Source organism: Streptomyces sp. ISL-12, assembly GCF_018614415.1.
Classification (GTDB): domain Bacteria; phylum Actinomycetota; class Actinomycetes; order Streptomycetales; family Streptomycetaceae; genus Streptomyces.
Genome location: NZ_JAGGOO010000066.1, coordinates 1 through 40981 on the forward strand (window position 1 = coordinate 1; position 40981 = coordinate 40981).

Annotated in this window: 36 protein-coding genes and 2 pseudogenes; 15 read left to right on the forward strand and 23 right to left on the reverse strand. The window is 69.4% G+C overall.

Annotation, left to right across the window (positions count from 1 at the left end; genetic code table 11):
• Nucleotides 1-407: hypothetical protein (locus J7I94_RS18515; protein WP_215168237.1), on the forward strand; the 407-nt coding region annotated here is incomplete at its 5' end.
• A 32-nt stretch (nucleotides 408-439) separates the two neighbouring features.
• Here the strand turns inward: J7I94_RS18515 and J7I94_RS18520 are convergent.
• The 3 genes from J7I94_RS18520 to J7I94_RS18530 form a co-directional block, all read right to left on the reverse strand.
• Nucleotides 440-1555 carry an RNA polymerase sigma factor SigF gene (locus J7I94_RS18520; RefSeq protein ID WP_215168238.1) on the reverse strand — a complete coding sequence of 372 codons (1116 nt, stop codon included), beginning with the start codon at nucleotides 1553-1555 and terminating at the stop codon, nucleotides 440-442.
• Nucleotides 1556-1569: 14 nt separating this feature from the next.
• Nucleotides 1570-1983: an anti-sigma regulatory factor gene (locus tag J7I94_RS18525; RefSeq protein ID WP_215168239.1), complete on the reverse strand. Its 414-nt coding sequence runs from the start codon at nucleotides 1981-1983 to the stop codon at nucleotides 1570-1572.
• Between the two features lie 277 nt (nucleotides 1984-2260).
• Nucleotides 2261-2521, reverse strand: a complete 261-nt coding sequence (locus J7I94_RS18530; protein WP_215168240.1) for a UBP-type zinc finger domain-containing protein — start codon at nucleotides 2519-2521, stop codon at nucleotides 2261-2263.
• 61 nt (nucleotides 2522-2582) lie between these two features.
• On the opposite strand from J7I94_RS18530, the gene J7I94_RS18535 reads away from it, so the two are divergent.
• Nucleotides 2583-4181 (forward strand): Na+/H+ antiporter, encoded by a 1599-nt coding sequence (locus tag J7I94_RS18535; protein WP_215168241.1) that lies wholly within the window; start codon nucleotides 2583-2585, stop codon nucleotides 4179-4181.
• Nucleotides 4182-4185: 4 nt separating this feature from the next.
• Here the strand turns inward: J7I94_RS18535 and J7I94_RS18540 are convergent, their stop codons facing one another.
• Together J7I94_RS18540 and J7I94_RS18545 are read right to left on the reverse strand one after the other, a co-directional pair.
• Entirely contained in the window at nucleotides 4186-5124 is a 939-nt protein-coding gene (locus J7I94_RS18540) for a 1-aminocyclopropane-1-carboxylate deaminase/D-cysteine desulfhydrase (protein ID WP_215168242.1), read from the reverse strand.
• A gap of 42 nt (nucleotides 5125-5166) precedes the next feature.
• Nucleotides 5167-5745, reverse strand: a complete 579-nt coding sequence (locus tag J7I94_RS18545; RefSeq protein ID WP_251075362.1) for an N-acetylmuramoyl-L-alanine amidase — start codon at nucleotides 5743-5745, stop codon at nucleotides 5167-5169.
• Between the two features lie 328 nt (nucleotides 5746-6073).
• On the opposite strand from J7I94_RS18545, the gene J7I94_RS18550 reads away from it, so the two are divergent.
• Nucleotides 6074-7480: a family 2B encapsulin nanocompartment shell protein gene (locus J7I94_RS18550; protein ID WP_215168244.1), complete on the forward strand. Its 1407-nt coding sequence runs from the start codon at nucleotides 6074-6076 to the stop codon at nucleotides 7478-7480.
• A 25-nt stretch (nucleotides 7481-7505) separates the two neighbouring features.
• Complete coding sequence (locus J7I94_RS18555; protein ID WP_374198402.1) at nucleotides 7506-8705, forward strand: family 2 encapsulin nanocompartment cargo protein polyprenyl transferase; 1200 nt, start codon at nucleotides 7506-7508, stop codon at nucleotides 8703-8705.
• Nucleotides 8706-9205: 500 nt separating this feature from the next.
• Here J7I94_RS18555 and J7I94_RS18560 read toward each other — a convergent pair whose 3' ends face one another.
• From J7I94_RS18560 to J7I94_RS18570, 3 genes are all read right to left on the reverse strand, one after another.
• Nucleotides 9206-11374, reverse strand: a complete 2169-nt coding sequence (locus J7I94_RS18560) for a CHAT domain-containing protein (protein ID WP_215168246.1) — start codon at nucleotides 11372-11374, stop codon at nucleotides 9206-9208.
• Between the two features lie 128 nt (nucleotides 11375-11502).
• Nucleotides 11503-12033 carry an NUDIX domain-containing protein gene (locus J7I94_RS18565; RefSeq protein ID WP_215168247.1) on the reverse strand — a complete coding sequence of 177 codons (531 nt, stop codon included), beginning with the start codon at nucleotides 12031-12033 and terminating at the stop codon, nucleotides 11503-11505.
• A 1-nt stretch (nucleotide 12034) separates the two neighbouring features.
• Nucleotides 12035-13390, reverse strand: a complete 1356-nt coding sequence (locus J7I94_RS18570) for a tetratricopeptide repeat protein (protein WP_215168248.1) — start codon at nucleotides 13388-13390, stop codon at nucleotides 12035-12037.
• 223 nt (nucleotides 13391-13613) lie between these two features.
• Here J7I94_RS18570 and J7I94_RS18575 point away from each other — a divergent pair, with 223 nt between their 5' ends.
• From J7I94_RS18575 to J7I94_RS18590, 4 genes are all read left to right on the forward strand, one after another.
• Nucleotides 13614-14363: a hypothetical protein gene (locus tag J7I94_RS18575; RefSeq protein WP_215168249.1), complete on the forward strand. Its 750-nt coding sequence runs from the start codon at nucleotides 13614-13616 to the stop codon at nucleotides 14361-14363.
• A gap of 79 nt (nucleotides 14364-14442) precedes the next feature.
• Nucleotides 14443-15354, forward strand: coding sequence for a phosphotransferase family protein (locus tag J7I94_RS18580; protein WP_215168250.1), 912 nt, complete (start codon nucleotides 14443-14445; stop codon nucleotides 15352-15354).
• A 1-nt stretch (nucleotide 15355) separates the two neighbouring features.
• Nucleotides 15356-16048, forward strand: a complete 693-nt coding sequence (locus J7I94_RS18585) for a bifunctional 2-polyprenyl-6-hydroxyphenol methylase/3-demethylubiquinol 3-O-methyltransferase UbiG (RefSeq protein ID WP_215168251.1) — start codon at nucleotides 15356-15358, stop codon at nucleotides 16046-16048.
• Between the two features lie 31 nt (nucleotides 16049-16079).
• Nucleotides 16080-16625, forward strand: a complete 546-nt coding sequence (locus tag J7I94_RS18590; protein ID WP_215168252.1) for an HAD domain-containing protein — start codon at nucleotides 16080-16082, stop codon at nucleotides 16623-16625.
• 185 nt (nucleotides 16626-16810) lie between these two features.
• Here J7I94_RS18590 and J7I94_RS18595 read toward each other — a convergent pair whose 3' ends face one another.
• From J7I94_RS18595 to J7I94_RS18635, 9 genes are all read right to left on the reverse strand, one after another.
• A complete protein-coding gene (locus J7I94_RS18595) occupies nucleotides 16811-17902 on the reverse strand; it encodes a hypothetical protein (RefSeq protein ID WP_215168253.1) in 1092 nt (363 codons plus the stop codon).
• A gap of 71 nt (nucleotides 17903-17973) precedes the next feature.
• Nucleotides 17974-19344, reverse strand: coding sequence for a protein kinase (locus tag J7I94_RS18600; protein WP_215168254.1), 1371 nt, complete (start codon nucleotides 19342-19344; stop codon nucleotides 17974-17976).
• Nucleotides 19341-22436 (reverse strand): hypothetical protein, encoded by a 3096-nt coding sequence (locus J7I94_RS18605; protein ID WP_215168255.1) that lies wholly within the window; start codon nucleotides 22434-22436, stop codon nucleotides 19341-19343. Before J7I94_RS18605 ends, J7I94_RS18600 begins: the two co-directional genes overlap by 4 nt.
• 28 nt (nucleotides 22437-22464) lie before the next feature.
• A complete protein-coding gene (locus tag J7I94_RS18610) occupies nucleotides 22465-23112 on the reverse strand; it encodes a hypothetical protein (RefSeq protein ID WP_189847889.1) in 648 nt (215 codons plus the stop codon).
• Between the two features lie 535 nt (nucleotides 23113-23647).
• Nucleotides 23648-24859 carry a hypothetical protein gene (locus tag J7I94_RS18615; protein WP_215168256.1) on the reverse strand — a complete coding sequence of 404 codons (1212 nt, stop codon included), beginning with the start codon at nucleotides 24857-24859 and terminating at the stop codon, nucleotides 23648-23650.
• A 354-nt stretch (nucleotides 24860-25213) separates the two neighbouring features.
• Nucleotides 25214-26917, reverse strand: a complete 1704-nt coding sequence (locus tag J7I94_RS18620; RefSeq protein ID WP_215168257.1) for a relaxase/mobilization nuclease domain-containing protein — start codon at nucleotides 26915-26917, stop codon at nucleotides 25214-25216.
• Nucleotides 26907-27458: a MobC family plasmid mobilization relaxosome protein gene (locus J7I94_RS18625; protein ID WP_215168269.1), complete on the reverse strand. Its 552-nt coding sequence runs from the start codon at nucleotides 27456-27458 to the stop codon at nucleotides 26907-26909. The genes J7I94_RS18620 and J7I94_RS18625 overlap by 11 nt, the downstream gene beginning before the upstream one ends.
• Nucleotides 27459-27773: 315 nt before the next feature.
• Nucleotides 27774-28949 carry a DUF3631 domain-containing protein gene (locus J7I94_RS18630; protein ID WP_251075368.1) on the reverse strand — a complete coding sequence of 392 codons (1176 nt, stop codon included), beginning with the start codon at nucleotides 28947-28949 and terminating at the stop codon, nucleotides 27774-27776.
• Between the two features lie 592 nt (nucleotides 28950-29541).
• Nucleotides 29542-29736 (reverse strand): AlpA family transcriptional regulator, encoded by a 195-nt coding sequence (locus J7I94_RS18635; protein ID WP_215168259.1) that lies wholly within the window; start codon nucleotides 29734-29736, stop codon nucleotides 29542-29544.
• A gap of 121 nt (nucleotides 29737-29857) precedes the next feature.
• Between J7I94_RS18635 and J7I94_RS18640 the strand changes: the two genes are divergently transcribed.
• Complete coding sequence (locus J7I94_RS18640; RefSeq protein ID WP_215168260.1) at nucleotides 29858-30358, forward strand: helix-turn-helix transcriptional regulator; 501 nt, start codon at nucleotides 29858-29860, stop codon at nucleotides 30356-30358.
• Nucleotides 30359-30382: 24 nt separating this feature from the next.
• A complete protein-coding gene (locus J7I94_RS18645) occupies nucleotides 30383-31537 on the forward strand; it encodes a site-specific integrase (protein WP_215168261.1) in 1155 nt (384 codons plus the stop codon).
• A gap of 7 nt (nucleotides 31538-31544) precedes the next feature.
• On the opposite strand, the gene sodN is transcribed toward J7I94_RS18645, so the two are convergent.
• Entirely contained in the window at nucleotides 31545-31940 is a 396-nt protein-coding gene (sodN, locus tag J7I94_RS18650) for a superoxide dismutase, Ni (protein WP_004983535.1), read from the reverse strand.
• A 145-nt stretch (nucleotides 31941-32085) separates the two neighbouring features.
• On the opposite strand from sodN, the gene sodX reads away from it, so the two are divergent.
• Nucleotides 32086-32520 (forward strand): nickel-type superoxide dismutase maturation protease, encoded by a 435-nt coding sequence (sodX, locus tag J7I94_RS18655; RefSeq protein WP_215168262.1) that lies wholly within the window; start codon nucleotides 32086-32088, stop codon nucleotides 32518-32520.
• On the opposite strand, the gene J7I94_RS18660 is transcribed toward sodX, so the two are convergent.
• Entirely contained in the window at nucleotides 32403-33053 is a 651-nt protein-coding gene (locus J7I94_RS18660; RefSeq protein ID WP_215168263.1) for an ABATE domain-containing protein, read from the reverse strand. The two genes, sodX and J7I94_RS18660, sit on opposite strands and share 118 nt — an antisense overlap.
• A 98-nt stretch (nucleotides 33054-33151) precedes the next feature.
• Between J7I94_RS18660 and J7I94_RS18665 the strand changes: the two genes are divergently transcribed.
• On the forward strand, nucleotides 33152-33928 hold the full coding sequence (locus J7I94_RS18665) for a trans-aconitate 2-methyltransferase (protein ID WP_215168264.1): 777 nt from the start codon (nucleotides 33152-33154) through the stop codon (nucleotides 33926-33928).
• Nucleotides 33929-33985: 57 nt separating this feature from the next.
• On the opposite strand, the gene J7I94_RS18670 is transcribed toward J7I94_RS18665, so the two are convergent.
• From J7I94_RS18670 to J7I94_RS18680, 3 genes are read right to left on the reverse strand one after another with little or no spacing between them, the layout of a single operon-like run.
• Nucleotides 33986-34762, reverse strand: a complete 777-nt coding sequence (locus J7I94_RS18670) for an amino acid ABC transporter ATP-binding protein (RefSeq protein ID WP_285442665.1) — start codon at nucleotides 34760-34762, stop codon at nucleotides 33986-33988.
• On the reverse strand, nucleotides 34759-35697 hold the full coding sequence (locus J7I94_RS18675; RefSeq protein WP_215168265.1) for an amino acid ABC transporter permease: 939 nt from the start codon (nucleotides 35695-35697) through the stop codon (nucleotides 34759-34761). Before J7I94_RS18675 ends, J7I94_RS18670 begins: the two co-directional genes overlap by 4 nt.
• Before the next feature lie 38 nt (nucleotides 35698-35735).
• Nucleotides 35736-36698, reverse strand: coding sequence for an ABC transporter substrate-binding protein (locus J7I94_RS18680; protein ID WP_215168266.1), 963 nt, complete (start codon nucleotides 36696-36698; stop codon nucleotides 35736-35738).
• Nucleotides 36699-37381: 683 nt separating this feature from the next.
• Between J7I94_RS18680 and J7I94_RS18685 the strand changes: the two genes are divergently transcribed.
• The 3 genes and pseudogenes from J7I94_RS18685 to J7I94_RS18695 all read left to right on the forward strand — a co-directional run bounded on the left by J7I94_RS18685 (nucleotide 37382) and on the right by J7I94_RS18695 (nucleotide 40614).
• Nucleotides 37382-38620, forward strand: coding sequence for an NADP-dependent malic enzyme (locus J7I94_RS18685; protein WP_215168267.1), 1239 nt, complete (start codon nucleotides 37382-37384; stop codon nucleotides 38618-38620).
• Nucleotides 38621-39036: 416 nt separating this feature from the next.
• Nucleotides 39037-40002 (forward strand): zinc-binding dehydrogenase, encoded by a 966-nt coding sequence (locus tag J7I94_RS18690; protein ID WP_215168268.1) that lies wholly within the window; start codon nucleotides 39037-39039, stop codon nucleotides 40000-40002.
• A gap of 56 nt (nucleotides 40003-40058) precedes the next feature.
• Nucleotides 40059-40614 (forward strand): annotated as a pseudogene (locus tag J7I94_RS18695) (Clp protease N-terminal domain-containing protein).
• A gap of 90 nt (nucleotides 40615-40704) precedes the next feature.
• Here the strand turns inward: J7I94_RS18695 and J7I94_RS18700 are convergent.
• Nucleotides 40705-40981, reverse strand: a pseudogene (locus J7I94_RS18700) (PadR family transcriptional regulator); the annotation flags it as partial.

The window sequence follows — 40981 nt, forward strand, 5'->3', positions numbered from 1 at the left end:
CGGCGGAGCCCCGTCCCGTCCGGCTGACCGCCGCGGCCGCACTGGCCGGGCTGGAGGGCCTCGCGCTCGTCGCCGGCGGGGCCTGGATGCTCGTCGGCGGTCTCACCGGGCACCCCGACGACCGCACCCAGGCGGTCACCGGTGGTGTCACCCTGACCGTCCTCGCCCTGCTGCCGCTGCTGGCCGCCCGCGGTCTGCTCGCCCGGCGCGGCTGGAGCCGGGGCCCGGCGGTGATCACGCAGATCATGGCGCTGCCGGTGGCCTACAACCTGCTCCAGGCCGACAGCGTCGCCATCCCCGCCGGGATCGTGCTGGCCGTGGTGGCCGTCGCGGCGCTCGTCCTGATCGTCAACCCCGAGACCACCCGGGCCCTCGGGATCAGGACACCCGGGGACTCACGGAAGTAGGGAAGCGGCGGAAGCGGCGGCGGGCCCGCGGCTCACTCCTCCACCAGCAGCTTCTCCCGCAGCTGGGCCAGGGTGCGGGCCAGCAGCCGGGACACGTGCATCTGGGAGATGCCGACCTCCTGCGCGATCTGCGACTGGGTCATGTTGCCGAAGAACCGCAGCAGCAGGATGCGCTTCTCCCGGGGCGGCAGGTCCTCCAGGAGCGGCTTGAGCGACTCCCGGTACTCCACGCCCTCCAGCGCCTCGTCCTCCGCGCCGAGGGTGTCGGCGACCGCCGGGGACTCGTCGTCGGTGTCGGGGACGTCCAGCGAGAGCGTCGAGTAGGCGTTGGCGGACTCCAGGCCCTCCAGGACCTCCTCCTCGGAGATGGCCAGCTTCTCGGCCAGTTCGTGCACCGTGGGGGAGCGGCCGTGCAGCTGGGACAGCTCCGCCGTCGCCGTGGTCAGCGACAGCCGCAGCTCCTGGAGCCGGCGCGGCACCCGCACCGCCCAGCCCTTGTCCCGGAAGTGCCGCTTGATCTCGCCGACCACCGTCGGGGTCGCGTACGTGGAGAACTCCACGCCGCGCTCCGGGTCGAAGCGGTCGACCGACTTGATCAGGCCGATGGTGGCGACCTGGGTGAGGTCGTCGAGGGGCTCGCCGCGGTTGCGGAAGCGGCGGGCGAGGTGCTCGACGAGCGGCAGGTGCATGCGCACCAGCCGGTTGCGCAGCTCCGCGTACTCGGGGCTGCCGTCGTCCATGCGCCGCAGCTCGGCGAAGAGGGCACGGGCCCCGCTGCGGTCCTGCGGGTCGTGCCGGCCGTGCTGTTCCGGCACGCTCCGCGCGCCGGGCACCTCGTCCTCGGATTGTCGCTCGTGCTCGCTCATCGTCCCGCCCGTAGCCCTTTCCGGAGCCCTCGCCTCCGATCGGCCGGGCAGGACGGGATCGCCCCCGCTCCGCCCGTCCGAAGGCACGCTCTGCGCGGCGCCGTCCCGCTCCCCGTCCCGCTGCCCGCCGCCCGGGACGCCGGACTGGACACCGGCCTCCTCGGGGTGCGGACGGGCCTGCTCGGGGATGCCGTCGATACCGCCCGCCCTGCCCCGGGCCCCGCTCGCAGGACGTGCGCCCTCGGCCGGCAGCCCCCGTGTGCCGCGCTCTTCGTCCCGCACCGGCCCGTCCTCCCTCACGCCGGCCCGGGTCCCGCGCCGCGCTGTTTGTAGAGGCTGATCGACACGGTGGCGTCCTCGTCCACGGCGGAGGACACCTTGCCCGCCAGCGCGGACAGGACGGTCCAGGCGAAGGTGTCCCGTGAGGGCGCGTGGCCGTCGGTGGTCGGCGCCGACACGGTGACCTCCAGCGAGTCGTCGACGAGGCGGAAGACACAGCTGAGCACGGAGCCGGGCACGGCCTGCTGGAGCAGGATCGCGCAGGCCTCGTCCACCGCGATGCGCAGGTCCTCGATCTCGTCGAGGGTGAAGTCCAAACGGGCCGCGAGGCCGGCCGTCGCCGTACGCAGCACCGACAGGTAGGCCCCCGCGGCCGGCAGCCGGACTTCGACGAAGTCCTGGGTCGCGGGCTCGCCTGCGAACTGGGACACCCTCACCTCCAAGGTGGTACAAGCGTTTCAGGGCCGAGGGTCACCCCTCGGGTAACGCGGTGACGCGATACGTGGTTCAGTGGTTCAGCGGTGACGTTATCGCGCTCCGTGCTTTCCTGTCCCCGAGACCCCAACCCCTTGCTGTCACTCATAGTAAACACGTGAACACGCACAGTGGCTAGGGGTTGGGCGGGACCAAATCGGAAGAGCGCACGCCGGGTTGACGTACCCACACGTCAGGCGGTCGAACCGTACCTTCCTGTCGCCCTCCGGGTCCCTACACGAGCACGTGGTCGACGAAGCACCAGCGCCAGTCCTCGCCCGGCTCGAAGGTGCGCATCACGGGATGCCCGGTCTGTTCATGATGCCCTGTCGCGTGGCGTTTCGGGGAGGAGTCGCAGCAGCCGACATGACCGCAGGTGAGGCAGAGCCGCAACTGCACCGGGTCCGTGCCGTCGGCCAGGCACTCCGGGCAGGTCTCGCTGAGCGGCTCCGGCTCCGGGTGCGGCAGCGCGTCGGCGTGCGTGCACTGTTTCATGATTGCCAGGTTACGACGGGCGTGCGGAAGACCGCGCGGAGGAAAAGGGTGGGCAGGGACCATGGACGTGATGCCGCTGCTGTTGCTGGTGGCGGGGAGCGCGGCGGTCGCCGCGGCGGGGCGGCGCACACCGGTGCCCGCGCCGTTGCTGCTGGTCGCGGCCGGACTGGCGGTCAGCTACGTCCCCGGCGTGCCCGACTACACCCTCGACCCGCACGTCGTGCTGCCGCTGCTGCTGCCCCCGCTGCTGTACACGGCGGCCACCGACAGCTCCTACCTGGACCTGCGCGCCCAGCTGCGGCCCGTCGCCCTGCTCTCCGTGGGCTACGTGCTCTTCGCGACCTTCGTCGTCGGCTGGGCCGCGTACCTGATCGTGCCGGACCTGCCGCTGACCGCCGCTCTGGTGCTCGGCGCGGTGGTGGCACCGCCGGACGCCGTCGCGGCCACGGCCGTCGCCCGCCGGGTCGGACTGCCGTCCCGGATCACCACCATCCTCCAGGGCGAGTCCCTGGTGAACGACGCCACCGCCATCACCGCCTACAAGGTGGCGCTCGCGGCGGCGGTCGGCGAGGGCGCCACCTGGGCCGGCGGGATCGGCGAGTTCCTGATCGCCGCGGTCGGCGGCGTCGGCGTCGGACTGATCCTCATGGTGCCGCTGCACTGGCTGCGCACCCGCCTGAAGGAACCGCTCCTCCAGAACACCCTCTCCCTGCTGATCCCGTTCGTCGCCTACGCGGCGGCGGAGCAGGTGCACGCCTCCGGAGTGCTGGCGGTGGTCGTCGTCGCGCTGCACCTCGGCCACCGCGCGTGGGAGGTCGGTTTCGCCACCCGCCTCCAGGAGGACGCGGTGTGGAAGATGGTCGCCTTCGTCCTGGAGTCCTCCGTCTTCGCCCTGATCGGCCTCCAGCTCCCCGTGGTCCTCAAGGGCCTCGGCGCGTACGAGGGCGTCCAGGCCGCCTGGTACGCGCTCGCCCTCTTCCTGGTGGTGGTCGCGGCGCGGTTCGTGTGGTCCTACCCGGCGACCTTCCTGCCCCGCGTCCTCTCGGCACGCGTGCGTGCGCGCGAGGAGAACCCGACCTGGAAACAGCCCTTCGTCATCGCCTGGGCCGGCATGCGGGGCGTGGTCTCCCTGGCGATCGCCTTCTCCATCCCGCTCACCGTGCACGGCGGCGAACCCTTCCCCGAACGCAACCTGATCCTCTTCCTCACCTTCACCACGGTCATCGGCACCCTGGTCGTCCAGGGCGTGACCCTGCCGCCGCTGATCCGCCTGCTGAAGTTCCCCGGCCACGACGTCCAGGCCGAGACCCTGGCCGAGGCCAACGCCCAGGCCCAGGCGTCCCGGGCCGCCGAGCAGCGCCTGGACGACCTGCTCACCGACCCGCGCAACGCCCTGCCCGGGCCGCTCGCCGAGCGGCTGCGCACGGTCCTGGAGCGCCGTCGCAACGCCGTCTGGGAACGGCTCGGCCAGGTCAACACCGTCACCGGGGAGAACGTCGACGACACCTACCGGCGGCTGTCCAGGGAGATGATCGGCGCCGAGCGCGAGGTCTTCGTCAAGCTCCGGGACGGCCGGTACATCGACGACGAGATGCTGCGCACGCTGCTGCGCAGGCTGGACCTGGAGGAGGCGGCGGCGTACCGGGAAACCGCGTCGTGAGCGGTCACGGGTGCTCGGGGAACCGGTGCTCGGGGAACGCGGGCTCGGGGAACGGGCGGCCGGTGATCACCGCGGCCAGGGTCGTGCCGCGCGGGAAGGCGCCCTCCTCGGTGAGCGTGAGCAGCGCGTACAGCGTCTTGGCGACATACAGGCGCTCCACGGGCAGCCCGTGGCGGCGTTCGAAGTCGGCGGCGAAGGCGTCCAGTTCGTCGGGCACGCGCGCGTAGCCGCCGAAATGGAAGCGGTCGTCCAGGCTCCAGGTGCCGCGGGGACCGCCGAACGCCCGCTCCTGGAGCCGCCGTACGTCGCCGTCCAGGAAACCGCCCTTCAGCACCGGGACGCCGAGCGCCCGCTGCCCGGCGCCGAGACCGGCGGCCAGCCCGGCCAGCGTGCCGCCGGTGCCGCAGGCCACGGCGACCACGTCGGCGTAACCGTCCAGCTCTTGGCCGAGGGCCCGGCAGCCGCGTACCGCCGCGGCGTTGCTGCCGCCCTCCGGCACCACGTACGCCTCCGGCGCCCCGGCCGCCGCCATGAGGGCCGTCAGGATCTCCGGCTCGGTCTTGCGGCGGTACGCCGACCGGTCGGTGAAGTGCAGCCGCATGCCGTCGGCGGCGCACCGCGCGAGCGAGTCGTTGAGCGGGCGGCCGGCCAGCTCGTGGCCGCGCACCACGCCGACCGTGGACAGGCCGAGCAGCCGCCCGGCGGCGGCGGTGGCGCGCAGGTGGTTGGACCAGGCGCCGCCGAAGGTCAGCACCGTACGGCCGGCGGCGGCCGTGAGGTTCGGTGCCAGCTTGCGCCACTTGTTGCCGACCAGCGCCGGGTGGATCAGGTCGTCCCGCTTGAGCAGCAGCCGTACGCCCCGCCGCTCGAACCGCTCGTCGGTGAGCTCCCGCACCGGCGAGGGCAGCCGGGGGCCGAGGGCGGCGACGTCGTTGCTGGTCACCCCGCCATTGTCACCCTGGTGAGCCGGTTGCTCCGGACCGGGTCACTTCAGACGGTCCCGGATCCGCTCGCGCATCGACTTCATGGTGAACCCGCGCGGGTCCACCTTCCCCGGCTGCCACTCCAGGTGCCCGATGACGGACCGCTCGTTCCAGCCGTGGTGGCGGCAGACGGCCGCGGCGGCCTTCTCGATGGCCTCCAGCTGCTTCTCCGGCCACGGGTCCTCGCCGTCGCCGAGGTTCTCGCACTCGAACCCGTAGAAGCGGGCGTTGCCGTCGGTGTTCGCCTCGTTGTCCTTGGGCAGCCCCTTCTCCGCGATCACCGCGCGCAGTACGTCGTCGTCGCCGAGACCGGCGTGGTTGGCCCGGCCGTAGCCGACCAGGTGGACCCTGCCGTCCTTGGTGATGACGCCGTGGCACAGCGGGCCGGGCAGCCCCTCGTAGCCCTTGCGGCAGATGTCCACGGTCCGCGCGCTGCCCTTGGTCACGGTGTGGTGGATCATCACGCCGTGGACCGGGCCCCAGGCGCCCTTGGAGTTGCGGTTGTGCGTGCGCCAGTCGCCGACCTCGACGACCGTGAGGCCCTCGGCCTTCAGCGCTCTCAGGAAACTGCTCGCGGACATCGGTGCGGCCATCACCGGCTCCTTCGCTCCGCGCGACCGCCCGACGCGACCGCCTCGTACGGTGCTTGTACCAAAACGGAGCCGCGTCTACCGCCTGTTCGGTCTCTGTGCGAGTCGATTCGGACAACGTTGCGGCCCGCGACGGGAGTTGGGAGGGGACAGCGGGTCCCGGGAAGGCGGGACCGAAAGCCCAAGTCTGCCCCGGCGGCCGGTGCTCCATTCCCGCTCTTTCGGGTAATAGCACTGACACATTGCGTGAGGAAGGCTGGTCCCCGCAGATCGATGCGCGGCGCGTGTGCGCCGGGCATGACCGGGAGGGCAATTCCTTATGTCGGTAGGCGAAGAGGTCCGCACCGAGCAGACCAGGCCGCAGCAGAGTCTCGGCACGGCGGCGGCGCGGAACCTGGCCACCACCACCAAGTCCGTTCCTCAGATGCAGGAGATCAGCTCGCGCTGGCTGCTGCGGATGCTGCCCTGGGTCGACATCCAGGGCGGTACGTACCGTGTGAACCGGCGCCTGACCTTCGCCGTGGGCGACGGCCGGGTGACGTTCGTGAAGACCGGCGACCGCGTCGAGGTGATCCCCGCGGAGCTGACCGAGCTGCCGGCCCTGCGGTCCTACGAGGACGACGAGGTGCTCTCGGAACTGTCCCGCCGCTGCGAGCAACGGGAGTTCGGACCGGGCGACGTCATCGCCTCGTTCGGCAGCCCGAACGAAGAGGTCTACCTGCTGGCGCACGGCAAGGTGGAGAAGGTCGGCACCGGCCCCTACGGCGACGACGCGGTCCTCGGAGTCCTCGCCGACGGCGCCTACTTCGGCGACCGGGCCCTGCTCGACGGGGACGCCATCTGGGAGTACACGGCCCGCGCGGTGACCGCCTGCACCGTACTGGTGCTGCCCCGCCAGGAGGTGGAGCAGATCGCCGAGCGCAGCGACTCCCTGCGCGAGCACATCCAGCAGCGCCGCGCCGAGCCCCAGCAGCCCACCAACAAGCACGGCGAGAAGGCGATCGACCTCTCCGCCGGCCACAGCGGCGAGCCCGACATCCCGCACACGTTCGTCGACTACGAGGCCAAGCCCCGCGAGTACGAACTGAGCGTCGCCCAGACCGTCCTGCGCATCCACTCGCGCGTGGCGGACCTCTACAACCAGCCGATGAACCAGACCGAGCAGCAGCTCCGGCTGACGGTCGAGGCGCTCAAGGAGCGCCAGGAGCACGAGCTGATCAACAACCGCGAGTTCGGCCTCCTCCACAACTGCGAGTACGACCAGCGCATCCAGCCGCACGAGGGCGTCCCCGGCCCCGACGACCTGGACGAGCTGCTCAGCCGCCGTCGCGGCACCAAGCTGCTCCTCGCCCACCCGCGCGCCATCGCCGCGATCGGACGCGAGCTGAACAAGCGGGGCCTGGTCCCCGAGACGATCGACATCGCCGGCAACCGCATCCCCACCTGGCGCGGTGTGCCGATCTACCCGTGCAACAAGATCCCGGTCACCGAGGCCCGTACGTCCTCGATCATCGCCCTGCGTACCGGAGAGGCGGACCAGGGTGTCATCGGCCTGCGCGCCACCGGCATCCCGGACGAGATCGAGCCGAGCCTGTCGGTGCGCTTCATGGGCATCAACGAACAGGCCATCATCAAGTACCTGGTGACGGCCTACTACTCGGCGGCGGTGCTGGTGCCGGACGCGCTCGGCGTGCTGGAGAACGTCGAGATCGGCCGCTGGCAGTGATGCCCGGCGCACCGTGGTCCCGCCGATGTGGGGTGAGCGGATGACGGGGGCCGGCGACCGAGCCCCCGGCGTACGGCGGCCCACCGTGACACTGGAACGGCACGTGCCGCCGGTGGGGCACGGGCCCGGTGAGGGGCGGGGGGCCGCTGAGGAACAGGGGGCCGAGGAACAGGGGGCCGTGGAGCCGGAGGCTGCCGACGGGCACGAGGCGGCGGAACTGCTGCGGCGGGCCCGGGCCTCGGTCGACCCGGAGCTGCGGGCGGCGCTCGCGTCGCTGCCGGGCCCGCTGGGCCGGGTGGCGCTCTACCACTTCGGGTGGCAGGGGGCCGACGGGACACCGGCGGCCGGCAACGCCGGCAAGGCGATCCGGCCCGCGCTGGTCCTCGCCTCGGCCGCCGCGCTCGGCGGGCCCGAGGCCAGGGCGGCGGCCGTGCGGGCGGCGGTCGCGGTGGAACTGGTCCACAACTTCACGCTCTTGCACGACGACGTGATGGACCGGGACACCACCCGCCGCCACCGGCCCACCGCCTGGACGGTGTTCGGGGACGCCGACGCGATCCTCGCGGGCGACGCCCTCCAGGCGCTGGCCCTGCGGCTGCTCGCCGAGGACCCGCACCCGGCGTCCGCGGCGGCGGTCGCCCGGCTCGCCGGCTGTGTCGTGGAACTGTGCGTGGGGCAGCAGGCGGACACCGCGATGGAGCGGCGCGGCCCGGCCGGGATCACCCTCGACGAGACGCTCGCCATGGCCGAGGCCAAGACCGGCGCGCTGCTGGGCTGCGCCGCGGCGCTGGGCGCGCTGTACGCGGGCGCCTCGGACGAGGACGTACGGGCACTGGACGCGTTCGGCCGGGAGGCCGGACTCGCCTTCCAGCTGATCGACGACGTCATCGGCCTCTGGGGCGACCCGCGCCGTACCGGCAAGCCGGCCGGGGCGGACCTGGCGGCCCGCAAGAAGTCGCTGCCGGTGGTGGCCGCGCTCGCATCCGGCACCCCCGCGGCGGCCGAGCTGGCCGCGCTCTACGCGACGCCGTACGACGAGGCCACGGAGGACCTCACCGCCACGGCGCTGCTCGTGGAGCGGGCGGGCGGCCGGGACTGGGCCCAGACCCAGGCGGCCGACCGGATGGGCCGGGCGATGCAGGAACTGGCCCGCGCCGTACCCTCCCCGGAGGCGGCGGGGGGCCTGCTCGCACTGGCCGAGTTCGTGACCCGGAGAAACACCTGAGGTCCAAGAAACAGACGGGGTCCGAGAGCCACCCGAGGACCGCGACCCCGGAGCCCGCAGACCCGCACGCCACCTGACCGCGTGCGGCCGCACCGCCGGGGCTCCGGCCCGACGGGTCCCACGCCGCGGCATGTGGTGTGGGACCCGTCTTCCGCGTACGGGGCCGCGTGCCGGTTCGCGTACGGGTCCGTGTACGGGTTCGCGTACGGCGAAGGGGCCCGGCCTGGTGAGGCCGGGCCCCTTCGGGGTGCCCGTGGGCGCGCGATGGTGCACCGATCGCGGCCTGGGGAGGCAGACCGGCCGTCAGGCCTTCTTGGTCTCCTAGTAATGGGGCGGGTCGGTGACCTGCGGGGATGATGGCCGCAGGTCACCGACCTGGTCTTTTGGTGTTGGGTGGCGATGGGCTGTGACGGTCGTGATCGGGTGTCCTGCGGACTGTGTGCGGACTGCTGTGTTGCGTTTAGAGCGGCAACTCGGGTCCTGTGTGGGGCCGCCGTGGTTCAAGGGCGCAGGCGATAGCTCTTCACACGGTTCGCCACGTGCCCCAGGTGGACGCGCTCAGGGCGGCCGACAAACAGGTAGAACATCGACTCTGGCACATAGCCGGGTCTACGGAACCAGGTCCGAACCTTGGAGCCCATGCCCATGTCGTCCGCGATTTCGGCCAGCACGCGCTCGGTGTCCTCGTAGATGCGCCCCCTCCGGAGGCGCCCCTTGGATCTGTTCATCATGAAGTCCGTCAGTACCGGGATGCTGCTGCCGCGGTCCTTCATGGCCCAGTTCTGCAGTGACCTGCTGGCGCCCAGGATGTCGTTGACGGCGTTGCTGGCCTGCACGTGGTGCCACACATCGAGAAGCGTTGCAAAATGACCCGGGTGCTTCAGTTCCTCGAGTACGTTCGCGAGGAAGCGGACCATGAGCATTGCGTTGCGGTCGACACGCACCGGGACCTGTGTGCCAAGTACGGCGAGCACGCCTTCGCGGAGTAGCAGGTCGGTCACGCTGACCGCGCCAGCGCCCCTGGGAGCGACATGGCAGGCGCTGAGCATTACGACGGGAGGCGCATTCCCGGGGCCGAGGCCGAGCTCCAGGCATAGCTCATCGCCGATGACGAGTCCGGAGACGTTGCCCCTGAATGAGCCGTGCGCGCTGATGATCAGAAAGTCCGGGCGGTACTCGGCGACAGCGTGGCGGAGTGCATCCGGGGTGAGTGTTTCGACCTCATCGATCTTGAGCGCGTCGCCCGCTGCCTGGGCGGCCTCTTTCGCGACCTTCCAGCCCTGGCGCGAGAGTCGACCCACAGGGTCACTGGTAGGAATGCATTCCGCGATGAGGACCCTCACTCTGCCGTTGAGGTTGACGCTTGAGGGCGTGTCGGTCTCGTGCTGGAGAGTGCGGATCAGCGGGGTAAGTGGGCGGTAGGTAAGGGGCAATCGTGCGGTCAGCGGGGAGGTGTCGCCGGGCAAGGTCAGGAGTCCGAGGGGGAAGTTGGAGAACACCGTTAGCTGCGATGCCCGCTTGATCAGCTCGACGACGTCCTCGCTCCAAATGGAGCTGGCGGCTGCGTCGAGACGGGCCATCAGACTGCGAACGCTGGCGGGATTCTCGTTGCCGATGAAGTGCCGTTCCAGTTCGGCCAAAGCCACGAAGGCGTCCCTGGGGACGGGCGGCATCATCAGCCCGAGCCCGTTTGTGGCAACGGCGTGATGTGTCGCAGCGAACTCGATGGCGGCATCTTCTACCGCACTGTCGGAACGCTCGTGAAGTGACACGGACCAGACGTTCGGCTCGACTTCGCTGCTGAGAGGGGAAATTTGGCTGCGCAGTTCACTGCTGTATGCCGTGCGCGAGTAGGCGACAGCAACTCCTGGTAGCGCGAGAGTCAATGGGAATCTGAGACTTCGCGCTTCTTCGTCTAGTGTGCTCTCGAAGCGTTGTTCGGCGACTTCTCGCGGTGTTTCCTCACTTTCCAGCCGAGAGATCGTAGCGAGGAGGATCTGCCCGTGCACCGCTCGCAGGACCAGCCCGTCGGCGCCACTATCCGGCGAAGGCTCGGCGAGGTCGCTGGCCCATCCCATCTGCCTTGCGAGCCTGCGGTGGGGCAGTAGGACGGGAGCAAGATCTAGGCGTCGAGTCAAGGTGAGTACGTTCGATAGCGGCTCGCTGTCCGGGATGAAGTGATGGTGGATTGCCTTCCACTGCGCCGTGAGGCTTTCGTCGCTCAGGGCCGCGTAGCCCACTGGAGGCAGGGCGAAGTTCATCGCCTTGGAGCGCTGCCGGGCCTCTTCCAGCAAGTCGTCCGGGCACACCACTAGTGTGCGGTGGAGCCCACGGAAGAATCCATCGACGTACCTTGCGTCGAACACGTCAATCGGTAGGAGCAGGATGTGATGGTCGAGCTTTAGCTGCTGGGCCGCTTTGAGGATCCTGGCTGGTGTGTCAACGAGGTCGCTGAGGGTGCTCGGAAGGTGCAGGGTGTACCAGAGCCCCGGGAGTGCGGCGGCAGCGGCTCGGGATATTCCATGGGGTACGGTCACATCCCTTTTCGCGGCTTCGTCCAGCTGTTCCGTGGTGAGGGGCGAGTACGCCGCCGGATTGGTTCCTCCGTTCTCGGCACGGCACAGGACGACATAGCCGAGCGGCCGCTCAAATGGTGATCCCGCTCCCATGATTACACCCTCCCCGCGCGCAAATCGCTGCTTGTCTACAGAGTATTCGACTGTTCACCACTTGTAACGTATCAGCGTCGGTACTGCGGGCATCTCGCCGTGCCCTGATTAACCACACCAGTTCTCTTCTATGTCCAGCCGTCCAGCGATACCTGAGGCCCTCCGATGAGGTAGCGGTGAAGGGCGCTGGCCGTAGTGTCAACGAACGCCTCGGGAATGACCTTGGCGTCTACCCAGCAAACCTGGCTGTGCTTGCGGGGTTCGCGGTTCTCGGGTTCGCCGGTCCATTCGTGGGCGGCGAAGACGACGGTGAGGAAGCCGTTGAGGGCTTCGACGCCCCAGGCGCCGTGGATGATGTGGGCGACCTTGAGGGACTCGGGCTTCACAGTGAGGCCGGTCTCCTCGTACAGCTCGCGGACGGCCGTCTCGGTGATCGGTTCGCCCGGTTCGCTCTTGCCGACGGGGAGGTCCCACAGGCCCTGGGCGAACTTGGCGTTCTCGCTGCGCTGAAGGAGGACGACGCGGTTGGTGGCCTTGTCGTGGACGATGACGGCGGCGACCAGCAGGGTCATCGATTCGAGCGCCGGCTTGAGGGTCTTCGGCTGGTCGTTGGTCTGCTCGGCCACGGTGTTCCCTTCGTCGGGCGGGTTGTTGGGCATGTTAGGCGAGGGCCTCGCGGGCGCGGCGGGCGAGATCGGCGGCGCCGGGAACGCGGCGGCGCTGGTAGACCGCGAGCGTGGAGCGGATCGAGGTGATCGCCTTGCGGGTGCGGTCGGAGGTCATGCCCTCCATGAGGACCAGAGCTTGAGTCCAGGCGGCGACGGCCTCGTCGGCGCGGGCCTGAGCGACGAGGCTGTCACCGAGGTCGGCGTGAGTGAGGGCGTGGACGCGCTTGTACTTCTCCGGGTCCCAGCGGGTGAGGGCGTCGCGGTGCTGCTGCTCGGTGCCGATGTGGTCGGCGAGGTCGGTCAGGGTGCGGGCGGTGTGGCTGGCCACGGTGCCGGCGGCGGGGCCGCTCACACGGGAGTAGCTGGGCTGGGGGCGGTCGTCGCGGAGAAGGGCGTCTTCGGCGGCGAGCAGGGCGCGTGCGGCCGATGGGTGCTCGTCGGTGGCGGCGTAGGCGCGGGCGTGGGTGATGTGGAGGAGGGCCTCGGTCTGGCCGTCGACGTGGCCGAGACCTGTGCGTAGGGCGCCTTCGACGAGGTCGACGCAGTGGTGGGGCTGCTTGAGGCTCAGGGCCTGGTGGGCGAGGGCGCGCATCATCCAGGCGGCGTGGCCGTGGGGGTCGGCTTCGCAGGCGAGCTTGTAGCCGACCTGGTAGTAGCGCTGAGCGGCGCCTTCCTGGCCGAGGTCGTGGTGCTTCCATCCTGCGAGGTAGGCGAGTTCGGCGACGGCGCCGAAGGCGGCCCGGCGTAAGGCTTCGCTGGGGAAGCGTCCGCGCAGCATGGGGGCGGCGGTGTCGGCGAGGTACGCGGTGACGGTGGTCAGGCCGTGCCCGCCGCCGAGGCGCTCGTCGGCGGCGCTGAAGGCCGCGGTGATCTGGCGTACGACGTCCACGTCCTCTAGGCCGACCAGGGATGTGCCGGTGCGGGCGCGGAGCATGCGGGCGGTGGCCTCGTGGTCGTACCCGAGCGGCATGGCGACGCCGGCGGTGGTGAAGGCCGCGATGGCGAGGAAGCGGCGGCGCTCGACGTCGGCCCGGCCCAGGTCCGTAACCGCGAGGACGGGGTCGGATTCCGCCAGCGCATCGGCATCACCGGCCTGGAGGCCGATCTCGGTCTGGGTGACCATGCGCTCCGCTCGGCGGGACAGCGCCTCGGCCAGGTACTGACCTACCCGGCCCGACGGAGCACGGGAGCCGTTCACCCAGTGCGAGATGGCCGACTTGTTGGTCTGGAGGATCTCGCCGTTCTCAGCGGCGATACGCCGCACGTCTCGGGCGAGGGCCTCATAGGTGCAGTCGACCGCTGCAATGACGCCGCGCAGACGGGAATTGGGGTCTCTCGGCGCCGCCACGATCGCCTCCACTCCGGAGCTGTAAACCGCGTATACCGCTTCAACTGCCTTCCACCGTACCCACTGAGCGTGACCACCGGTTCACTTATCAGCAGCCGCCCGGAACGGCACGACCGTAATCCAGGCTCCCCCTTGGTCCGGGCGGCATCCCGAAGTTCCGTACGCCCACACCGGGCTCGGGCATTCCTGTGCCCGAACCCGGCCAATCAGAGACGGAGACACGGTGACCACCATCGACACCACGGCTATCACGGTCGAACTGCCCGAGGCGTTCGACCCGCGCTGGAGCCGCCTGCCCGGCATCCAGGTCGACGGCCGGCGCATCACGATCGACCCGGCCAAGTACTTCTTCCGCTTCGAGTCCAACACCTGGCTCGTCGCCGACTGGGAGCTGGTCAAGGCCCAGCTCCTGGACGTGGACGAGACGACCGAGAGTGCGGTCGAGCAGCTCGCGCTCGACTTCATCAAGCAGCACAGCGAGTCCACGTCCGACGCGGCCCGCGTCCTGGTCACCGCGTACGAGGCGTACGCGTACCTCTTCCGCGACGAGCACCTGGCCGGCCTCGGCCTCCCGCAGATCACCGCCGACCACCTGCGGATGCTCCGCGAGGCCGCCACTCTCATGGCGCTCAACAAGGTCGAGCTGGACGGGCACATCTCCAACGTCGGCCCGTGCTGGTTCTTCCCCGCCGCCACCTCCGTCGTCTTCGACCTGGACGACGAGATGGGCGGGATGCTCGACGAGGTCTACCACGGCGGCTGGTTCAACGAGCACCGCCGGATCGAGTCCATCAAGGCTCACGCCGCGCTCGGCGGCCGGCTCGTGCACGGCTGCCAGTCCGTGCCGGACCAGTCCGGCGGCGTGGTTGCGCCCTACGGTGCCTCGATGGCGAACTTCCGTGACGACCTCGCCGCGTTCAAGACGGGCTGGATCGAGCAGGTCTACGCCCACCGCGTGAACCCCGCCGCGTAACCCCACCCGATCAGGCTCCGGGGCGGGCCGGCACTCCTCGCCCGCCCCGGACGCCACCACCCCTCCCCGGAGCCCTCCCGTGACCACGAACCCCAGTGCCGAACTCTTCGACAACCTGCTCACCGCGACCGGTCAGACCACCGCCGCACGGAAGGAGGTACGTGTGTGGTCCATGTCCGGCGTCGAGCGCGTGGCCTTTCCCGACGGCTCTACGGCCATCTTCAAGTACGCCAAGAAGCCCTTCGACTGCGAGGACCAGGCCCTCCGCCTGGCCCGTACCCTCGGCGTACCAGTCCCTGAGGTCCACGCCTCCGCCGTCCTGGACGGCTGGCTCGGCATGCTCATGGAGGACCTCGGACCGTCCGTACGCGAGGCCGACGACCTGGACGGTGTCGCCGCGGCCGTGATCCTGCACGGCGCCCGTACGGCTCCGCCCTTGCCCGTCCTCGGCCAGGAGCGCCTGCGCACACTTCCGGTCCGGGCGCTGGAACACTTCGAACGGCTGCGCAAGGCCGACCGGTGGCAGGACGCCGACGACGTCGAGGACGCGCTCGACCGGATCGTCCAGGCCGCCGAGACCCGCTCGGCCGGAGCGACGCTGGAACCGTTCGGCTGGGTGCACTCCGAGTTCCACCCCACCAGCCTCCACATCGGCGAGCGCGGCTGGCGGCTCCTCGACTTCGCCCGCGCCTTCACCGGCCCCGGCCTGCTCGACCTCGCCAGCTGGCACGGCACCATCGAGCCCCCACACCCCGTCCGCCTGCGCGTCTTCCTGGAGCAGTACGTCACCGCCGGCGGCACCCCCGACGCCCTCGCCCCACGCGGCGGGCTCACCGCCGAGAACTGGGCCCTGGGCTGGCACCGCATGTGGGCCATCGAGTGGTTCATGGAGCAGTCCATCCGCTGGATCAACGACCCGGCCACCGACCCCGCCTACATCAAGACCGTCCGCCGCCACCTCACCGACGTCCTCCACCTCCTGGAGATCTGACGTGCTCGCCCAGGTATCCCCCTGGCACGCCCACGCGCTCCAGCGCACCGCCGCTGGACTCGCCGAACCCCTCTCCGTACCCGCCCGGATGGAGTGGACCACGAGACCCGGCCAGGGGCCCGGGGCCGAGATTCTCAGCCCCGACCTGCGCGGCAAGCGACTCCTGGAACTCGGCTGCGGCCCCGGCCACAATGCCGCGCACCTCGCCACTCGCCATGGCGCCCACGTCACCGGTGTCGACCTGGTCGGCCTTCAGGTCCGCCGCGCCCGCTCCCACTACGGACGGCTGAACAACCTCACATTCGTTGCCGGCCACGCGCTGCACTACCTGCACGCCTCCGACGAGCGGTTCGACGCGATCTACTCCGTCTTCGGTGCCGTCGGCCTCGTCGCCCCTGAGCTCCTGCTCCCGGCCATCGCCCAGTGCCTCACGCCTGGACGAGTGCTCGCCTTCTCCACCCCCCATCCGCAGCGTGGCGGCCGCAGCCCCTCGGGCGACGACCGGCCCCGCCGCGACTATGTCACCCTCCCCGACCGCACCCGGCTCCCCATCGCCCGATGGGAGTTCTCCGCGGACCAGTGGGAGAAGCACCTCAGCCGAGCGGGCTTCTGGCTCACCTTTGCTCAGGAATTCCACGACCCCCGCATGGGCCACTGGCCCACGACCCTGCTGATCCGCGCCCGCAAGCTCTGACAGCCGCCTTCGCCCGGCCTCTGGAGGACCGATGCGCCCGCCCTACCTGCTCCTCGACGTCGACGGTGTCCTCATACCCTTCCCCGACGCGGACGGGACCACCCCAACCACACACGCTCGCCACGACGTCGTCCCCGCCGGTCGCAGCGCCGACAACTCGGTCACGGTCTGGCTCAACCCCGACCACGGCCGTCTGCTCATGGACGTCGTCCGCACCGGCTTGGTCACCCCGGTCTGGTGCACGAGCTGGCGCCAGGACGCCACCACCCTCATCGGGCCCCTCCTGGGCCTCCCGACGCTGCCGTACATCGATCTCCCACGTCCGCAGATCACTACCAGCCACCCCAACGGCTACCTGTGGAAGCGCGACCACGTCGACGCCTGGCTGGGCGACAGCCCCGCCGTCTGGATCGACGACGACTTCACCAGTCTCGACCATGAATGGGCGGTGGAGCGCACTGCGAAGGGAACGGCGACCATCCTCATTCAGCCCGAGCCACACCTCGGGCTGCAGCCCGAGCACCTGACCGAGGTCACGACGTGGGCCTCGCAGTTGCCCGCAGCCCACGCCGTCTGACGACTGCTGCCCTCACTGCCACGAGCAGCGAGGGCAGCAGCCTGATGAGCATGGTGCCCCACTCGACCAAGACGTGCGGAAGGTCGACTGAGTACGGACCGACATGACGCCTGAGCTTGTTGGTTGAGACTTCGAGATCTCCGCCAACGGCACGGGAGCCTTGTGCGTTGCGGGTATCGAGCTCGTCACTCAATCAAGTGGTCGCGGTGAAAGAGCTCACCTTGCCTTGGGGCTCCCGCTCGCTGGTGCTGCTGAGGCAGACTTGCTGGGATTGCTGGGAGCATGCCCAGCGACCTCAGGATGCGTCCGGTGTCAGCCCCGTCGATGATCATGTAGGAGCGCGGGCGTCGGGCGTCGTGGGCGTAAGCGTCCATCATGCCAACCACGCTCGGCTTGATCTGATGACAGTGCTGCAGAACGAGTAGCTCCGCGGGCTCGGTGAACAGTCGATCGATTTGGTCGCCGTTCTTGCCCAGGGCCTTGACGTCCATGGCGCGCGGATAGCCGGGTCCCTTGAACAGCCAGGCGGCCGAAACCTGGCGCCCGCGGACGAACACTCGTGATGTGTAGAGGTCGGAGCGCTCGCCACCCCAGTCCTTCGGAACGTACGACTCGCCGATCAGTCCGGCGAAGGCGTGTTTCACCACATCCTCCGGCACGCGCAGGACCACTTCACCCTCAGCCTCAGTGAAGGGAGATGTGAAGTCGATCCCGTTGAATTGGCTGATGTCGCTGGGGTACACCCGTGCTCCCGGCGTCAGTCCCCCGGCGGCGAGGTCGTCATCGATGAACGACCTGATTCCGATGAAGACCGGCCTGAGCTCAATTTGCGCTGCTCTGAGATCGGTGACTGTTCCGACCAAGTAGGCCCGCCTGGTACCAGCAAGGCTGCCGGCCGCAGACGAGCTGGCGGTTCTTGCCGAGTTGAACGTGCCGGTGACGTGCACCTGCTCGCCCGCGTCGAGCGTCGCTGCAAAGCTGATCGGCTTAAAGCCTGGGGTGTCCTGTTCTCGGTCCCGCTGGAATGCAAAATCCAACTCAGCGCCGACGACCTGCCCCGTGCGCAGGTCCTGCTCCAGGACGCACCGCGCCAGCTCGCTGACTCCCAACGAGGAAAGCGCCTCGGCCAGTTCTGCGGCAAGCGCGTAAGGCAACGCTGCCTCTGGCTCGCTCCTGCGGGCAGCCCGTGCCCGCGCGGACTCTGTCCGCCGCTCGCCAAGGAGAGACTGAACCTGATCCTGGTGCAGGAAGTACGGCTCTAGCGCGATGCGCGTCATCGGAAACGTGATCCTTTTGGCTGGGCGGACCAGGCTCAGCGCCTGGCAATGCTGGGACGGCGTGGGAACGGTCACGGGATGTTCTTGAGCAGGCCAAGGAACTCGTCCACGTCCTGCGGTCGGTCGGTGGGCTTGTGGCGAGTCGCCTCTGCTACTACTGCTCGCCATGGTCCGCGTGCGGGCAGCAGTGGGAGGTTCTGTTCCGGACGCTCCCTCGTCAGGATGGCCGCGATGAGCCGTCCAATGCTGTAGATATCGGCAGCAGCCGTCACGTTATGGGGATTCCCGGACGACAGCTCCGGCGCGGCGAATCCCTCGGACCCGAAACCGGTGCCGGTCCGAGTTCGTCGCGGAACAGAAGTCTCCCCTCGGGGCTGACGACCAAGCCCCCAATCTGCCACGACCCAATTGCCGTTGAGGAGCAGAACGTTTGCTGGCTTGATGTCACGGTGGATCCGGTCGTCGGCGTGTGGACGGCGCAGTCCTTCGCAGATCGCCGTGACGAGGTTCCGGAGGGCTCCTGTCTCCCGCTGCAAACGTTCTGCGTGGCTGGCGGCACTGCCGTTCGCAAGCGGCATGACGAACCACCGCCCGTCTGGGTCAGAGTCAAGCACTGGCATGACGTTCGGGTGTTCTCCGTAGAGGTGCCCGATGGAGATCTCGCGGCCCATGCGGTGTATAGAGTCCTCATCGCCGTAGCGGAGCTGCTTCATAGCGACAGGGATACGGGTGTGCCTGTGCACGCCGCCGTAGACCGCTCCTTGGCCGCCCTCAGCGAGCGGCTCCTGATCCCTGTCGTAGTCCGCCTTCGTTCCGCGCTTAAGCCACTGCACAGCAGCCCACGGCGCGGCCTCGCCCGTGCCGGTCATTGTCTCGTCGATGAGAAGGGCACGGGCGGCCTCGATGACGTGGTCACGATAGGCCCCGTCCCGTTGCGCTAGGAGGATGGCCACCAGTGAACCGGCAGCCGGGAAGGGAGCAAGCTCGACGGCAAGACGGCGTGCCTCGTCGCCCTGAGCGGACCTTCGGGCGGCGCGCTGGCTGGTGTGCTCTTGCCGGGCCGCGTGCAGGTCAGGATGAGGAACCCAGCCGCGCGGTGGCAGGACCACACGGGCGTCGCGGAAGTCGCATTCGAGGACGATGCACCCGTTGCGCGCGAGCTCTGCGGCTATGGCCTCGGCGCGGACGCCGAACGTGGTCACGGCGGATTGCCATCGGCGGGGACCGTTGGTGGCGAAGGCCCACTGGCTGTCGGTCAGGCCATGCGGGCGCTGCGGTGCCGCAAAACCTTCCGGCTCCAGGGTGACGCGCGTGATCTTCGGATTGCCGTTGCGGTCGGTGCTGTAATTGCCGTCGGGCAGGGGGACTGCGTACGTGGTAAGGCCGGGGTAGACGTTGAGGTGGCGCATCGCGAAGCCGCGCGGGCGGGAGCGGGCGGTCATGCCGGCTCGCGGTACTCATTGCCGGTCAGCCAGGCACGGAGTAGTTCGACACGCGGGGCGTGCTCGTCATAACCGACGATGACGGGCTGCTCGTTGTACGGGCTGGAGTCTGAGCTGCGGCGCAGCTTGACGTACTCGCCACAGGCATCGATGGCATAGGATTCCATGTCGTCTTGCAGTGCCCCGACGACAGTGATGCCGCTCTCCCTGCCGATCTGCCCGAGCAGGGCGACCGCCTCGCGGCGGTGCTGCTTACCGAGGTTGCGGCCGAGTTCGTCTAGAACAAGGACCAGCGGGCGGCCCGTGCCGCTTGCGGCTGCGGCGGCGCACACAAGCTTGATCGCCCGATCATCGATCTGCGCAGTGTTGGCCCGCCGGTCGTAGGGGATGTGCCGCCGCCCCTCGGCGCGCCGCCACGTCGGTACAACATTCCAGCCCCAGTCCTCGGTGGGATCGACCGGCGGTGGAGGTTCGTCGTACTGCAGTGAGGCCCCGTACCCACCGTAGGCCCTGTCGAGCCGGTCGAACTGGGCTGCAACGTCGGCCAGCTTCTTCTTGATGGCGGAGCTGAGCGCCCCTCGGTAGGCCCGGCTGGCCTGGACAGCCTCCTCGTGACCGATCCGTGCGGCGCCGAGGCTCTCGTGGCGTTCCCTGCGCTGAGTGGCGATCTGCTGGCGCTCGTACCGGTCAGTGCCTTCCAGGTGGCGCAAGTAGACGTGGAGTGCGTGGCGCAGCGGGGCGAAGGCGGCCTGTGCCCGCTGGCTGCTGCCGGGTCCCCGCTGGTTGAACTCTTCCAGCAGTCCAGTGATCTCCGTCGACACACTGTCAGAAGCGGTGCGAGGGAAGCACTCGGATATCGCGGTACGAATCAGGTCCCTGGCTTCCTCCCACCAGTCACCAGCCGTCCAGGACTGCTGGTTTTCCGGCAGAGCGAGCAGGTGCTCGCTGGCAGAGTCGAGGGTGCCATCCCATTGGGCGGCCAGATCTGGAAGACCGAGCTGCAATTGTTCCTTCTTGAGGTTCTCGAGCTTCTCTCGTCGAGTCTTGTTTGCCTCGTCAAGGGTGGTCTTCTGACGCTGCAGAGACTCGATTTGCTTCTGACGGACACCCTCCAGTCGGAGCACCTCGTCCCGCTCGACGACTGCAGCGCCGAGCGCCGGAGCGAGTTTTACGCGCTCATCCCGGATGGCCTGATCTCTCTTCCGCAGGCTGCCAATCCGCACGTCCAGTTGAGTTGCCTCAACTGCGGCTCTCGCACCCTTCTGCCGGCGCTCAGCAGCAGTGACCCGCCGACCGGCAGCTTTCCATCGCTCTTCGGCCAGCTGATGACCTTCGGATTCTTGGCGAACGCGTTCCCGTGCGGCAGCAATGCGGGCGGCACGGCCGGTCACGGGGCTGGGGAACCCGCCGATGATCACAACACCCGCGTCGTCGTGCACCCGGTCGGGGTTAGCGCGGGCAGTAACTCGCGCGTCAAGGGTCGCGAGGAATCCGCTCAAGTCATATTGCGGGTCGGCATTGCTCGGGAGGTCAATGCGCCCCGCACTTTTTGTGAGATTGGCGGCGATCAAGGTCGAGCCGGGTACGCCCGCCAAAAGCACGCTGGCCCTGTCGAGGTCGCCGGAGTCTACGACAGCCGCCTCACGGTACGGCCAGAGGGCTGACTCCCACTTTGACCTCTGTTGGGCGTTGAGGACAACTGCGTCGAGTAGGCAGATGCCCCTAATTCCTTCGGCTGCAAGGACGTCGATCTGCTGCCGGGCCAGGTCCCTGCCGCTTTCCGTGTCCTGCAGGCTTGTTTCGGCGTCGGAGAGCGCCTTCTCCGCCACTCCAAGTGCCTTGACTGCCCCTTCCAGCTTAATGTCCGCATCGGTGCGTTCCCGGTTAGCGGTTGGCTCGTCACGGCCGTCAGCATCACGGGCTGTTTCCCTGGCTGCGCGCAGCTGACGGTCGGTCTCCTCGATCTGCTGTTCCAGCGCTGCAATCTGGTTGCTCAGCTCGCGGTCAGCACCATCGAGCCTGTCGAACGTGCTCATCGCAGCCTGCTGCCGTCGTGTGAATGCCTCGTCATCGGCCAGCTCCGCCACCTGTCCGACCAGCTCTTGTGCCATGCGACTGGTCTTCTCAATCTCGGTATCGATCCCAGCAACCTCGGCTTGGATTTCGGCGTTGCGCTGGAGGGCGTCGCACAGCAGCCGTGCCGTGCGCGACCGCCAGCGGTCGGCGGCATCCGCGACGCGCCCACGCGCCCGGTCCCGTGCGTCGATACCGTCCTCGATGACCTGGGCGCTTTCCTCCCAGGTGGCAAGGTCGGACTCGGCGTTGTTGGCCTTCTGGAGGAGGTCGTACTCGTGGCGGCGTGCCTGGCGTTCCGTCTCTAGCTCGCGGTCGATACCGGTGAGTGCAGCGATCGCTTCGAAGATCCGCCGCTTGGAGATCTCGTTCAGCGGTTGGGCGAGCAGGTTCGGTGCGGCGCTGGCCCTCACTGATGTCGACAGGAACGACACGCACCGCACGTGCTCCCCGTAGAGGGTGCGTGGGAGATCACGGGCCGCCACGTCCTGCCGCCTAGCCCGCGGGGGCAGGGCCTGCCAAACCGAGTCAGCGGCCTGCTCCCGTTCGGCCTCGTTGTCCCCAGTGGGTAGATGCAGCCCGTCCTGCCAGCGTAACTTCAGTCGGGGCCCCTTTTGGCTGCTGCGGTCGATCCGGATCCACACGGTCAGGGCGCTGGCTTGAAGCTGATCAAGGGTTCCGGCAGCGGGAGCGAACACGCCGATGACGTACCCATGGTCGGCGTTACCCCAACGGTCTTCACCGCCGGCGTCCTCGGAGTTGAACAGCAGGTCGACCGCGGCGGGCGCGCCGGAACCGAATCGCCACTGCTCATCGGCATGCAGCAAGCTGATCTGGGCCAGCAGCGACGACTTCCCCGCCCCATTGGAGTCCTTCGGCCCCTGCCCGGCCACGGCGATGAGGGTGCCAGCGGCAATCGGAACGGGATGCGTGGACAGCCGGGAGACTCGCACGCTCTGCAGGCCGACCAGGACACGGTCACCGACTATGTCCTCTTCTTGCGGCGTGCTGATGTTCATGAACCGCTCCTCGGGGAGATTGTCACTTCTAGGGGCGGGCCAGGCTCCGGCGGACCATGATTGCCGTTGCGAGCGCGGTATCCGGGCCTACGGCCAGGATTAGGTTCTCCTGCAAACGCTGGCGCGCGGCGGGAGTGAGCCGACGTAGCGCCGGCCCAGGGACGTAGGAGGCACCAGCTGTCTCGGGATCGGAGCCGCGCACCGCACGGACCAACCCGGCCGCGCGCAGCCACTGCAGGGCATCGGAAAGGCGCCGCTGCCCGTGGACCTGCGATAGCTTCCGCAGGCGGGTTGGTGTGGTCGGATGGGGTGACTGCCAGTCGTCCCCGACCAGACGCCCCTCTGCCCGGGGGATGGCGACCGAGTGAATTAGCACCAATATCAGCGCGGCCCGTTCCAGCGGCGGCAATATCCCCCAGCCCTTCGCCACGAGTTCCGCGGCGATGTCGTCTCGGTACCCCGATGTCCACAGGTAGGCGCCCGCATGGACGAGCGTGCGGCCGGTCCTGTGCAGCATCTGATCAAGCAGGTGGCGCAGCGCCGCGTCTCGAAGTGCGGGAAGCGCGGCCTCACTGGCGGGCTCGCTGCCGTACTCAAGCGCGGCCCAGGCCGAGACCAGCGCGTCACGGTGCTTATCGCCGAGCGGCTGGAGCAGATCATCGAACAAGCCGCTCATCGGCCCGGCTCCCGGTCAGGCCGCGGGAGCGGCAGCTCCCGGTGCAACTCCCTCAGCGCCGGAAGGTCCTGCTCCGGCCAGGTAGCCACTCGCGGGCCGAGACAGACCCTCTGTGCCTCATCATCGATATCCAGCCACCGGCTAGCATGCAGACGTCGGAGTGCTCCCGTTCCAAGGCGGTGCAGCACCTCTTCCCCGCGTCCGGGAATGAGCTGGTCTACTACATCCAGCACCTCGCGCGTCGTCGACGACTGTCCCGGCCACGGGATTCTCTGGACGTCGACCCAGCAGCAGCGCAGCGCCGCGGCCAGGACTCGGCTGGTCTCGTTAGGGAACTCCGCTGGGACCACCTGCATCCGCAGCTCGCGCAGCACGGCCGGAGTCACGTCATCGGGTGGGCGGGGCAGCAGCCAGCAGCGCTCACCCCCTTGCTCCACTAGTCGCGACATGCCTACCGGGGTTCTGGTCGCTGACGGCATGCGCAGCGGGCCTTCGGCTCGCGCCCTCGCCCACCAGAGCGCCGCCTCCTCACTAGTCACATGTGCCTCCGCTCTCGCTCGAACACGCCAGGAGTAAGCCAGGACGGCACGCTGCCCGCCCGTACCTGGACCGGGCCAGACCATGCCAGCCGGTAGCCGAGCCGGTCGTTGTTGCTCGCAGCAACTAAGTCGGCCAGCACTCGGCGCGCCGTCACCCAGTTCATGCCCGACAGCAATTGCTCGACCGCAATAGAGTCCCGGCCACTGAGCACCTCTTCGGCAACTCCCGCCAGTCGCTCGGCCTCTGCGTCTGACCATTCCTGGGAGGGCTGCTCATCGCCATCGGAAATCCGGGAACGCGGCGGCGTCGAGCGGCTGCCGTTCGGCTGCGACCTGCCAGCAACAGCCACTACCAGGTCGGCGACATCGTGCCACGGGGAAGGCGCGTCGAAGACTTGATCAGCCAGGACCGCCGCGAGCTCATCCACGGTTGCCCGCCGCGCGAAGCGCTGCCACATCTCGGGGGGCAGCAGGTTCAGCGCCCTCGTGGTCCCCGCTGCGGTCATCAGGCGTGCCGACGCGTTCGTCGAAGCATCTTCGTAGGCTGCGATCGCCGACCGCAGCTCCCCGCACATGCGGCTGAGCTCCGGCCAGAACTCCAGCAAGATCTCATGCACCGCAGACGCCTGGTCAATGAGCGTCTTCGCGTTCCACAGCAGCGGCGCGCGCTCCCGCAGCGCCTCCACGGTGCCGCCGACGGTCAGCGCCACGAGCTCGGCGACGAGGAGCCGGAGCGCCGTGGTTATTCCGACGACAACCTCAAGGGCTTCCTCGGGTGTACCCTGCCCTCCCTCCAGCCTGATCTTCTCCATCGTCAGAAGCTGGTGCAATTCCGACTGGCCCCCGCGAACCAGCATCCGCTGAACGAACAGCATCGACACGTAGCTAGTGAACGAGGCCCGGTACTCGCGCTGGTAGGGCTTATCAAACGCGGGCTGGATCGCTCCAAGCTTCCGCAGGACACCCAGCCGGTTGTCGATCACCTCTTCCGGGAAGGCGGAACATGCCGCCCGGATCTGTTCAGCTGTCAGCCCGTCCTCACCCGCGCGGGCAAACGCAGCGAACAGCGTGTCCGCCAGTCGGAACAGAGCCGCGTCATCGATCGCCGCGTTCGCCTGGCGCGCAAGGACGGCGACTATCTGCTCGAAGACAGAAACAACGGCTTGCTCGGCCGCCACTGCTTCCAGTCCAAACTGCTCGTCCACCACTGAACCGTTCCTGGTTGTGTCCTGGCTCTAGGGTTGAGGTTCCAGCTGCGATATTGCAGGGGTGGGTAGAGCCCTGTCTCATGTTTGACGGGCAGGTTCTCGTAACAGGAAAGGGCAACGCTCCCGCCGACCTCATCACCCCCAGTCCCACCCGCAGCACGTAGGGTAGCTGATCTGATGGAAAGGTCGCAGGCAGATGACGGCGCCCAGAGGTGCGGCAACGCCGAGACTATGGTGCTCAATCCGGGCAAAGTCTGTGCACACAAGACGCACCAGTGGCTGGGGCGATATCCGTGCCTCCGCTCAATATCGAGCGGAGGCACGGCTCCTTAAGCGGGCTTGCCGGCCTCCGCCTCACCGTCCCCTTCGCAGGGATTGTGGCTGGAAGTGATCGGCCACCGGTGTGGCTGGCGGGTTGGCCATGGCGGAGACGAAAGACGTGCCGTAGACGGTGCTTCGCTGGCAAGCCGCTTGTGCTCGCAGGTTCGGTTGAGCGGTGATGCGCCAGTTGAGGACCTCGGCGGGGTGTTCGGCGCTGTCGAGTTCCCGCTGGGTGCCCACCTCGGCCAGGAGGCGTCGGGGGTTGTGGCCGGCGGTTTCGGCGTGGGCGAGGGATGTGGTCAGGGCGGTCCAGGTGGGGTCGGCGAGGATTCGGTCGGCGTGGTTGGGGAGGGCCGCGCGCACGTCCTGCTCGAAGCGGCGGGCGGTTGTGGCTCGTGGTGCGCGGTGGGTCAGGTCCGCCAGGACAGGTGTGGCGGCCTGCTGGTAGCCCGCCTGGAGGTGGCGGAAGGCGTCTTCGGCCGCAGCGGCCTGCTGTTCGTGGCCGCGCTGTTCGTGCCACTTGGCGGCGGCGCGGGCCAGGTGCAGGGTGGCGAAGAGCAGGGCGATGGCGAGTCCGCCCGGCTCGTTGGAGGTGTAGGCGAGTTCCTTGGCGGCCTTGCGTAGGGCGGTGGCGGCTTGGTGGTCGGCGCGGGTGGCGGAGCGGCGGGCGCGGTTGAACGCCATCGCCGCCGCCTGCAGTTCCGCCCGGTGTGGGCCGGTCGTGGCGCCGGCGATGTTGTACAGGGCGTCGCCGAAGGCGGCCAGGTGGCCCTGGGCGGCGGCATCGTCATCGGAGTCGAGGACGGTGCGTGCGGTGTGGATGGCGGTGGTGGTGTGGCGCCATGGGGCGGCGGGGTCCGCCACATGCCGGGGGTGGTCGGCCATCTCCTGGCCGGGGAGGCGTTCGCGTAGGCGGTTGATGGAGAGGTCGGGGGCGAGTTTGGAGCCGCCGTACCAGACGGGTTCGCCGGCCGCGTTGGTGTCGTTGGGGGCGGCGAGGCTGTAGCCGATCACGTCGCCGGTCTCGGGGCCGAGTCGTGTCTTGACCTTGATGCCGAGGGACTGCAGCACGGTGAAGTAGTCGGCTTCGTTGTGTACGGCGGCGGCGACCGCGTACGCCTGCTCTCGCAGCCAGTGCCGTGCCGTGACCGTCTGGCCCTGGCGTTCCGCCTTGGCGCGTTCGGCGCCGGTGGGGGTGCGGGGCGCGGTGAGGTCGCCGGACTTCAGGCGGCGCAGGCCGAACTCGGCTTCGATCTTGCGGCACTCGGCTTGGGCCCGCTGTCCGTCGTGGTGGGTGCGGGGGCGGCGTCCGTCGGCGCGGACGGTGGTGGCCATGATGTGGATGTGGTCGTCGGCGTGGCGTACCGCGATCCACCGACATGCCTTCTCGTCGCCGTCGGGGGCGATGCCGGTGGCGTGGACGATGCGGCGGGCGACTTCGGCCCACTCGGTGTCGGTGAGGTAGCGGTCGCCGGGCGCGGTGCGGACGGGGCAGTGCCAGACGTGCTGGGGCGGTTTCTTGCCGCCCAGTTCGCGGGTGCGCAGGTCGACGTGGTGGTCGAGGCGCTTGGCGAGCTGGGAGTAGGTGGCTGTCGGGTTACGGCCCGGGTCGGGGGCGCCGGCCATGTCCCAGGCGGCGACGATGTGAGGGTCCGTGTGTTCGTCTCGGCGGCCGGGGCCGAAGAGGTAGACGATCAGTCCGCGGGTGTTGGAGCCGGTGGAGACGTCAGGAACCATGCGCGGTGCCTTCCGTCAGGAGCTGGTCGATCAGTCGGTAGCTGCTCTCGGCTGCTTGCTCGACTCGGGCTAGCACCGCCTCGGCACGATCGGGCACGGTTCCTCGGTGGATGGCTGCGGTGATCTGGTTGAGGTTGCCACCGATGCGGTTCAGCGCGACCGTGTGTGCCTCGACAGCCTCGATCAGCGGACGGACCGGGTCGTCCTCCGGGCTGCCGACCAGCCCTGCCTTGCCGAGGGCGACGGCGAGGGCGGCGTCGCCGACGAATCCGGCGAACTTCTGCCCGCGCTGGTGAGCTGCGGCGCTGATCACGCCGACCGCGGTTCGCGTGAAGCGGATGGTCTTCTCCTGGTCGCGCTTCTCCACGGTGCGCTTGCGGTTCATCAGGGCGGGCAGGACGGGGGCGTCGAGTTCCCGCCAGGAGGGCTGCTCGACAGGCGGTTGGACGTCGGTCGGTGGCTGGGTGCGGAGGGCGGCGGAGTCGGCTATGACCCCATCCGGCTCGGGCGCCCCCTGGCGCCCGGCCTTCTCCTCCGCCACCCCTGGGGCGGGGGCAAGCGCGGACGAAGCCTCGTTAGAGGCTCGTTCGCTCCAGCTTGCTGCTGATCGGCGGGTCAGGCCGAAGAATCCCTTGCGGCCGCGGGCGGGGACGTTGTCGGTGCTCGTTTCGGGCATGGTGCTGCTCCGGTGGTCATGTGCGGTGGGGCTTCGTCACGTCCGTCGCATCCGTCCCGTAGCTGGTCAGCACAGGTACGGAGACGGTCGCAGGTACGGAGTGATCCGTATCGGCAAGGAACTCCGTCCCCGCGCTGACCTGCGCGGGGACGGATGCGACGGATTGATACGGAGCTGGTGTCAGCGCGTGGGCCTGGGGCCGGCAGGCCCGCCGGGCGGGCCGATGGGCAGCGTCCCGGACGGAGGGGCCAGTGGCTTGCCCTGGGCTCGACGTGCGACCACGGTCTCGCCGGCTACGGGTGCCGGTGGGACGGGGTCGGGGCAGTAGCGGGCCCAGGCGTCGAGGAACTGGTTACGGGCGTACGCCTTGGCCTGCCTGCCGTTCTCGAAACGGTGGTTGGCCGGGCTGATGCCGAAGTCGCGCAGCAGGTTGGCCAGGTGGTAGGCATTCAGGCCCTTCGTCCCGTACTCGGCCCACGGCGCCTCGGCATCCTGGATGAGCGCGGCGAGCAGGTCCTGGCTTCGCAGCGCCTCCTGGTCGCCCTGTTGCTCGAAGACTCGGCGGATGTCCCGCAGCAGCCGGGTCTTCAGTGTCGTCTGCTCGTCCTGGACCACCTCGTTGCGCGTCATCGCCAGGCAGGCCGCACGGGCCCGCGAGGGCCAGTGTCCGCCGGCCAGGTCGGCGACGATGACCAGCGGTTCCCACGTGTCGGCGGCCCGGTCTTCGACCGGCATCTGCGGAACCAAGCCCTCTGCGGTGCTCCGCAGCGGGGCCAGCCAGGCGGTCAGCCGGCCGCGCAGCGCGTTCAGTTCCGGTACGGAATACCGCGAGCGGAACGGGGCTATGCGCTCACCCGGCTTTCGCTTCTGCATGCGGAGCACGACCGCCCGGTCCATGATCGTGTCCGGCAGGTCGCCGATGCCCGCCAGCGCGGCCATGGCGAAGGTCGGGAACGCGGTCGCCTTGTGTTCCGGACCGGAGATCCGCCAGGCGGGGCGGTTGCGCTGGTGTCCGGCGTTCAGCAGGCCGCGCAGGTCCTCCTTGTCGCCGGCCTTCGGGCCGAAGATGGTGTCGGCCTCGTCCACCAGCAGCGTCGGCGGGTCCTCGCCGATGACGCGGAAGACCACCGCCGGCGAGGTGTTTACCGTCATCATCGGCTTGTGCACGGTCTCGTGGAGCACGTCCAGGACACGGGACTTGCCGCAGCCCTTCGTTGGTCCCACCACCGCCAAGCGCGGCGCGTGCTGGAGGGCGGGCTGGATGTGGGAGGCCGCCACCCACAGGGTGACCGCGGTCAGGGCCTCCTCGCTCGGCAGCACGACGTACCGGCCGATCGCGGCGCGCAGCTCGTCCAGTACGGCGGTCTCGTCCTGGTCCCGGTCCGCCGTGAGGTTGACACTCTCGCGGTCCCCAGTTCCCCGTCCGGGTCCGGGGACCGTCCCCGGAGCACCGTGGTCAACCCGGACCGGCGGTCCGGGTTCGCCGTCCGACTGACCGGAATTCTCCGTCCGGTCCTCGGCTTCCGGACCGGGCCCATGGTCCGAGTTCCCGGTCCGGTCCGGTAGGCCGCTGAGCTGCGCGTTCTCCGTCGGTCCGGGTTCCTGGTCCGGGTTGACCGGATCTCCGGTCCGGGTTTCGGTCGCGGGTCGGTCCGGTCGATCGTCGGTCCCGAGAAGGGCGGGCCGGCCGTCCGCTCGGTCCGGGTTGAGCCACGGGATGCCCTGGCCGGGGACCGCGGCGGCAGGCCAGACGGCCTTGTGGGATGTGTTCGAGGTGGCGGGGGACGTAGAGTCCTCCATCGGCGTTCCTCTCAGGTGAGGGACGGGACGTGCAAGGTCCCGCCTCTCACCAGTTCGTTCGTTCAGGGATGGGCGGCGTGCAGGGGAATCTCCGGCCCTCGGCGTTGGCGCGCCGGGGGCCGTTGCTGTGTCTGGGCCTGTCGGCGGCTCACGAGGCCAGGCCCCACTCGTCCTGGCCCTCGATCAGCGTGCGCTCGTAGCGCAGCAGCTCGGCCTCGGGATAGAGCACCCGCTTGCCGACCTTGATGCCGCGCGGCCCCTTCTTGATCTGGCGCCAGTAGCGGACGGTGCTCTCGGCTGTGCGGTAGCGCTCGGCGACCTCGGCGGTGGTCAGGTATCGCATGCATTCCTATTCGACTAGGTGGCGATTCGATCTGCATAGAGTTGTACCCGACGATCCCCGGTTACCCAAATCGGGAAGCCCATGTTTCAATTGGGATAGCGACGGTGATGGTGGAGGTTCGATGTCAGGCGACAGGCCCGAGGGCGGCGAGGTGCCGCTTCTCTACAGCGAGGGGAACGTGGCCGCGCGCGTGGCCCTGGAGCGCGAGGTCAGAGGGTGGAGCACGACCGAGCTGGCCGAGCGGGTGACCAGAGCCGGCGTCAAGATGAACCAGACTGCGGTCTGGCGCATCGAGAACGGCACCCCTCGCCGGCGCATCAACCTCGACGAGGCCCTCGCCTTCACCCGCGTCTTCGAGCTCCCTCTCGAAGAGCTGATGTCGCCGCCCCTGGAGGGGCTCGACATCGACAGTCGGCGCCTCGTCCAGGAGGCCGTCGAGGCGTTCTACGAGGCCCGAGACGCGCGCGACCGCCTCCACCACGCCGTGGTCGCCATCGCCGACCACATCAAGGCCCACCCCGACAGCTCGCGGGCGATCCACGAGCAGTGCCTCCGCCTCATGGGCGACGAGCGCGACGCTCGCACGCTCAGCAACGACATCGCGGACGGCGGCCACTACTGACAACCGACACGAAGGAAGGGCCACTTGGCCAACATCCAGAAGCGCCCCAACGGTAAATGGCGGGCCCGCTACCGCGACCTCGACGGCAAGGAGCACGCCCGCCACTTCGAGCGGAAGCTCGACGCCCAACGGTGGCTCGACGAGGTCACGGCGAGCATGGTCACCGGCCAGTACGTCGACCCGCGCGCCGGTCGCGTCACCTTCGAGAAGTACGCCGAGAAGTGGGAAGGCTCGCTCATCGCCAGCGAGGCGGGCGAGCGCATCACCGACAACGCGCTGCGGCTCCACCTCATACCGGCGCTCGGAGCCCGCTCCATGGCGGCGATACGCCGCAACGACATCCAGGTGCTCTTCAAGCACCTCTCCGGCCAGCTCGGCCCCGGCAGCGTCCGGAACGTCTACGACGTCCTCGTGCGTGTCATGACGGCGGCCGTGGACGACAAGGTCATCGCCTCCAGCCCGTGCCGCCGGATCACTCTCCCGGCCATGCCGGACGAGGAGGTCACCCCGCCCACGGTCGAGCAGGTCGAGGCGATGGCGCGGGTGATGCCGCCGTACATCCGCGCAGCGATCGTCACCCTCGCCGGCTCAGGGCTGCGCATCGGTGAACTGCTCGGCCTGAAGGTGTCGGACGTCGACTTCAAGGCCGGCACCATCCGCGTCGAGCGGCAGCGGCTCCAGTCCGGGAAGATCGGCCCGCCGAAGACCGCCAAGTCCCGGCGCACGGTTCCGGTCGGCGAGGTCGTCACCGACGCGCTCCTCGCGCATCTCGCTGCACGTCCGTCCAGGGAGTGGCTGTTCACCATGGAGGAGGGCGAGCCGCTCAACTACCGGCGGTGGAAGACCGAGTGGAACGGGGCTCGCAAGGCGCTCCAGGCGGCCGAGAACGAGGTCGCCGAGCGGGAAGGCCGAAAGCCCGTCGAGCTGCCGCACATGGTCACCCACGACCTGCGGCACTTCTACGCCTCCGCGCTCATCGCCGGCGGAGCGAGCGTCAAGCAGGTGCAGCTCGTCCTCGGGCACGCGTCCGCCGTCATCACGCTGCGGATCTACGCCCACCTGTGGCCGGGCGAAGAAGACCGCACCCGGGCCGTCATGGACGCCGTGCTCGGCGGCCTGCGGACCGGGTGCGGACAGGTAGACCAGACGATCGAAGAAATCGCAGGTCAAGCGGCTTGATCGAAGATCAGGCCTTCTTGGTCTCCCAGAAGATCTTGTCGATCTGCGCGATGTAGTCCAGCGCCTTCTGGCCGGTGGCCGGGTCGGTGGACGCCTTGGCGGCCGAGAGGGCCTTCAGGGTGTCGTTGACCAGCTGGTGCAGCTCCGGGTACTTCTCGAAGTGCGGCGGCTTGAAGTAGTCGCTCCACAGGACCGACACGTGGTGCTTGGCCAGCTCCGCGCGCTGCTCCTTGATGACCGTGGCGCGGGCCTGGAAGTGCGGGTCGTCGTTGCCGGCCATCTTCTCCTGGACGGCCTTGACCGACTCCGCCTCGATACGGGCCTGGGCCGGGTCGTACACGCCGCAGGGCAGGTCGCAGTGGGCACTGACCTTGACCTTGGGGGCAAACAGGCGGGAAAGCATGGAGCGTTCCTTCCTCGTGATCGTCTTCTCAGGGGGGACATTACTCCCTGGAGGAGGCGATTTCGCGAGTGCCCCCGTGGGCTTAGGACAAAAGTCCAGGGTGAGACTGAGACTGGTGGAGGAATGACCGGGGAGGTGCCGGGTGATGCCGGAGCTGTCGCAGGAGACCGAGCGCGCCAGAGGGCCGCTGCCCTTCGGACCGGCCGAGGTGACCGGGCCGTCCATGGTGCCCACGCTGTACCACGGGGATGTGCTGGTGGTGCACTGGGGGGCGAGGGTGCGGCCGGGGGACGTGGTCGTGCTGCGGCACCCCTTCCAGCAGGACCTGCTCGTCGTCAAGCGGGCCGTGGAGCTGCGTGAGGGCGGGTGGTGGGTGCTGGGGGACAACGCGTACGCGGGGGGTGACAGCACCGATTACGGGGCCGTCCCCGAGGAGCTCGTGCTGGGGCGGGTGCGGCTGCGTTACCGGCCGCTCGGGCCGGGGCGGCGGTCGCCGTTCGCGCTGGTGCGCTGGGCGCTGTCGGCGGTCAGGCCGGTGCTGTCCGGCCGGTCCGCCTCCAGGCGTTTGCGGGCGCGGTAGGCGGCCACGTTGGCGCGGGTGGCGCAGCGGTCGGAGCAGTAGCGCCGGGAGCGGTTGGTCGAGGTGTCCAGGTAGGCGTTGCGGCAGGGGGCCGCTTCGCACAGGCCCAGGCGGTCCACGCCGTACTCCGTGAGGTGGAAGGCGAGGCCCATCGCGGCGATGGCGGCGTAGCCGGCCGTGGCGTTGGACGGGTGGTCGGCCAGGTGCATGTGCCACAGGGGGCGGCCGTCGTCGTCGCGGTGGTCGTGGCCGGAGATCTGGGGGCTGACCGGGAACTCCAGGAGGAGGGAGTTCAGGAGGTCCACGGCGAGGGTCTCGTCACCGGTGTCGGCCGCCTCGAACACCGCGCGCAGGCGGGCGCGGACCGCGCGGAACCGGGTCACGTCCGCCTCCGCGGCCCGCCGGACGGCCGACTGGTTGGCGCCGAAGAGTTCACGGACGGCCTCGACCGAGGTCAGCGCGTCCTTGCCCCGGTCCGGCTCCTCGGTGTTGACGAGACGTACGGCGTAATCCGAGTAATAGGCCAGTTCCACTTGTAGTCCTTACGGAGGGGCTCTAGGGTCGTGCCTGCGGTCGGGTAATGGCTGATCGTGGATTCAGGGTATTACGTGACGGACTCCGGAGGAGCTCTATGACGGACGCGGACGCCACCACGGCCACGACCGGCGCCGACTGGCAGGCCTGGCAGGAGAGCTGGGACCGGCAGCAGGAGTGGTACATGCCCGACCGCGAGGAGCGGTTCCGGATCATGCTGGACATGGTGGAGGCGCTGGTCGGGCCGGCGCCGAGGGTGCTCGACCTCGCGTGCGGCACCGGGAGCATCACGGCGCGGCTGCTCGCCCGGTTCCCCGAGGCCACCAGTACCGGGGTGGATCTCGACCCGGCGCTGCTCGCCATCGCGGAGGGGACCTTCGCGGGGGACGAGCGGGTCTCGCTGGTGACTGCCGACCTGAAGGACCCCGCGTGGGCGAGCGGGCTGCCGTACGACTCGTACGACGCCGTACTGACCGCCACGGCCCTGCACTGGCTCCACGCCGAACCCCTCGCGGCCCTCTACGGTCGGGTCGCGGAGCTGGTCCGCGACGGCGGTGTCTTCCTGAACGCGGACCACATGATCGACGACACGACGCCCCGGATCAACGCGGCCGAGCGGGAGCGGCGGCACGCGCAGATGGCGGCCGCCAAACGGGACGGCGCCCTCGACTGGTCCGAGTGGTGGCAGCTCGCCGCCAAGGACCCGGTGCTCGCGGAGCCGACGGCCCGGCGGTTCGCCCTCTACGGCGAGCACGCGGAGGGGGACACGCCGCCGGTGGCGTGGCACGCGCGCGTGCTGCGGGAGAAGGGCTTCGGGGAAGCGCGGCCGGTGTGGTGCTCGCCCTCGGACACGTTGCTGCTCGCCTTGAAGTAGGCGGGAGGGTACGTGCGTGAGGGGCGGTACGTGCGTCGCCGTACCGCCCCTCGTGTCTCAGAGCACCTTGGACAGGAACGCCTTCGTCCGTTCGTGCTGCGGGTCGGTCAGGACGTCGCGCGGGTTGCCCGACTCGACCACCACGCCGCCGTCCATGAAGACCAGGCTGTCGCCCACCTCGCGGGCGAAGCCCATCTCGTGGGTGACGACCACCATCGTCATGCCGGACTCGGCCAGGTCGCGCATGACGTCCAGGACGTCGCCGACCAGCTCCGGGTCGAGAGCCGAGGTCGGCTCGTCGAAGAGCATCAGCTTGGGGTCCATCGCCAGGGCCCGGGCGATGGCGACGCGCTGCTGCTGGCCGCCGGAGAGCTGGGAGGGGTAGTTGTCGGCCTTGTCGGCCAGGCCGACGCGGTCCAGGAGCTGGCCGGCGCGTTCCCGGGCCTGGGTGCGCGGTACGCCCTTGACCTGGACCGGGGCCTCCATGACGTTCTCCACGGCCGTCATGTGCGGGAACAGGTTGAAGCGCTGGAACACCATGCCGATGTCGCGGCGCTTGAGGGCGACCTCGCTGTCCTTCAGCTCGTAGAGCTTGTCGCCCTTCTGGCGGTAGCCGACCAGCTCGCCGTCGACGTACAGACGCCCGGCGTTGATCTTTTCGAGGTGGTTGATACACCTGAGGAAGGTGGACTTGCCGGAGCCGGAGGGGCCGATGAGGCAGAAGACCTCGCCGGAGTTCACCTGGAGGTCGATGCCCTTGAGGACCTCGACCTGGCCGAAGGACTTGTGGACGCCCTCGGCCTTCACCATCGGGGTGGCGCTGGTCTCGGTCATGCCGGGACTCCCTTCGGGCGGCGCGTGGGGAGGACGGCGGACCGGAAGCGCTGGAGCGGGGTCGGCGGCAGGGCGCGGGTCGAGCCCCGGGCGTAGTAGCGCTCGATGTAGTACTGGCCGACGCTCAGGACCGAGGTCATGATCAGGTACCAGGTGGCGGCGAGGAAGTACATCTCCACCGTGGAGCCGGCGTTCTGGCCGATGTCCTGCGCCTCCTTGAACAGGTCGTAGTACTGCACCGCCGAGACGAGCGAGGTCGTCTTCAGCATGTTGATGACCTCGTTGCCGGTGGGCGGCACGATCACCCGCATCGCCTGCGGAATGACGATCCGGCGCAGCGTCTTGCTGTGGCTCATGCCGAGCGCGTGCGACGCCTCGGTCTGGCCCTCGTCGACCGAGAGCAGGCCGGCCCGGCAGATCTCGGCCATGTACGCGGCCTCGTTGAGGCCGAGGCCGAGCAGCGCCGTCAGCAGCGGCGTCATGAAGGACGACCAGTAGTCCTTGTAGACCGGGCCCAGGTTGATGTACTCGAAGACCAGGCCGAGGTTGAACCAGACGAAGAGCTGGACCAGGACCGGGGTGCCGCGGAAGAACCAGATGTAGAACCACGCGATGGACGAGGTCACCGGGTTCTTCGACAGGCGCATCACCGCGAGCAGGATGCCGCCGACGATGCCGATGAGCATCGACAGCACGGTGAGGAGGAGGGTGTTCCAGACGCCTTCGAGGATGCGGTCGTCGAAGAAGTAGTCGGGGATCGCGCCCCAGTTGATCTTGCCTTGGGCGAAGGCGTAGACGACGGAGCCCAGCAGGGCGAGGGCGACGACCGCGGACACGTACCGCCACGGGTGCCGGACCGGGATGGCCTTGACGGCCTCCGGACCGGCGGGGGGAGTCGTGCCGGGACCGTCCGTCTTGCTGACGTCAGCAGTCACGGGTGGAGCCTTTCAGTGCCGAGTCGGGCGGTGTCGGGTCAGGAGCCGCCGTTGATCTTGGACTCGGTGACCGCGCCGTCCGCGACGCCCCACTTGTCGATGATCTTCTTGTACTCGCCGTTGTCGATGATCGCCTGGACGGCCGCCTGGAGCGCGTCGCGCAGTTCGGTGTTGTCCTTGGCCACGGCGATGCCGTACGGGCCCGCCTCCACCTGGTCGCCGACCAGCTCGAAGTACTTGCCGCCGCCGGAGTTCTTCACGGAGTACGCGGCGATCGGGAAGTCGGCGGAGACGACGTCCGCGCCCTTGGAGCGCATCCGGGTCTCGGCCTCGGGGTTGGTGCCGAAGTCCTCGATCTTCAGGGTCTTCTCGCCGTCCTTCGTACACTTCTTCGCCTGGTCCTTGGCGAGGTCGTGGGAGAAGGTGTTGCGCTGCACGGCCATCGTCTTGCCGCACAGGTCGTCCCAGGTCTTGATCCCCTGGTCATCGCCCTTGTTGGTGTAGAGGGAGACGCCCGCGGTGAAGTAGTCGACGAAGTCGACGCCCGTGCCGACCTTCTTGCCGGTGTCGGCGTCGATGCCCTCCTGGCGGTCCTTGGTGTCGGTCATGGCCGACATGGCGATGTCGTAACGCTTGGCGGCGAGGCCGCCGATGAGCGTGTCGAAGGTGGCGTTCTCGAACTCGAACGTCACGCCGAGCTGCTTGCCCATCGCCTCCGCGAGGTCCGGGTCGATACCGACCGTCTTGCCGGAGTCGTCCTTGAACTCCACCGGCGCGTAGGCGATGTCGGAACCGACCTTGATGACGCCCTTGTCGCGGATGGCCTGGGGGAGCTTGCCGGCCAGCGGGGCGCTGCTCGACGACGTGGTCTCGTCGGAGCCGTTGTCCTTGGTCTGGTCGCCGCAGCCGGTGAGCAGCAGTGCGCCCGCGACCGCGATGGCGCCGACCGCGGCGGTGCGGGAGGACACGGCGGTCGTACGACGGGTGGAGCGTGCGGTCATGTGGGTTCCTCCGGCGGATGAGTGGAGCAGCCGATCGGGCGGGGCGTCCGACGGAGGGCCGGCGGGCGCCGTGGGTCGACGGTCGACGGGGTGTGTGCGGCGGTCGTCGACGGCAGCGCACGGAGGCCGGCGTGGGCACACGTCTTCGAGTGCCGCGACCTCGTGCGATTACGGCATCTTGCCATTCGGACGGAGCTGTTCAGGGGACCTGCGATGTCAAAATCGGATAACGGGTGGTTTCGCGAAGTGGAGCACGTCGGTCAATCGCGACCGAACGTTTGCGGGAATTGATGCTTCCGGCCGGAAGATCTTCGGGGGAGTGGGGTGGGATGGGGTGGGGTGTGGCTTCTTCGGAGTGGTGTCAAGGGTTGTCGGGATGTTGGCCGGAAGTGGTGGTGTGGGTCATGTCACTGGCATATGACTGACTGTGTTCGTCATGCGGCTGTCCCGTGGGCTCGCGCGGGCCGGTGTGTGAGCTTGCGCCTATTGGACTCGTCCTGGGGGGCGTCCGTCCGGTAAGAAGGTTCTTTACACCCCTCATCCGGGGCTCAGGGCGCGTGTGCGGCGCGCCCGTCGCGTACAGGCCCGTACGCATCAATGACCTGGGCCTTGCGCGGTCCCGCCCACTCCTCACCAGGAGCGGACACACCCTCACACCATGAACTCTTAAGGGGTACTACGAAGTGGCAGCGGAGATCGTCAATCCTCGCAGCGACAGTGTCAGTGACAGCGTGAGTGACAGCGTCGGCGGATCCTCCCTCGACTCCCTCGACCTCGATCCCGCGTTCGCGTTGCACCGCGGCGGCAAGATGGCCGTGCGGGCCACCGTGCCGGTCCGGGACAAGGACGACCTGTCCCTGGCGTACACGCCCGGCGTCGCGAAAGTGTGCAGCGCGATCGCCGAGCAGCCGGAACTGGTCGACGACTACACGTGGAAATCGTCGGTCGTGGCGGTCGTGACGGACGGTACGGCCGTGCTCGGGCTCGGGGACATCGGGCCGCAGGCCTCTCTTCCGGTGATGGAAGGGAAGGCGATCCTGTTCAAGCAGTTCGGCGGCGTGGACGCGGTGCCGATCGCGCTGGACTGCACGGACGCGGACGAGATCGTCGAGACGGTGGTGCGGCTCGCGCCGTCGTTCGGCGGGGTCAACCTGGAGGACATCTCGGCGCCGCGGTGCTTCGAGATCGAGCGGAAGCTGCAGGAGCGGCTGGACATCCCGGTCTTCCATGACGACCAGCACGGTACGGCGGTCGTGACGCTGGCGGCGCTGCGGAACGCGGCGCGGCTGAGCGGGCGGTCGCTGGGCGAGCTGCGGGCGGTGATCTCGGGCGCGGGGGCGGCGGGCGTCGCCATCGCGAAGATGCTGGTCGAGGCCGGCATCGGGGACGTCGCCGTGGCGGACCGGAAGGGGGTCGTGTCGGCGGACCGGGACGATCTGACGCCGGTGAAGCGGGAGCTGGCCGAGTTCACGAACAAGGCCGGGCGGAGCGGGTCGCTGGAGGCGGCGCTGGAAGGCGCGGACGTCTTCATCGGGGTTTCCGGCGGGACGGTGCCGGAGGCCGCGGTGGCGTCGATGGCTCCGGGGGCGTTCGTGTTCGCCATGGCGAACCCGAACCCCGAGGTGCGTCCCGAGGTCGCGCACAAGTACGCGGCGGTGGTCGCCACCGGGCGGTCGGACTTCCCCAACCAGATCAACAACGTGCTGGCGTTCCCGGGGATCTTCGCGGGGGCGTTGCAGGTGCGGGCGTCCCGGATCACCGAGGGGATGAAGCTGGCGGCGGCTGAGGCGCTGGCCTCGGTCGTGGGCGACGATCTCTCGGCGGAGTATGTGATTCCGTCGCCGTTCGACGAGCGGGTCGCGCCGGCGGTGACGGCGGCGGTGGCCGCGGCTGCTCGGGCGGAGGGGGTCGCTCGTCGCTGACGGGTGGCTTCTCGGCTTCTTCGACGGTCCCGTCCTGGTGGGCGGGGCCGTTTTGTGTGGGCCGAGGGGTGCGGGTGCGGGTCGTGGGGTGGGTCTGCCTGCGGCGCCTGTGCGGGTTCGGTGGGGGTGCGCGTAGCGCTCAGGGTGCGGTGCGGTGCGGTGCGGTGAGGTGCGTGGTCGGGGCCGGGGTCGGGGCCGGGGCCGGGGTGGGGGGTGTCCGTCCTCGGAACGGCGCGCGGAATCGGTTTCCTACGGGGGTGAAGCGTGTTGAGGCGCCAACCGCTGCGGGCGGACACCCCCCACCCCGGCTCCTTTTCCGCCGTACGCGGGTGCGGGTGCGTCCCGCGTGGCAAGAGGACGCGTGTCACAGGTGCGGTCGGTTCTCGTGGGCGGGTGGGGAATCTATCGTCGGGGGCATGTTCGCTGTCTACGCCGCCCGGATCGACCGTGATCAGCCGCTGAGTGGTCTGGAGTTGGGAGAGCGTCCCGCTCCCGAGGCCCGGCCCGGCTGGAGTGTCGTCGATGTCAGGGCCGCCTCACTCAACCATCACGACCTGTGGTCCCTGCGGGGCGTCGGTCTCGCGGAGGACCGGCTGCCGATGATCCTGGGGTGCGATGCCGCCGGGGTCGACGAGGACGGCAACGAGGTCGTGCTGCATTCCGTCATCGGCCAGAGCGGGTACGGGGTCGGGGTGAGGGAGCCCCGGTCCATTCTGACCGAGCGTTATCAGGGGACGTTCGCGGAGAGGGTCGCCGTACCGACCTGGAATCTGCTGCCGAAGCCCAAGGAGTTGTCGTTCGCGGAGGCGGCCTGTCTGCCGACGGCGTGGCTGACGGCGTACCGGATGCTGTTCACGAACGCCGGGGTGCGGCCCGGGGATTCGGTGTTGGTGCAGGGGGCCGGGGGTGGTGTTGCCACGGCTGCGATCGTGTTGGGGAAGGCGGCCGGGCTGCGGGTGTTCGCGACCAGCCGGGACGAGGCCAAGCGGAAGCGGGCGGTGGAGCTGGGGGCCGTGGAGGCCGTCGAGCCGGGGGCGCGGCTGCCGCAGCGGGTCGACGCTGTGATCGAGACGGTGGGGGCCGCCACCTGGTCGCACTCGGTCAAGTCGTTGCGGCCCGGTGGGACGCTGGTCATTTCCGGTGCCACGAGTGGTGACCGTCCCTCGCACGCCGAGTTGACGCGGATCTTCTTCCTGGAGCTGAAGGTCGTGGGGTCCACGATGGGGACCAAGGACGAGCTGGAGGATCTGCTGGCGTTCTGCGCGGCCACCGGGGTGCGTCCCGTGATCGACGAGGTGCTGCCTCTGGAACGGGCGCGTGAGGGGTTCGCTCGGATGGAGTCGGGGGAGCTCTTCGGGAAGATCGTGTTGGGGCGTGGGTGACGCCTCGGTCGGTTGGTGGCGGGTTCGGGAGCGGGTGAGCTGCCGGGCCCGCTTTTTTGGGGGTGAGGTGTCAATCAGGGGTGACGGCGGTCGAGTGCGCGTCGGGGGATGTGGGGGCTGAGCATCTCGTGCTGGCGCTGCTGGAGCGCGAGGGGAGCCGCGCCTCGTTCGCGCTGGGTGCGCTCGGGGTGAACGGTGAGCGCAAGGAGTCGGTGCGGCGGGCGCTGGGGGAGGCGCGCCGGCGTGCCGGGTTGTCGCAGGCCGAGACCGACGCGCTGGCCGGGCTCGGGATCGACGTCATGGAGATCGTCGCCCGGGTGGAGGAGGCGCACGGTGCCGGGGCGATGTCCGGTGACCGGCGCGGCAGGGGCGGCGGCCGGTGGTCGGGGCGGGGGCGGTTCGGGGAAGGACGCCGAGGAGGTGCTGGAGAAGGCGCTGCGGGTGGCTGTCGCGCGGCGGGACCGGCACATCGGGGATGAGCACATTCTGCCCGCCCTGGTTTTGCGGCCCGGTGTGTCCGCCGAGGTGCTCGCCGACCACGGGGTGACCCATGGGGCGCTGGTCCGTGTGCTGGGGGATGGAGCGGGGGAAGGGGAGGCTCGGGCGGGGTGAGGGGTCTCCCCTTCCGTGCGGGTCCAGGGCCGGGGCCCGGGCCGGGGCCGGCCCCGGGGTCTCCCCTTCCGCGCTGGGCCGGGGTCGGAGTCAGGGTTGCGGGGCGCGGAGCAGGGCGCCGATGTGGGCCGCGGCTGTCGAGAGGTGGCGGCGGGCGTCGCGGAGCTGGTCCGTCGTGATGCCGTGGTCCCGGGCCGCGTCGCGGATGTCGTCCCGGAAGCGGTCCAGCAGGCGGTCCAGGTCGCGGGCCGGGTCGCCGGTGGAGTCGGTGGCCGTTTCGTGGGCCCAGGAGGGTTCGTAGGCGGCGGGGAAGTCCTCCGGGGTGGACGAGTAGTCCGGAGGGGTCTGGTGCGGGTGGGGGGTGGGG

What these genes read in the sequence shown, in the direction of transcription:
- J7I94_RS18530 (WP_215168240.1), bottom strand. Translation starts at nt 2,521, where the DNA reads ATGAAACAGTGCACGCACGCCGACGCGCTGCCGCACCCGGAGCCGGAG.
- J7I94_RS18535 (WP_215168241.1), top strand. Translation starts at nt 2,583, where the DNA reads ATGGACGTGATGCCGCTGCTGTTGCTGGTGGCGGGGAGCGCGGCGGTC.
- J7I94_RS18545 (WP_251075362.1), bottom strand. Translation starts at nt 5,745, where the DNA reads ATGTCCGCGAGCAGTTTCCTGAGAGCGCTGAAGGCCGAGGGCCTCACG.
- J7I94_RS18550 (WP_215168244.1), top strand. Translation starts at nt 6,074, where the DNA reads ATGTCGGTAGGCGAAGAGGTCCGCACCGAGCAGACCAGGCCGCAGCAG.
- J7I94_RS18555 (WP_374198402.1), top strand. Translation starts at nt 7,506, where the DNA reads ATGTGGGGTGAGCGGATGACGGGGGCCGGCGACCGAGCCCCCGGCGTA.
- J7I94_RS18560 (WP_215168246.1), bottom strand. Translation starts at nt 11,374, where the DNA reads ATGGGAGCGGGATCACCATTTGAGCGGCCGCTCGGCTATGTCGTCCTG.
- J7I94_RS18565 (WP_215168247.1), bottom strand. Translation starts at nt 12,033, where the DNA reads ATGCCCAACAACCCGCCCGACGAAGGGAACACCGTGGCCGAGCAGACC.
- J7I94_RS18590 (WP_215168252.1), top strand. Translation starts at nt 16,080, where the DNA reads ATGCGCCCGCCCTACCTGCTCCTCGACGTCGACGGTGTCCTCATACCC.
- J7I94_RS18595 (WP_215168253.1), bottom strand. Translation starts at nt 17,902, where the DNA reads ATGACGCGCATCGCGCTAGAGCCGTACTTCCTGCACCAGGATCAGGTT.
- J7I94_RS18600 (WP_215168254.1), bottom strand. Translation starts at nt 19,344, where the DNA reads ATGACCGCCCGCTCCCGCCCGCGCGGCTTCGCGATGCGCCACCTCAAC.
- J7I94_RS18605 (WP_215168255.1), bottom strand. Translation starts at nt 22,436, where the DNA reads ATGAACATCAGCACGCCGCAAGAAGAGGACATAGTCGGTGACCGTGTC.
- J7I94_RS18610 (WP_189847889.1), bottom strand. Translation starts at nt 23,112, where the DNA reads ATGAGCGGCTTGTTCGATGATCTGCTCCAGCCGCTCGGCGATAAGCAC.
- J7I94_RS18620 (WP_215168257.1), bottom strand. Translation starts at nt 26,917, where the DNA reads ATGGTTCCTGACGTCTCCACCGGCTCCAACACCCGCGGACTGATCGTC.
- J7I94_RS18635 (WP_215168259.1), bottom strand. Translation starts at nt 29,736, where the DNA reads ATGCGATACCTGACCACCGCCGAGGTCGCCGAGCGCTACCGCACAGCC.
- J7I94_RS18640 (WP_215168260.1), top strand. Translation starts at nt 29,858, where the DNA reads ATGTCAGGCGACAGGCCCGAGGGCGGCGAGGTGCCGCTTCTCTACAGC.
- sodN (WP_004983535.1), bottom strand. Translation starts at nt 31,940, where the DNA reads ATGCTTTCCCGCCTGTTTGCCCCCAAGGTCAAGGTCAGTGCCCACTGC.
- sodX (WP_215168262.1), top strand. Translation starts at nt 32,086, where the DNA reads ATGCCGGAGCTGTCGCAGGAGACCGAGCGCGCCAGAGGGCCGCTGCCC.
- J7I94_RS18665 (WP_215168264.1), top strand. Translation starts at nt 33,152, where the DNA reads ATGACGGACGCGGACGCCACCACGGCCACGACCGGCGCCGACTGGCAG.
- J7I94_RS18670 (WP_285442665.1), bottom strand. Translation starts at nt 34,762, where the DNA reads ATGACCGAGACCAGCGCCACCCCGATGGTGAAGGCCGAGGGCGTCCAC.
- J7I94_RS18680 (WP_215168266.1), bottom strand. Translation starts at nt 36,698, where the DNA reads ATGACCGCACGCTCCACCCGTCGTACGACCGCCGTGTCCTCCCGCACC.
- J7I94_RS18690 (WP_215168268.1), top strand. Translation starts at nt 39,037, where the DNA reads ATGTTCGCTGTCTACGCCGCCCGGATCGACCGTGATCAGCCGCTGAGT.